Source organism: Paenibacillus sp. VCA1 (assembly GCF_031583795.1).
Taxonomy (GTDB): Bacteria; Bacillota; Bacilli; order Paenibacillales; family Paenibacillaceae; genus Paenibacillus_AQ; species Paenibacillus_AQ albilobatus.
Genome location: NZ_JAVLSX010000007.1, coordinates 1 through 56,970 on the forward strand (window position 1 = coordinate 1; position 56,970 = coordinate 56,970).

At 51.1% G+C, this 56,970-nt stretch carries 57 protein-coding genes and 1 riboswitch (1 of these 58 only partly in view); of the genes, 44 read left to right on the plus strand and 13 right to left on the minus strand.

The window, feature by feature from the left end:
* The 4 genes from RJP21_RS16685 to RJP21_RS16700 all read left to right on the plus strand — a co-directional run.
* On the plus strand, positions 1 to 119 hold a 119-nt coding region (locus RJP21_RS16685), incomplete at its 5' end, for an IS3 family transposase (RefSeq protein WP_310860601.1).
* Between the two features lie 243 nt (positions 120 to 362).
* Positions 363 to 710: a PadR family transcriptional regulator gene (locus RJP21_RS16690; protein ID WP_160042164.1), complete on the plus strand. Its 348-nt coding sequence runs from the start codon at positions 363 to 365 to the stop codon at positions 708 to 710.
* Positions 703 to 1,278, plus strand: coding sequence for a DUF1700 domain-containing protein (locus RJP21_RS16695; RefSeq protein ID WP_310860284.1), 576 nt, complete (start codon positions 703 to 705; stop codon positions 1,276 to 1,278). Before RJP21_RS16690 ends, RJP21_RS16695 begins: the two co-directional genes overlap by 8 nt.
* 185 nt (positions 1,279 to 1,463) lie before the next feature.
* Positions 1,464 to 2,249 (plus strand): class I SAM-dependent methyltransferase, encoded by a 786-nt coding sequence (locus RJP21_RS16700; RefSeq protein WP_310860602.1) that lies wholly within the window; start codon positions 1,464 to 1,466, stop codon positions 2,247 to 2,249.
* Positions 2,250 to 2,334: 85 nt separating this feature from the next.
* Here RJP21_RS16700 and pdxK read toward each other — a convergent pair whose 3' ends face one another.
* Together pdxK and RJP21_RS16710 are read right to left on the minus strand one after the other, a co-directional pair.
* Entirely contained in the window at positions 2,335 to 3,147 is an 813-nt protein-coding gene (gene pdxK, locus RJP21_RS16705) for a pyridoxine/pyridoxal/pyridoxamine kinase (RefSeq protein WP_310860285.1), read from the minus strand.
* A gap of 110 nt (positions 3,148 to 3,257) precedes the next feature.
* On the minus strand, positions 3,258 to 3,524 hold the full coding sequence (locus tag RJP21_RS16710; RefSeq protein WP_310860286.1) for a hypothetical protein: 267 nt from the start codon (positions 3,522 to 3,524) through the stop codon (positions 3,258 to 3,260).
* A 311-nt stretch (positions 3,525 to 3,835) separates the two neighbouring features.
* Here RJP21_RS16710 and RJP21_RS16715 point away from each other — a divergent pair, with 311 nt between their 5' ends.
* The 4 genes from RJP21_RS16715 to RJP21_RS16730 all read left to right on the plus strand — a co-directional run bounded on the left by RJP21_RS16715 (position 3,836) and on the right by RJP21_RS16730 (position 8,314).
* A complete protein-coding gene (locus RJP21_RS16715; RefSeq protein WP_310860287.1) occupies positions 3,836 to 4,534 on the plus strand; it encodes an FHA domain-containing protein in 699 nt (232 codons plus the stop codon).
* Positions 4,535 to 4,655: 121 nt separating this feature from the next.
* Entirely contained in the window at positions 4,656 to 6,074 is a 1,419-nt protein-coding gene (locus tag RJP21_RS16720; RefSeq protein ID WP_310860288.1) for a spore germination protein, read from the plus strand.
* 30 nt (positions 6,075 to 6,104) lie between these two features.
* Positions 6,105 to 7,202 (plus strand): GerAB/ArcD/ProY family transporter, encoded by a 1,098-nt coding sequence (locus RJP21_RS16725; protein WP_310860289.1) that lies wholly within the window; start codon positions 6,105 to 6,107, stop codon positions 7,200 to 7,202.
* Complete coding sequence (locus RJP21_RS16730; RefSeq protein ID WP_310860290.1) at positions 7,199 to 8,314, plus strand: Ger(x)C family spore germination protein; 1,116 nt, start codon at positions 7,199 to 7,201, stop codon at positions 8,312 to 8,314. The genes RJP21_RS16725 and RJP21_RS16730 overlap by 4 nt, the downstream gene beginning before the upstream one ends.
* Positions 8,315 to 8,412: 98 nt before the next feature.
* On the opposite strand, the gene RJP21_RS16735 is transcribed toward RJP21_RS16730, so the two are convergent.
* Positions 8,413 to 9,813: a stalk domain-containing protein gene (locus RJP21_RS16735; RefSeq protein ID WP_310860291.1), complete on the minus strand. Its 1,401-nt coding sequence runs from the start codon at positions 9,811 to 9,813 to the stop codon at positions 8,413 to 8,415.
* Between the two features lie 45 nt (positions 9,814 to 9,858).
* Positions 9,859 to 11,349 (minus strand): stalk domain-containing protein, encoded by a 1,491-nt coding sequence (locus tag RJP21_RS16740; RefSeq protein ID WP_310860292.1) that lies wholly within the window; start codon positions 11,347 to 11,349, stop codon positions 9,859 to 9,861.
* 298 nt (positions 11,350 to 11,647) lie between these two features.
* Between RJP21_RS16740 and RJP21_RS16745 the strand changes: the two genes are divergently transcribed.
* The 12 genes from RJP21_RS16745 (at position 11,648) to RJP21_RS16800 (ending at position 25,164) form a co-directional block, all read left to right on the plus strand.
* Entirely contained in the window at positions 11,648 to 12,274 is a 627-nt protein-coding gene (locus tag RJP21_RS16745) for a deoxynucleoside kinase (protein WP_160042147.1), read from the plus strand.
* A complete protein-coding gene (locus tag RJP21_RS16750) occupies positions 12,271 to 12,912 on the plus strand; it encodes a deoxynucleoside kinase (protein ID WP_310860293.1) in 642 nt (213 codons plus the stop codon). The genes RJP21_RS16745 and RJP21_RS16750 overlap by 4 nt, the downstream gene beginning before the upstream one ends.
* 164 nt (positions 12,913 to 13,076) lie before the next feature.
* On the plus strand, positions 13,077 to 14,612 hold the full coding sequence (locus RJP21_RS16755) for a hypothetical protein (RefSeq protein WP_310860294.1): 1,536 nt from the start codon (positions 13,077 to 13,079) through the stop codon (positions 14,610 to 14,612).
* Between the two features lie 371 nt (positions 14,613 to 14,983).
* Positions 14,984 to 15,586: a TetR/AcrR family transcriptional regulator gene (locus RJP21_RS16760; RefSeq protein ID WP_310860295.1), complete on the plus strand. Its 603-nt coding sequence runs from the start codon at positions 14,984 to 14,986 to the stop codon at positions 15,584 to 15,586.
* 21 nt (positions 15,587 to 15,607) lie between these two features.
* On the plus strand, positions 15,608 to 16,627 hold the full coding sequence (locus tag RJP21_RS16765) for a 2,3-butanediol dehydrogenase (RefSeq protein WP_310860296.1): 1,020 nt from the start codon (positions 15,608 to 15,610) through the stop codon (positions 16,625 to 16,627).
* 265 nt (positions 16,628 to 16,892) lie between these two features.
* A complete protein-coding gene (locus RJP21_RS16770; RefSeq protein WP_310860297.1) occupies positions 16,893 to 18,653 on the plus strand; it encodes an ABC transporter ATP-binding protein in 1,761 nt (586 codons plus the stop codon).
* A gap of 158 nt (positions 18,654 to 18,811) precedes the next feature.
* The gene (locus RJP21_RS16775; RefSeq protein ID WP_310860298.1) at positions 18,812 to 19,333 is read left to right on the plus strand and encodes a hypothetical protein; all 522 of its coding nucleotides are present in this window, start codon (positions 18,812 to 18,814) and stop codon (positions 19,331 to 19,333) included.
* A gap of 572 nt (positions 19,334 to 19,905) precedes the next feature.
* Positions 19,906 to 20,655: a DUF4183 domain-containing protein gene (locus tag RJP21_RS16780; RefSeq protein ID WP_310860299.1), complete on the plus strand. Its 750-nt coding sequence runs from the start codon at positions 19,906 to 19,908 to the stop codon at positions 20,653 to 20,655.
* 163 nt (positions 20,656 to 20,818) lie between these two features.
* A complete protein-coding gene (locus RJP21_RS16785; RefSeq protein WP_310860300.1) occupies positions 20,819 to 21,103 on the plus strand; it encodes a DUF4183 domain-containing protein in 285 nt (94 codons plus the stop codon).
* Between the two features lie 469 nt (positions 21,104 to 21,572).
* Positions 21,573 to 22,301: a hypothetical protein gene (locus RJP21_RS16790; RefSeq protein ID WP_310860603.1), complete on the plus strand. Its 729-nt coding sequence runs from the start codon at positions 21,573 to 21,575 to the stop codon at positions 22,299 to 22,301.
* 12 nt (positions 22,302 to 22,313) lie between these two features.
* Positions 22,314 to 24,002: a vWA domain-containing protein gene (locus RJP21_RS16795; RefSeq protein WP_310860301.1), complete on the plus strand. Its 1,689-nt coding sequence runs from the start codon at positions 22,314 to 22,316 to the stop codon at positions 24,000 to 24,002.
* A 22-nt stretch (positions 24,003 to 24,024) separates the two neighbouring features.
* Positions 24,025 to 25,164: a toxic anion resistance protein gene (locus RJP21_RS16800; RefSeq protein WP_160042127.1), complete on the plus strand. Its 1,140-nt coding sequence runs from the start codon at positions 24,025 to 24,027 to the stop codon at positions 25,162 to 25,164.
* Positions 25,165 to 25,297: 133 nt separating this feature from the next.
* Here the strand turns inward: RJP21_RS16800 and RJP21_RS16805 are convergent, their stop codons facing one another.
* The 3 genes from RJP21_RS16805 to RJP21_RS16815 all read right to left on the minus strand — a co-directional run bounded on the left by RJP21_RS16805 (position 25,298) and on the right by RJP21_RS16815 (position 27,819).
* On the minus strand, positions 25,298 to 26,266 hold the full coding sequence (locus RJP21_RS16805; protein WP_397386231.1) for a CAP domain-containing protein: 969 nt from the start codon (positions 26,264 to 26,266) through the stop codon (positions 25,298 to 25,300).
* Between the two features lie 169 nt (positions 26,267 to 26,435).
* Positions 26,436 to 27,251, minus strand: a complete 816-nt coding sequence (locus RJP21_RS16810) for a hypothetical protein (RefSeq protein WP_310860302.1) — start codon at positions 27,249 to 27,251, stop codon at positions 26,436 to 26,438.
* Complete coding sequence (locus tag RJP21_RS16815) at positions 27,232 to 27,819, minus strand: RNA polymerase sigma factor (RefSeq protein WP_310860303.1); 588 nt, start codon at positions 27,817 to 27,819, stop codon at positions 27,232 to 27,234. Before RJP21_RS16815 ends, RJP21_RS16810 begins: the two co-directional genes overlap by 20 nt.
* A gap of 376 nt (positions 27,820 to 28,195) precedes the next feature.
* Between RJP21_RS16815 and RJP21_RS16820 the strand changes: the two genes are divergently transcribed.
* Both RJP21_RS16820 and RJP21_RS16825 read left to right on the plus strand, forming a co-directional pair.
* Positions 28,196 to 30,502, plus strand: coding sequence for a histidine kinase (locus RJP21_RS16820; RefSeq protein ID WP_310860304.1), 2,307 nt, complete (start codon positions 28,196 to 28,198; stop codon positions 30,500 to 30,502).
* A 128-nt stretch (positions 30,503 to 30,630) separates the two neighbouring features.
* Positions 30,631 to 31,635 carry an aldose 1-epimerase gene (locus RJP21_RS16825; RefSeq protein ID WP_310860305.1) on the plus strand — a complete coding sequence of 335 codons (1,005 nt, stop codon included), beginning with the start codon at positions 30,631 to 30,633 and terminating at the stop codon, positions 31,633 to 31,635.
* A gap of 82 nt (positions 31,636 to 31,717) precedes the next feature.
* Here the strand turns inward: RJP21_RS16825 and RJP21_RS16830 are convergent, their stop codons facing one another.
* On the minus strand, positions 31,718 to 32,191 hold the full coding sequence (locus RJP21_RS16830; RefSeq protein WP_310860306.1) for a zinc ribbon domain-containing protein: 474 nt from the start codon (positions 32,189 to 32,191) through the stop codon (positions 31,718 to 31,720).
* 292 nt (positions 32,192 to 32,483) lie between these two features.
* Here RJP21_RS16830 and RJP21_RS16835 point away from each other — a divergent pair, with 292 nt between their 5' ends.
* Genes RJP21_RS16835 through RJP21_RS16845 form a run of 3 tightly spaced genes read left to right on the plus strand, consistent with a single transcriptional unit; the run spans position 32,484 to position 35,022 of the window.
* Complete coding sequence (locus tag RJP21_RS16835; protein ID WP_310860605.1) at positions 32,484 to 33,431, plus strand: helix-turn-helix transcriptional regulator; 948 nt, start codon at positions 32,484 to 32,486, stop codon at positions 33,429 to 33,431.
* The gene (locus RJP21_RS16840) at positions 33,424 to 34,116 is read left to right on the plus strand and encodes an AlkZ-related protein (RefSeq protein WP_310860307.1); all 693 of its coding nucleotides are present in this window, start codon (positions 33,424 to 33,426) and stop codon (positions 34,114 to 34,116) included. The genes RJP21_RS16835 and RJP21_RS16840 overlap by 8 nt, the downstream gene beginning before the upstream one ends.
* A gap of 12 nt (positions 34,117 to 34,128) precedes the next feature.
* A complete protein-coding gene (locus RJP21_RS16845; protein ID WP_310860308.1) occupies positions 34,129 to 35,022 on the plus strand; it encodes a hypothetical protein in 894 nt (297 codons plus the stop codon).
* A 186-nt stretch (positions 35,023 to 35,208) separates the two neighbouring features.
* Here RJP21_RS16845 and RJP21_RS16850 read toward each other — a convergent pair whose 3' ends face one another.
* Both RJP21_RS16850 and RJP21_RS16855 read right to left on the minus strand, forming a co-directional pair.
* On the minus strand, positions 35,209 to 36,438 hold the full coding sequence (locus RJP21_RS16850; RefSeq protein ID WP_310860309.1) for an aminopeptidase: 1,230 nt from the start codon (positions 36,436 to 36,438) through the stop codon (positions 35,209 to 35,211).
* 198 nt (positions 36,439 to 36,636) lie between these two features.
* Positions 36,637 to 37,869 carry an aminopeptidase gene (locus RJP21_RS16855; protein ID WP_310860310.1) on the minus strand — a complete coding sequence of 411 codons (1,233 nt, stop codon included), beginning with the start codon at positions 37,867 to 37,869 and terminating at the stop codon, positions 36,637 to 36,639.
* Between the two features lie 216 nt (positions 37,870 to 38,085).
* Between RJP21_RS16855 and RJP21_RS16860 the strand changes: the two genes are divergently transcribed.
* The 6 genes from RJP21_RS16860 to RJP21_RS16885 all read left to right on the plus strand — a co-directional run bounded on the left by RJP21_RS16860 (position 38,086) and on the right by RJP21_RS16885 (position 42,131).
* Positions 38,086 to 38,352 carry a hypothetical protein gene (locus tag RJP21_RS16860; RefSeq protein ID WP_310860311.1) on the plus strand — a complete coding sequence of 89 codons (267 nt, stop codon included), beginning with the start codon at positions 38,086 to 38,088 and terminating at the stop codon, positions 38,350 to 38,352.
* 51 nt (positions 38,353 to 38,403) lie between these two features.
* Positions 38,404 to 38,664 carry a metal-sensitive transcriptional regulator gene (locus RJP21_RS16865; protein ID WP_160042103.1) on the plus strand — a complete coding sequence of 87 codons (261 nt, stop codon included), beginning with the start codon at positions 38,404 to 38,406 and terminating at the stop codon, positions 38,662 to 38,664.
* Positions 38,665 to 38,748: 84 nt separating this feature from the next.
* The gene (gene lspA / locus RJP21_RS16870; RefSeq protein WP_310860312.1) at positions 38,749 to 39,213 is read left to right on the plus strand and encodes a signal peptidase II; all 465 of its coding nucleotides are present in this window, start codon (positions 38,749 to 38,751) and stop codon (positions 39,211 to 39,213) included.
* A gap of 35 nt (positions 39,214 to 39,248) precedes the next feature.
* Complete coding sequence (locus RJP21_RS16875) at positions 39,249 to 39,812, plus strand: nitroreductase family protein (RefSeq protein ID WP_310860313.1); 564 nt, start codon at positions 39,249 to 39,251, stop codon at positions 39,810 to 39,812.
* Between the two features lie 122 nt (positions 39,813 to 39,934).
* Positions 39,935 to 41,182 (plus strand): DUF445 domain-containing protein, encoded by a 1,248-nt coding sequence (locus RJP21_RS16880; protein ID WP_310860314.1) that lies wholly within the window; start codon positions 39,935 to 39,937, stop codon positions 41,180 to 41,182.
* Between the two features lie 40 nt (positions 41,183 to 41,222).
* Complete coding sequence (locus RJP21_RS16885) at positions 41,223 to 42,131, plus strand: aldo/keto reductase (protein ID WP_310860315.1); 909 nt, start codon at positions 41,223 to 41,225, stop codon at positions 42,129 to 42,131.
* Between the two features lie 103 nt (positions 42,132 to 42,234).
* Here the strand turns inward: RJP21_RS16885 and RJP21_RS16890 are convergent, their stop codons facing one another.
* Positions 42,235 to 42,612: a MerR family transcriptional regulator gene (locus RJP21_RS16890; RefSeq protein ID WP_310860316.1), complete on the minus strand. Its 378-nt coding sequence runs from the start codon at positions 42,610 to 42,612 to the stop codon at positions 42,235 to 42,237.
* A 94-nt stretch (positions 42,613 to 42,706) separates the two neighbouring features.
* On the opposite strand from RJP21_RS16890, the gene RJP21_RS16895 reads away from it, so the two are divergent.
* The gene (locus RJP21_RS16895; RefSeq protein ID WP_310860317.1) at positions 42,707 to 43,561 is read left to right on the plus strand and encodes a patatin-like phospholipase family protein; all 855 of its coding nucleotides are present in this window, start codon (positions 42,707 to 42,709) and stop codon (positions 43,559 to 43,561) included.
* Positions 43,562 to 43,770: 209 nt separating this feature from the next.
* Here the strand turns inward: RJP21_RS16895 and def are convergent, their stop codons facing one another.
* Both def and RJP21_RS16905 read right to left on the minus strand, forming a co-directional pair.
* Positions 43,771 to 44,283 (minus strand): peptide deformylase, encoded by a 513-nt coding sequence (gene def / locus RJP21_RS16900; RefSeq protein WP_310860318.1) that lies wholly within the window; start codon positions 44,281 to 44,283, stop codon positions 43,771 to 43,773.
* Between the two features lie 24 nt (positions 44,284 to 44,307).
* A complete protein-coding gene (locus tag RJP21_RS16905; RefSeq protein WP_160042087.1) occupies positions 44,308 to 44,547 on the minus strand; it encodes a helix-turn-helix domain-containing protein in 240 nt (79 codons plus the stop codon).
* A gap of 291 nt (positions 44,548 to 44,838) precedes the next feature.
* Here RJP21_RS16905 and RJP21_RS16910 point away from each other — a divergent pair, with 291 nt between their 5' ends.
* From RJP21_RS16910 to RJP21_RS16965, 12 genes are all read left to right on the plus strand, one after another.
* The gene (locus RJP21_RS16910) at positions 44,839 to 45,009 is read left to right on the plus strand and encodes a hypothetical protein (RefSeq protein WP_310860319.1); all 171 of its coding nucleotides are present in this window, start codon (positions 44,839 to 44,841) and stop codon (positions 45,007 to 45,009) included.
* A gap of 74 nt (positions 45,010 to 45,083) precedes the next feature.
* Positions 45,084 to 46,778: a M3 family oligoendopeptidase gene (locus tag RJP21_RS16915; RefSeq protein ID WP_310860320.1), complete on the plus strand. Its 1,695-nt coding sequence runs from the start codon at positions 45,084 to 45,086 to the stop codon at positions 46,776 to 46,778.
* Positions 46,779 to 47,082: 304 nt separating this feature from the next.
* A complete protein-coding gene (locus tag RJP21_RS16920; protein ID WP_310860321.1) occupies positions 47,083 to 47,517 on the plus strand; it encodes an Hsp20/alpha crystallin family protein in 435 nt (144 codons plus the stop codon).
* Positions 47,518 to 47,577: 60 nt separating this feature from the next.
* Positions 47,578 to 47,750: riboswitch (M-box (ykoK) riboswitch) on the plus strand.
* 186 nt (positions 47,751 to 47,936) lie between these two features.
* The gene (locus RJP21_RS16925) at positions 47,937 to 48,641 is read left to right on the plus strand and encodes a response regulator transcription factor (RefSeq protein WP_310860606.1); all 705 of its coding nucleotides are present in this window, start codon (positions 47,937 to 47,939) and stop codon (positions 48,639 to 48,641) included.
* Positions 48,642 to 48,771: 130 nt separating this feature from the next.
* A complete protein-coding gene (locus RJP21_RS16930; RefSeq protein ID WP_310860322.1) occupies positions 48,772 to 50,052 on the plus strand; it encodes a HAMP domain-containing sensor histidine kinase in 1,281 nt (426 codons plus the stop codon).
* A 66-nt stretch (positions 50,053 to 50,118) separates the two neighbouring features.
* Positions 50,119 to 50,652 carry an FG-GAP repeat protein gene (locus tag RJP21_RS16935; RefSeq protein ID WP_310860323.1) on the plus strand — a complete coding sequence of 178 codons (534 nt, stop codon included), beginning with the start codon at positions 50,119 to 50,121 and terminating at the stop codon, positions 50,650 to 50,652.
* Between the two features lie 35 nt (positions 50,653 to 50,687).
* Positions 50,688 to 51,806 (plus strand): putative lipid II flippase FtsW, encoded by a 1,119-nt coding sequence (gene ftsW / locus RJP21_RS16940; protein WP_310860324.1) that lies wholly within the window; start codon positions 50,688 to 50,690, stop codon positions 51,804 to 51,806.
* A 23-nt stretch (positions 51,807 to 51,829) separates the two neighbouring features.
* Entirely contained in the window at positions 51,830 to 52,960 is a 1,131-nt protein-coding gene (locus tag RJP21_RS16945; RefSeq protein WP_310860325.1) for an FtsW/RodA/SpoVE family cell cycle protein, read from the plus strand.
* Positions 52,961 to 53,223: 263 nt separating this feature from the next.
* A complete protein-coding gene (locus RJP21_RS16950) occupies positions 53,224 to 54,384 on the plus strand; it encodes a type III polyketide synthase (protein WP_310860326.1) in 1,161 nt (386 codons plus the stop codon).
* On the plus strand, positions 54,377 to 55,114 hold the full coding sequence (locus tag RJP21_RS16955; RefSeq protein ID WP_310860327.1) for a methyltransferase domain-containing protein: 738 nt from the start codon (positions 54,377 to 54,379) through the stop codon (positions 55,112 to 55,114). The genes RJP21_RS16950 and RJP21_RS16955 overlap by 8 nt, the downstream gene beginning before the upstream one ends.
* Before the next feature lie 18 nt (positions 55,115 to 55,132).
* Entirely contained in the window at positions 55,133 to 56,296 is a 1,164-nt protein-coding gene (locus RJP21_RS16960; RefSeq protein WP_310860328.1) for an NAD(P)/FAD-dependent oxidoreductase, read from the plus strand.
* Positions 56,289 to 56,970, plus strand: the start of a protein-coding gene (locus RJP21_RS16965; protein WP_310860329.1) for an MMPL family transporter. Its footprint extends 1,409 nt past the window's final position; the window shows 682 of its 2,091 coding nt (coding positions 1-682); its start codon is at positions 56,289 to 56,291; its stop codon lies beyond the right edge, outside the window. The genes RJP21_RS16960 and RJP21_RS16965 overlap by 8 nt, the downstream gene beginning before the upstream one ends.

The following is a 56,970-nucleotide window of genomic DNA, read 5'->3' on the forward strand; positions in this document are numbered from 1 at the left end:
TGGAACATTTCAAAGAAGAATTGGAAAAATATATTGAATACTACAATACCAAACGGTTAAAAGCAAAAATCAAAATGAGTCCGGTACAGTACCGAACTCATTTTGAGAAAGCTGCTTGATGAAATAATGTGTCTAGCTTTTGGGGGTCACTTCAAATGCTGGGCTTTTTTTCTTGACCGTTGCGGTCATGTAAAGAAGGCATCGCTGTACTTCGTCACCGGTCGCTTTTTCCCTATTTTCATTTTTGAGTCTGAAGTCGATGTGGATCAATAAACAGGTAGTCAGTAACCTATTTTGACCAAGTACCTTGCAAAGCACAGTACTAGGTGATATTATAATACCGAAAGGAGCGGACGGTAGTTATGGAAATGTCGGAATGGACATCACAGGTTCGCAGGGGCATTTTGGAATACTGCATATTGCAGTTGATCGGACATAAGCCCAGATACGGATATGAACTGGTGATGCTGCTCGACCGGTGGGAGCCGCTCGCCGTCACGGAAGGGACATTATATCCGCTATTGCGCAGGCTGTTGAAGGATCAATACATCGAATCCTTTTGGAAAGAGTCCGAATCCGGACCGCCCCGGAAATATTACAGCCTGACCGATTCCGGTCGCCGCCTGATGGTTTCGATGATGGCCGAATGGAATAAAATCAGCGGCGCCGTCGAACAAATACAACAATTTGGGGGAGAAATCGATGATTAGCCCGTATGGAAGGGAATATTTGGAGAAGTTGAACCGTTATTTGGAGAAGCTGCCGGATGACGAAAGGATGGATGCGGTGATGGAGATCGAGAGCCATATTGCGGAAGGCATCGCAAGCGGCGTGCCGGAACCCGTCATTTTATCGCGTTTGGGCGATCCGCGCAAATTGGCAAGGGCATACCGGAGCGAGCGCATGAACGGGTTGAAGGGAGTGCGGTCGTTCAAGGACGTGCTTTCGATGATCGGGTTTTACTGCACAGCCGGGTTGCTCAGCGTCATGGTCGTTCCGGTGCTGGCAGTCGTGGCTTATGGGTTCGGATTTTGTGCGATCCTGATTGTGCTTGCAGGCATTATCCGTACATTTTTCGGAGTGACCTGGATCAATATGAGCATCGGCCCGGGAATGGAAATCGCTACCGAATACAGCATGCTGTTCGCTCTCGTGGTCGGCGGCATCGTCGGAGGGATCGCTTTTGCCAGCTGGATCGGATTGAAAAAATACCTTGCGTTCGTGTCGGAACGGTACCGGCGCGTGATTCCGGGCAAACAGACGGAAACGACGGTCTAAACATATCGAGTGGCCTCCTTCGAATCGAAGGGGGCTATATTTACATATGGAAAAAAATGTGATACCTTTAACGTGTATTTCGTTATACGGTATTGAGTTTCATTTAGTGAAACTAAAGAAGAATGAAGCAACCCGATCATCAGCACATTAGGCCAATACCGCCATAATTCAGGGAGGGGATTATCATCGAAGACGCTATGAAAAACCTTGTCCGGCAGCAATTTGCCCCAAACGCCGGAAAATATGTCACAAGCGCAAACCATGCCAAGGGAGAAGACTTGGCGTTTTTGGTTTCCTGTTCCCAAGCGGAACCGACCATGGACGTTTTGGACATTGCCACCGGAGGGGGGCACGTGGCGAATGCACTCGCCCCGCTTGTCCGCCGCGTAACCGCTTTGGATTTGACGGAAGAGATGCTGAATGCCGCAGCGGCGTTCATTCGGGAGAACGGCCACACGAATGTGGACTTCGTGGCAGGGGACGCGGAACATTTGCCTTTTGCCGACGTTTCCTTCGATCTTGTCACTTGCCGGATCGCGGCTCACCATTTTCCCGATACAGGTGCGTTTGCCCGCGAAGCTTACCGCGTGATCAAACCTGGCGGCAGACTGCTTCTGATCGACAACGTCGCTCCGGAACTTGACGTCTTTGACGATTTTTATAACGAGATCGAAAAGCAAAGGGATCCGAGCCATGTTCGCGCCTGGAAAAAGACCGAATGGATTCGCCTGTTTGAGCATACGGGTTTTCGAACGGAAATGTTGGCCCGTTTTCCGAAACGGTTCCAGTTCCGGGATTGGTGCGAACGATCCGGACTGCCGGCGCATGAACGGACTGCTCTTGAACAAAAGCTGCTGCAGGCATCGGACGCCATCAAACGCTATTTTTCGATCGAAACGGACGAAACCGGCGGGCTTGCCGGCTTTACCGGCGAATCCGCATATATCCAAGCCGTGCGTGAAGATAAGTAAACAAGGGTGACTCCCTTGAGATGTGGGCTTCGACGACAACAAAGCCTCCTTCACGTGAAGGAGGCTTTCATTCAAAAGTACCGGATTATTTCGCCAGACGGTAGCCGCCGTGGAATACCGGACCGACGAATTCGTTGAACTGATATCCGCTGCGAATCGCCGCGGAGACGAAATCCTTCGCCTTGGCGACAGCCTCGGCAACGGGTAAGCCGTTGGCCACTCCTCCGGTAATGGCCGCCGCAAACGTGCAGCCCGCGCCGTGGTTGAAAGCAGGTTCGATTTTGTCCGTTGTAAGCACAGTGAATTCCGAGCCGTCAAAAAAGACGTCGATCGCTTGTTCCCCGTCCAGCGCTTTGCCGCCTTTTACTACGACGTTTTTGGCGCCCAGCTGATGAATCCGGCGAGCCGCTTCTTTCATGTCTTCGATGGAGGAGAGTTTTCCGAGCCCCGAAAGCACCCCGGCTTCGAACAGGTTAGGCGTAACCACGGTCGCCAGAGGAAGGAGAGAATCGCGGATCGCTTCGGCGCTTTCCGGATTCAGCACTTCGTCCTCGCCTTTGCACACCATCACCGGGTCAATGACTACGTTGGTCTGGTTATGCTCCTTGATCGCTTTTTCAGCGACACGAACGATGTCCACGCTGCCCAGCATCCCCGTTTTCATGGCGTCAACCGGTCCGCCGGCGAATACCGTTTTCAACTGCTCCGCCACGAGCGCCGGATCCACCGGATATACGTTATGGTGCCATCCGTTATCGGGATCCATCGTCACGATGGTCGTTAATGCGCTAAAGCCGTATGTTCCGTACTCCTCAAATGTTTTGAGGTCGGCTTGAATGCCCGCGCCCCCGCTGGAATCGCTGCCGGCAATCGTTAATGTTTTGATGATTTTGGACACGATGAAAAACCTCTTTCCTGCATTGAAATATGAACCGACTGAAGTCGAATTGATTATATCAGAAAAAAACAAGCAGGTGAATCATTATGCTCTCCAACCCGGAGCGTGTCTTATTTTGAATGGATCCGCTCCAGAACGGCATCCTCGATCCTCTCCCAAATGGATTTGCCGTTTTGAACCACGACGTTTTCGGATGTATCGCTTTGCTCCGATGATGAGCCGGAAATCGCGCTGCCCGAGTTATGCTGAAGAAATAAAGTTTCTACCGAATCGTTCGGCTTATCCTCCAATTGCTGAAAAAAATATACGTAAAGTGCAAGCACGCTGGCGGCCAAAAAGGACATGACGCCATACATGATCGTTTGAGTTCGCTTCAATGGAATAACCTCGCTTTGAAAATTGTTTCCCGGACTGATAGTATTAGATAAAGTGATGTTGTTCATGCAGTATCCTCTTTTGGTAACCTTAGAAAGTATAGACTACAGAGCCATTGCTTCCTGATACTGCAAGAAAAACTGCCTTTAAACGCGATCTGTCTTCTTAGGAAGTGCGTCGATAGGCGTTTTTTTTACTATAAAATTTGCCCGTGTGGCAAACAATGGAGCAAATCTGATGAAATTATCATTTTTGATTATGGCTGCCGCCCGGGCCATCCATAATCTCGGATAGGAAAGTGGGAGATTCAATCATGCCGGATATCGTCAAAATCATTTTGGATACCGCCGGTCAAAAGGGACATGGTTCATTTCTTTACCTGGAACAGGGGAAAAGCATTACGATCGGCAGGCATACGCGTTCAAGCGGTGATATGCTGGCGATCTACAATCAGCTCGTATCCAAGCGCCATTGCTGCGTATCCCGGGTGCGCCAGGATGTGTACGTGGAAGATCTGGGGAGCAAAAACGGCACGGAACTGAACGGACAACGCCTGATTCCGCACCGGAAATATCCGGTTGCCCCCGGGGATCGGTTGACGCTTGTAAGCGGGCTTGTCAGGCTGCAGGTGGATTTCGACGGGGATCTTGAAGAGACGCGGGAATATGCGGTTTCCGATCTGCTGGAACGGGAGGTTCAGCTGCACGACCACCTGCAAAGCATCCAGATTGGAAACGAGCAAGTGACGTTATCGAAAAAGGAATATCTGCTGTTTAAGCTGCTGCACGACCGGCTAGACCATTTCGTCACCAAAGAGGAAATCATGCAGCGGGTATGGCCGGAACGGTGCATGGAAAACACCGAGCTCGTCGGAATAGACGAAGTGAATTCGCTCATTTACCGAACGAACAAAAAGCTGGGTTCGAGCTTCGTCATCAAGTCCGTTTACAAAAAAGGCGTTTACATGAAACGGGAGGAAAGTTACGCCGGTTCGGAAGCATCAAATTCATAACGGGAAAAGCCGCGATCGCGGCTTTTTTTTTGTTGCCGATTCATCGGAGCGCAGGAATATTTTACTCTTCGCTGGAGAAATTACCATTATTCATCATTTCGCATAGGCAGGCGGTAATCTCATGAACCCATCTTCACGGCATGCATCCCTCGACCTGAACCAAAATACGGAATATATTCGAAAAGCGCTGTTTGATACCCATGATCTCAAAATAAAACATCATCCGTTTAAAGATACGCCGGCTGCTTTGATCTATTTGGAGTCGCTGGTGGATCCCGTCCTGATCGAACGCAATATCATTACGCCGATGAGCTTTGGCGAAGACAAAAGCCTTTCCGAGCTGTTTACGACGTTGCGGATGGAACTGAACCGCGATCTTGAACAGGGGATCCAGGGATTGATGCAGGGCAGCTGCCTTTATTTGTTGAACGGGTCGGATGAATTTTATGTGCTCACGACGCCGGCCGCATATGACCGAAGCATCGCCGAACCGGAAAACGAAGGCATCGTGCGCGGCCCGCATAACGGATTTATCGAAAATTTAACCGTCAACCTGCATTTGATCCGGCAGCAAATCAGCTCCCCCGATCTTACGGTTCGCTATCACAGCATCGGCAACACCGTGCCGAGAAAGGTTGCGATGTTGTATGTTCAAAATCTATGCGACACCGAGCTTGTTCAAAAGGTTGAGCGCAGGTTAAGCCATATTTCGCTCGACACGGTCATATCTACGGGGTTTATTCAGGAAATGATGGAAGATAATCCGTATTCGATTTTCCCGCAGCACTTGAATACCGAGCGACCCGATCGGACAAGCTCGTATTTGCTTGACGGACACATCGTAATCATGCTGGAAGGCGATCCTACGGCCTTGATCGTGCCGGCATGCTTTTTTACCTTTTATCAAACGCCTGACGATTACAATAACCGCTGGATGATCGCGTCCTTTGTCCGTTTCATCAGGCTTATTAGCTTTATTACGGCGTTTCAGCTGCCGGCGATTTATATCGCGACGGTTTCTTTCCATTCCAATGTGTTGCCGATTCAATTATTTTTTACGGTGCAAGGTTCGTTGACGCGCGTCCCGTATCCGCCGATCGTCGAAGCGATGTTTCTCGAGCTGATCTTCGAGCTCCTGAGGGAGGCGGGGCTTCGCTTACCAAGCCGGGTCGGGCAAACGATCGGCATCGTCGGGGGTTTGGTCATTGGGGATGCAATCGTCAAGGCGGGGCTGGTTTCGTATACCATGACCATCGTCGTGGCGCTGACGGCCATTTCTTCGTTCCTCATCCCGTCCAACGAAATGAGTTCGGCGCTGAGGCTGATCAGATTCCCGTTGATGCTTCTTGCGGCCATGTTCGGGTACATCGGCATTGCGTTCGGGCTCACGATCTTGTTTATCCATCTGTGCAAGCTCGAATCCTTCGGAAAGCCGTATCTTTATCCGATTGCGCCCCTGAAATTCAAAGGGTTAAAAGATACCTTTTTGCGATTCCCCATTTGGAGCATACGCAAGAAGGAACAGGGCTCCAATAAATAACCGCATGCATGCCGCCATGAAGGGAGGATCATGATGACCCGGACTGAAAAAATGATGTCGACTCGGCAGTTGTTCCTGTTTATCATCCAGGCTCAGATCGGGGTTGGGGTTCTTTCGATACCCTTCAAACTGAGCAAAACCGCACAGGGCGGCGGAGGCATAACGATGATCTTGACGGGCGTGATTACCCAGATCATTATCCTGATGTTTTGGGGGCTGCTTCGAAAGTTTCCGGGACTGAATCTGTTTCAAATCTGTCTTCGGCTTTGCGGACCCGTCATCGGCAGGGGGTTGATTGCATGTTATATCGCCTATTTCATTCTCATCGGCGCCAACATCATGATCAGCGCCGTCCGCGTGCTGCAGCGCTGGATGATGGATGCGACGCCAACGTGGATATTGCTCGCTTTGTTTTCGATCATGACCTATTATTTGGCAAAGGAGAAGCTGACCGTCCTGGCCCGTTTCTATGCCTTGTCGTCGATTTTGTTCATCCCGCTCATCATCTTCGTAAGCTACGGGTTAACGCAGGCTCATTTCGAATATATGTACCCTTTGATGGAGGCGGGCATTTGGAACATTTTGAAGGCGATGAAAGATACGACGATCTCCATGTATGGCTTCGAAGTCATTCTTGTCATTTTCCCCCTGATCGATGCTACGGACAAGAAAAAACTTCGGATGGTCAGCATGTCGAATTTGTTCGTCACGTTGTTTTATACTTTCGTGGTTTGTACTTGTCTGATGGTATTCAATACGGGGCAGCTGCGGCTTATTCCGGAACCCGTTCTATATTTGGTCAAATCGCTGAACTTTTACGTCATCGACCGGGCAGACGTGTTGTTTCTCCCGATTTGGTCCATTACCATCGTATGTTCGATCACCAGTTATGCGTATTCCGCATCGATCGGGTTGACGCAATTGTTTAAACAAAAAGACCACCGGGTATTTACGCCTTTCGTCAGTGCGGCCGTGTTTGCCATCTGCCTCGTTCCGGCAACGCCGATCGCCAATCATCACTTGGATGTTGTAGCGGAATACGCGGCCTATCTTTTCGTGTTTGTCCTCCCGCTGATCATGACGATCGGTTCGCTGTTCATCAAAAAAACGAGGGGGGGAACCGCATGAAACGATCCGTCATCCTGCTGGCTGGGACGATGTCGGTTGCCGTCCTGTCAGGCTGCTGGGACCGCGAATATTTAAAAGACCTGAATCTTGCGTACAGCATCGGGTTCGATCTCACAAAAGACAAAAAAATCAAGGAAACGGTCGAGCTCATTATTCCTCCGGAAACGGAGCAGTCCCGAACGAAAAATGAAATCCATAGCGCGGAAGGGATCACGACGCGCGGGGCGAGCAACGAATTGCGGAGCAGGGTAAGAGGGAATATGAGGGTGATCAAAAACGGAATCCAGATCATCGGGAAAAGCCTTGCGATGGAAGGCTTGAAACCTCCCATGGACGTTAATTTCCGGGACCCCGACAATCCCACCTCGAACGTACGGTTGGTCATTACCGACGGGGCGGCGTCGGATATCATCAATAAAAAAGAGGTCGGCGAATTGAAAATCGGCGAATTCCTGATCCAGAAAATCAACAGCTTGGAGAAAATGAGCCTTTTTTATCCGCCCGAAACCATGGATACGGTTTTTAGGGCGTTGGAGGATCCGGGGCAGGATTTTGCGCTGCCGTACATCGATTTGCAAGGGGAAGAAGTCGTCGCCAAAGGCGTGGCGTTGTTTGATGATCAAAAATACAGCGGAGCACTGAATGCCGAAGATTCGATCATGTTGGTCCTGCTCAAGGGGCACTCCGGGGATAACGCCCGGTTCACCAAAAAAATCGATGACGGGCCGCTTCATGGGGACATCAGTTTTAACGTCGGCAAAAAAAAGGTGAAACGAAAATTCAAGGTTACGGTAGCCCGAAACGGGGAGGTTCACGTTCAGTTAAACATCAAGCTCAAGGGAATCATCGAGGAATATACGGGCACCCATCCTTTGGATGAAAAATCGATTCTCACAGTGAACAAGGAGCTTTCCAAGATTTTGACGGATCAAGCGCGGAGCGTGGTACGGGATCTGCAGAAGGCGAATTGCGATATTTTCGGCGTCGGCAGAGAGTTGATCGCCTACCACAACAACGTTTGGAAACACAAGGACTGGAACAAGGATTACTCGGAGGTTCGGTTCCACACGAGCGTCCAAGTATCCATCATAAGCACCGGGATCATCCATTGAAACAGGATGATCCCGGTGAAAGCCCTTTACAGAACAGCAGGCGTTTTATCTCATCTTCTATGTCGTCTTCGCCAATGGAACAAAGCGTTTGACGGAGTTTATGATCGCGATGTAATCGCGAGCAGGGCAAGCTTGGAATCCCAAGCCACGCCAATTCCCATTTGTTTAATTAGGGAAACGGGGATCATCGTCGCTCCGTTTACCGCGGTGACCGGGCTTGATAGCTGCACTTTGTGCCCGTCGATGTCCACCTCGTTATGGTTAGGGCTGAAGGTGGCGGATTTCTGGTTGTAATTAAGGGTATAGGCTCCTCCGTTTTCTACGGTAGGCGCTGTCAATTCCGCACCCAGGGCTCGGGCGACATCTTTAAGCGGAACGCTGATGAGGTTGTTCGTCATCGTGGCCGGGAAGGAAGAAGCCATCAATTGGCCGTTCACCGTTACCGTGATCGGGAGCTGAAGCCGTTTTGGCGCATATTCCATCCCGTCAATCGAATTTCGGGGGACGCCGACCTCGTTCCATTGGTTCGCTCCCCAGCCCCAGACCTCGCCCTGTTCGGTTAACAGTACTGGGTCGTTGCCTGCTACCTGTTTAAATTTGAGGCCGGGATACAGTTTGATCGGGTTTCCGGAAAGTTTATATGTTGCAGCGGAAGGTATTAACGACCACTTCCACGCTGTGCCCGTTTGATCGATCCCGTACATGTCTCTCGATGAACCTCCTGCTACCTGTTTTAAGGCGGGGAGACCGGAAACACGGGAAGGGGGGAGTACGGTGATCTGACCATCCTTCCGTTCCGCTTGAATGATCCATACCGTGCCTGCTTTGTCCAGTGCATATGCAATATCTTCAGCAGCTCCCAGGCTGACGATTTTGCCGGAAAGTTTGATTTGAACAGGCTTGCCGGAGACACCGGTTTGTTCATGCAACGTCCAGGCCCAAAGCGATCCGTCCTGCTTGAGCGCATAGCTGACGCTATGCCGCGTCGCAACCTGGGCAACGTCCGTCAGCAGCGGAAGCTGCCGCGGCGGAAGCGTTTCTCTGGAGTCAGGAATGTTCTGGCCCCATTCCCAGACGGTTCCGTCATTTTTCACGGCAAGCTGATATCCTGCTCCGCTCGAGGCGATCGACAGGATGTCGGCAAGCTGGCTCAGACGGACAGGGGCATTGATGCTTGAAACCGCGGTGGTACCAGGCAAGCCCAGTTCGCCGAATAAATTTCGGCCCCAAGTCCATACCGAACCATCATTCCGCAATCCGACCGAATAATAGGTGCCGGCTATGACCTGGGCAAAGGCAGTTTCAGCAGTCTTTTTGGCAGAAGCTGTCGCAACCGGGCCGGAAGAAAAATGGGAGCCTTCGTACAAAACTGCACTCGAACCGATCGTTTGGCCGTTGGCCGCGTAAATCGGGCTTGCGCCTAATAAAAAAGCGGCCGCAGCCATGAAAATGGCTGACGGACGCAATCGTTTGTTTAAGGATTGAACTGGATGGGTCATAGGTACCTCCAGAATTCTTATTTTGGGTTCGTATAAAAACGAAAATCAGTTCATTTGAATAGAAATGCGCTCCTGATCCGGAAGCCAATTGACGGTGGCGCCCAGCTTTTCGCTGATCAGGCGGAGCGGCAGGTACACCGTTCCATCCACGGTAAACGGCTTGTTTTCGATCGTGATCGGAGCGTTGTTCAGCGTAATGCTTCCGGTTTTTACGTTGACGCTGATGGAAATGGCAGGTTTGCCGTCTTCCTTGCGGGACACTGTGGCCTGTTTGCTTTTTTCATCGTAAGAAACTTCGGCGCCCATCTTTTCGAACACGGAGCGCAGCGGTACGAAGTTTTGGCTGTTGCGCGTAATGACGCCGCTGGCCAAAGGCACGTTTTCCCCGTTCAAGGAAACGGATATCGGCTTTTGCACGGGAACAGGCGTATAATGCATGAACTCGTAATCCCCGTAACCAAGCTCCGCGTTTTTGTTGACGCCCCAACCCCAAAGGGTGCCGTCTTTTTTCTGCATGATGATATGGCGGTAGTCGTTTTTGACGGAAGCAACGTCCGAAGCAAGCAGCTTAAAGGAAGCGTTGGACGGCATGCTGTTCCGTTTGATCGAAGTCGCGTATACTTTGTTGTCCCCCGTGAAAGCCACGATCGAATCTTCAACGACATAAGCTTCTTTGACGTTTTTAACGCCGGTCAAGAGAACCGGATCGGGAAGGTCCGTGTACACGGGTCCGTCCGAATAGCCGGTTAAGATCGCGCCCCAGAACCAAAGCCGGGATTGGCTGTCGATGGCCAGCGAGGAGTTTGCGTCTTGCCAAATGCTTTTAATCTGTTTTAAAGACTTGATTTGCGTTGCGGTCACCGTGTTTGGAAGGCTGCCCGTGCCTTTAAATGTTTTCGGCCAGGTCCAAACCGTGCCGTCTTTTTTCAGCGCGATATTTTTTTCAACTTGAACGACGTTGTCGAGATTTTTGGCTGGGGTGAGGGATGGCTCGGAATCCGTATTTGTCCAGACCGTACCGTCCGTCTTCAAAAAGATGCGGCGGGCTTGGCCGGTCTTGTCGTTCATTTCATAGTAGCTTTCGACATCGGACACATGGTCGATGCCTTTCACTGGTTCAAAATGCGTCATATCCCAGCCTTCAGCCGTCTTAACAGAAGCCGATACGTTGCCGTCACGATCTAAGGCAAGCGCAGGCCCATAACCCTCGATTTTCGTCACGTTGCTGATGCCGCTCACGGGTTTTACGGTCACCGACTTGCTTAACGGCTTTGTCTCCCAGAGCCACACCGAATGGTCCTGTTTCTCCACCATATGGAATCCGAACGTGTTTGCCGCTCCGGTCAGCTCGGGGATTTGCGTCGGTACGGGTTGCTGCGGACCCCAGATCCAGAACGTGCCGTCTTTTTTTACAAGGGAATCGGTTCCGTAGTAAACGATGTTCGAGGCTGAATTTGCGTTCGCCTCCGCGGCGGATGCTTGGGCCGAAACGGTCAAACCCAGCGCCAGCGACAAGAGTGCAATGGATTTTTTCATGTTACAAGACATCTCCCTTCAAGTTCATTAGGAATGATGGGGAATGGCCGTGCCATATCCCCGCGGGTCGGAGTCAACCTGTGGAAGATTCCAATGATAAGACGGTTATTTTTGTAAAATGTTTCATGTTTCTTCATGAAAAATTGGCCTCTCGCCCGGCTGATGCAAAAAGTTGTCACATGTTCATGGAAAAAGTTTCGGTGAGAAACTGGGCGATGCTGTGTTACAATGAGTTCGTCCATTTCATAGAGAAGATTCATAGAAGGGTTCAAACGGATGGGGGAGGAAGTCGGCTTACATGAGAACAAATATGCCATTTATTGCCGTAGAAGGACCGATCGGGGCCGGAAAAACAACGCTGGCCTCGATGCTTGGCGAACGTCTGCGGCTTCCGGTCGTGAAGGAAATCGTCGAGGAAAACCCGTTTATCGATAAATTTTATCAAAACATGGACGATTGGAGCTTTCAGCTCGAAATGTTTTTCCTTTGCAACCGGTATAAACAGCTGAAGGAGACGGTTAACGACTACATTTTGGCGGGGAAACCGGTGGTTTCGGACTACCACATTTTCAAAAACCTGATTTTCAGCCGGAGAACGTTAAGCGGAGCCGAACGGGATAAATATGAGCAAATCTATCATATATTGACGGATGATTTGCCCAAACCGAACATCATTATTTACATCAAAGCAAGTCTTGAAACGCTGCAGCGTCGAATCGCCAAAAGGGGGCGTCCGTTTGAGCAAGACATGGATCCGGGTTATTTGGCGCAGTTAATCGAGGATTATGAAGCGGCGATGACGTCGCTTGCGGATCGCGAACCTTCCACGATCATTATGACGGTCGACGCCAACCGGGTCGATTTTGTCCAAAACAAAAACCAATTCGAAGAGATTGTCTCTCAGTTAAAGGAGAACTTGTCATGAATCCATACCATATCCCGGAAAACGCAATCATTACGGTCGCAGGAACGGTCGGCGTAGGCAAATCGACGCTTACCGCAGCGCTTGCGGCTCAATTGGGCTTTAAAACGTCCATGGAACAGGTAGAGCATAATCCTTATTTGGAAAAGTTTTACCATGATTTTGAACGATGGAGCTTCCATTTGCAGATCTATTTTTTGGCCGAACGGTTTAAGGAACAAAAAAGAATTTTTGAAATGGGCGGCGGATTCGTTCAGGACCGCTCCATTTACGAAGACACCGGGATATTCGCCAAAATGCACGCCGACCAGGGGACGATGTCCAAAATCGATTACGAAACATACACCAGCTTGTTTGAAGCGATGGTAATGACGCCGTATTTTCCGCATCCCGACGTTCTCATTTACCTGGAAGGAAGCTTGCCGTCCATCCTGGCCCGAATCCAGGAGCGTGGACGCGAGATGGAGATCCAAACCGACGTGTCCTATTGGGAGCATATGCACAAAAGATATTCGGATTGGATCGGCGAATTCCACGCTTGTCCGGTGCTTCGCCTGAACATTGACGATTACGACGTGCATGATCCCGAATCGATGTCAGGCATATTGAAGAAGGTAGGAGAAATCATTCGTCATTCCTAATCAAGACATCCGAGTAGGATAGCGGGGCTTTTAAGCGCCCGCTTTCTTTTTTTTCGGGAAACTGTCTAACAGGCCCTCCAGTTTTCGTTCTTTCGCTTCATTGTTCTTTTCGAATGTTCATTGTACCATTTGGAAAGAAGAGGATTGACGAAAAGGGTGATGGAATGAAGCCGAACGTCGGGGACGTATTTTGCGTGTACGACGAAAAATTGCAAGGTTACGCTGCCTGCCAAGTTATCGAGATAAAAGCGGGAACTCGCAAAACGCAAAATTTGGCGGCACTGCTGGAACTGGATTGGGCGGGCGAGGAACTGCCCGGCGAGGACGAAGTTCGGGAAATGAAGCCGCTATACGCAGATTATTATTTTTGGAACAAGGAACTAGAGCTCAGTTACGTCGAAGGAAACGTCCCCAAGCCCTATATCAAGGTCGGAAACGTTCCTCCGAAGACGGACGCCGGGACGACAAGTTACGGGAGCTGGAACGTCGGCAGCAGCTTGTACAGGCAGCGGAAATGGGATCGCATTCCTGAAGATCGCCGCAAAGCGTTCAAGGAAGCCGCGAATGACGATACGTTGATCGAGCTGGGCGGACAGCGTCTGCGAAGATCGACCCACGTGATCGACGACGAGGTTTTGCAGAGCCTGAAGGATTGGTCGGAGCTGGACAATTTGCCGTGCCTTACCCGAATCATTGCCAAAAAAACGTATGCGGACCTTCAGCATTACGTTAACCGTAACCCGTTTATTAACGAGCTGCAGTGGGAGAATCATGGGTGCAAAACAATCGATGTAAGAAACAGCGGGTTGGAACGCGTTATTTTGCGGGCAGGGGAATTGGAAGAGTTGTATTTGGGTCCAAACGTCGAGGAGCTCCATTTAACCGGCCCCGAGGCGGCAGGACTCGTGGTGCATGCTCATGAAGACGGCCGATGGATCACGGCCGGGTTTTATGAAGGAAAGCCGTACGGCCGCGGTCTTGAACGGCTTGGGTCCCTCCATGTAAAGGGCATCAAGGAATTGGATCTGAAAAAAGTCATCGACGCCTACCCGGAGCTTAACGAATTGCGGCTGTGGGGCAAGCCGGGAACCATCATCCATATGGAATGCCTCGATAGGCTGTCCGGTCTGACGCATTTCAGCACGTACGATTTGTTTGGTTTTACCGGGGAACAGTTCCCCGGGCCCGAAAAATTGCAGCATTTGACCTGGCTGTGGTTGACGAGCCTGCCGGCGGAAACGGCGAAAGCCGTGAAACAAAAATACAAACAAGAAACGGCCAATGGCCTGAGCCTCGCCATTACCAAACCGCGCAAGCCGGAATGGCTTCAGGAAAATATGCTGAATCCTTTCCGCGACTGGGACGGACGGGAGCATATTACCGCAGCCAACGCAAAAAAAGCCGCCGCCGTATACAAAAAGACGCTTGCCGCCATGAGCTCCGCCGCTGCCAATACGGGGGACGGAGCCGCCGATGCGGCCGAACTGAAGCAGGAACTGCTGGCGGTCGTCACGGACTATACGGAAGCGTTCAACAAGATGGATCGGCGGACCGGCTTTATCGAAACGGTGGAACGCGAGGAAATTTTTACGGTGCTGTCCGAACTGCTTCAAACGGTTCAAAAACGATTGGCGCCCGCAAACATCGACATCGATGGCCAAATGCTGTTCGATAGGTTTGACGAGCTGCGCGAATTTTAAGGACGATGCGAAAGGATGAAGGCCGTAAGGCGTCCGGATGACGGGCGTCTTTTTCTATGGATAAAGAAACGGGCTGTTTCGTCTTGCGAAAGCGTTGACACGTTTCAGACACAGGTGTACAATAATCCATGTTAAACAAGTGTTCAAAACGATCGTTCAAAACAATTGTTTACACCAATTCATGCCCATCTCGATTCATGCCGGATGCCGGCGATTTGCCGATACGCGCGTTTTGCGATCCGTATAGCGTTCACCCATCGGATGCTATCAGCATTGACGATGCGGCTGCCGAATGGTACGTTAATCATACTGTGATTTGAACAAACGTTCAAACGGATAGATGTGTTAACGATGACAGGTAGGTGATCGCCATGAGTCCAAAAGATGAAATGAATGGGAAAGACGTGAAAACCGTAATTTTGCAGGCGGCTAAAAAGCTGTTTGCGTTAAAAGGATTCGAAGGAACGACCGTGAGGCAAATATGCGATGAAGCCGGCGTATCGCTTGCGCTCGTATCGTACCATTTCGGAGGCAAGGAAAATGTGTTTTATGCCTTATTCGAGCCGCTCCGCCACTACTTTGCAAAAATGCATTACGATTTGGCCGATCCGGTCGCGGATCTCCGCGAATTTATCGAGAAATTCGTGGACTACCGGTATGAAGAAAGGTATCTGATATGCATTCTCCAGCAGGAGCTGATGATGAAAAGCCCAAGGGTGGAGAAGCTGACGTACGCCATTTTTCCAACCTGGGAGCAGCTTCGGAACATTTTGCAAGCAGGGATGGATCAAGGGGCGGTCCGTTTTCCTTCGCTCGAATTTGCGGTGAATTTCACGATGGGAACGATCATTTCTTCCATGCTCGATCCGTATTTGAATCCGATGGAGGACAAGCGGGAAATGACGCCGGCCGAAGCGGCGCAGCTCACGGTAAAGTTTGTTTTTAACGGACTGGGTATTGATATCAAGCAATGACTTCCAAGGAGATGTTACATCATGAAAGCCGCACATATTTATGGCGTAAAAGACATTCAAGTCAAAGAGGCTGAAGTTCCGGCATTGTTGCCGGGAACCGTCAAGGTCAAAGTTTCCTATGCGGGAATTTGCGGAAGCGACATGCACGAATATTTGGCCGGATTGTATCCGATCCGCAAGCAGCCCGTCCTCGGCCATGAATTTTCGGGCGTCGTCACCGAGATCGGCGAAGGCGTGACCCGCGTGAAAGTCGGGGACCGGGTTGCGGTCGAACCGTTGATTCCGTGCGGTCGCTGCGCCAATTGCAGACGGGGCATGGCCAATTTGTGCACCAATTCCCAGGGGTACGGGTATACGTTGTCGGGAGGATTTGCGGAATACGCGGTCGTCAGGGAAGAAAACGCGTTTATTCTCCCCGATTCCATGCCGATGGAGCTTGGCGCGCTGGTTGAACCGACGGCCGTTGCCGTTCATGCCGTTCGCCAAAGCCAACTCAATCTGGGCGATTCCGTGGCGGTTTTCGGTGCCGGCCCGATCGGGCTTTTGCTGCTGCAAGCGGTCAAAGCTGCGGGCGCCGGCCAAATTTTCGTCGTCGAGGTATCGGAAGAACGCCGCGAAAAAGCGCTGGAGCTTGGCGCCACTCATGCGATGAATCCGGTCGAAGTTGACGCGGTCAAATGCATACGCGAAATGACGAACGGGGGCGTAGACGTCGCGTATGATGCCGCAGGCGTCCAAGCGACTTTTGAATCCGGCATTTACGCGGTTAGACCCGGGGGAGAGTTCAAAATTATCAGCCTTTGGGAAAAACCCGTCAACTTCAACCCAAGCGTCATCGTAAAAACCGAAGCCAAAATCAGCGGTTCCTATGCCTACAACAACTTGTTCCCCGAAGTCATCCATCTTCTCGCCAGCGGCCGCATCGACGGCCACGCTGTAATCACGAGCATGATCGCGCTGAACGATATCGTCGAGCAGGGCTTCGAACAGCTGACAAAGGACCGCAAGCAGTGTAAAATTCTCGTTGATATGAATAAGTAATCATCCAAATCACAAATATGCCGGGAACGGACAGCGGATCCGTTTTCGGCATTTTTATATTTGTAAAAGGCTGTGTCATTTTTGATAAAAAGCTTCGGACCCCCGCCGGACCAGGCATGAATCAAAACAAGAAACACATATATCCTCTTTCCGTATTTTGGATTATAATCGGATTCGGTGGAAAAAGCAGGATGGAGAGGGAGGATCGGACAATCGAAAACGCTTCCATAGAAACCGAAAACATATTTGAGTAGAGAGGTATTGCATGAAGAGTAAAAGTGTATTTTTCCGGTTATTAAAATATATGGGCAAATATAAACTCCTCTATGCCGGGTTAATCATGACCATGCTGGCGGGCATCGCTTTAGATCTTTCCGTTGCATGGTTTTTGTCCAGGATTACCAACGCGGCGGTGAAGTTCGAGATTGACCGCTGGCCGACGCTTGTCGCGATCGGGGCGACCATCCTGATTGGCGCCATCTTGACTTCTTTTTTCGATACATATTTGAAACAAAAAGCTTCAGTAAAAGTTAGGAACGACATACGATTGGACACGATGGACCATGCCTTGCGGCTGCATCAGGTTTATTATGACCGGACCCACACCGGCGATCTGCTCGCCCGTTTCACCAGCGACAATCAGGCGGTAGGCGAAGCTGCCGGCAATATTATGATGGGATTGCTCAAAAATCCGCTGCTTGCCTTGTGCGCATTTATTTACCTGCTGAATATACATTGGCCGCTTGCGTTGATCACCATTTGCGTCGGGCCGGCGATGATCCTGACAGGAAAAATGTTCGGGGAATCGATGCGTGTCAAAGGAGCGCGACTGCAGGAGGCTATGGGGCGGGGCACCTCCTATTTGCAGGACGTGCTTGGCGCCAGTGTGCTGTACAAGATTTTTGGCCTGGAAAAAAAGATCTCCAAGCAGTACCGGCAATTCAGTACGGATATCGCGGAAATCGAGCAGAGCCAGGGCAAGACCCAAGGGGCTGCCGGTGCCGTTTCGCAAGTGATTGCCATTGCAACCTTTATGCTCGCGATCCTGCTTGCCGGATATTTTGTCGCCAAAGGCAGCCTGGAAGTCGGCGCCATGATTGCTTTTATTCAACTTATGAATTATCTGGTTAACCCGTTTGCTCTTCTGCCGGCGTTATGGTCCAGCATGCAGCAGGCTTTGGCCGGGGCGGACCGAATCTTTCAGGTGATCGATACGCCCAAGGAATATGACGAATTGCCGACGCCAAGCCGGGCCAAGTCATCCTTCAGCGAGCTTGACGTTTCATCCGTGGGTTTTTCCTATACGGGTGACGCCGGCGAATTGGCGCTGCATGATATCCGCTTTCGGGTGCATGCAGGCCAAACGGTGGCGATCGTCGGCGGAAGCGGCGGTGGGAAGTCTACGCTGTTCAAATTGCTGCTCGGGTTATATGCTCCGACGACGGGCACCATTGAGATTGACGGAAAGGATCGGGGCGCGATCGGGCTGCGGGATTATAGAGATTATTTTTCGCTCGTGCCGCAGGAATCCGTTTTGTTTACGGGATCGATTCGGGACAATATTCTTGATGGGAACCCGACTGCGGATGATGAGCAAATGTTCGCGGCCGCCAAGCAGGCAAACGCCTATGATTTTATCATGAAGCTGCCGGAAGGCTTCGACACCGAAATCGGGGAACGGGGCTCCCGGCTCTCCGGCGGACAAAAGCAGCGGATTGCGATCGCCAGAGCCATCTTGCGGGATGCGCCGATTTTGCTGCTGGATGAAGCCACCGCCGCTTTGGACAACGAATCCGAGAGGCTGGTTCAGGACGCGCTTTCGAGGCTGATGGTCGGCAAAACGACGCTGGTTATTGCCCACCGCCTGTCTACCGTGCAGCATGCCGACCTCATTTTGGTCATGGAGCATGGAAAAATCGTGGAAAAAGGGAAACATCACGCGCTGCTGGCAGCAGGCGGAAGATATCAGGAGCTGTATCAGGCTCAGTTGATGAATGAAGAGCTAGAGACGTTGGTGGAAAGCTGAACTTCAGTTTGTAAATGATGCTTAAGGGCTGCTGTATCGGATACGGCAGCCTGTTTAATTACGATCCTATGTTGGATCATGGATAATCAATATACGTGGCATAAGAAAAAAATCCCTGGTAAAATCATCGATAAAAGACACTTAAAAGGAGGGAAGGTGTGAAAAGCATACTGATATCGATTCTGTTGATATGCTCGATGGCAGGAGGTTGGCATTCGTCAGCGCATCATTTGCCATTGAATGAAAAAGATGTTCGGCAGCTGATGGCAGAACATACGAATATAGATGGCTGGAATATGTCCCGAAAAGGGCATATTTATACGTTCTGGTCCGTGCCGGAAGCACCAAGCTCCAATGGGTTAGGTTATGGGGTGAACGCCATGACCGGAACCGTATATGATGCAGTCTCCGGCGGACCGTTGTGGAATCTGCTCATCAAAGACGCACCTGATCTGGATAAGATCGTCAGCGGTGAACAATATCAGAAAGTCATTTTGAAACTCGCTGATCAGGCCATAAAAACCAGCGGAATGACACCTGACCGAAAGCAATGGGTATCCGGAGGTTATGGGGAGGGTTTCATTTACGGCGATGTCATTAAAGATCATCGGAGAATTTATATTAAATTGGATGTGTTTACACAGCAATGGGAGGAAATCGAGGATCCGTGGAATAACTGATATGAAGGTTCGGAGGAAGGAGATTAACGGGCTCTGCTCATCTACCAGGCAGCAGCCCGTTTTTATTTGAGATGAATCGAGAAAAACATAATCGGGCCATTCGTCCACTCCCAGGGGGTGCATTTGTCATATAGATATGGCATATGCACATTTTTTGCGCCTTAAGGGAGGTGACTTGCATGAAACGTTTGAAAATGCGAAAAAACGGAAGTGCGGGATGGAAAAGGAACGGCAAATGTCCGCCAAAAACCAAAGCGGCATACAAATGTAAAAAGGTTATCCGGAAAAGGCCTTCATCCGGCTATCGCAGTTCCCACCATCCATGTTCAGCCAAAAGAAGGCGGAAACTACAAACCCGCACGGCAACGGTTGCCGAGCAATTGTTACGGGCGGCACTGCGGCAGGTTAGAGCCCTTATGAACGCCGGATTCGCGGGAAAATGCGATACTCGCATCGCTCCGTGGCTTCCGGGCCCTTCAGGCGCCCAATGGATTCAAGGCCCCCAAGGGAGTCAAGGCCCCCAAGGGGTTCAAGGGTTTCCCGGACCGCCAGGTAGTAGGGGAAGCGACGGATTGGAAGGACCTCCAGGTCAGGGACATGCCGGCCCGCAAGGAGCGCAAGGCATTCCCGGATTACAAGGTCCGGCAGGACCTCAAGGCGAGCAAGGCCCACCGGGAGAGCAGGGACTACAAGGCCTGCGAGGAGTGCAAGGCCCGTCGGGAGAGCAGGGACTACAAGGCCTGCGAGGAGTGCAAGGCCCGCCGGGAGAGCAGGGACTCCAGGGCTTGCGAGGGGCGCAGGGCCCACCGGGAGAACAGGGGCTCCAAGGTCCGCAAGGGGCGCAGGGTCCACCGGGAGAACAGGGGCTCCAGGGTCCGCAAGGGGCGCAGGGTCCACCGGGAGAGCAGGGGCTTCAAGGTTTGCAAGGCCCGGAAGGTCCAGCCGGACCGAGAGGGGAACAGGGTCCTCAAGGCCCGACCGGACCGCAAGGGCCTCCCGGGGCGGTGGTCATCCCGGATATTGCGGTTACGCCAACGCAAAACCGTTATTTTTATGCTCCGGAAAGCGATCTGGATTTAACGGAGTCGGCAGCGATTCCAGCCGGTTTGTTCACGAACGACGCGGGGGATCCGGTGACGGAATTTTCAGGCTTCGGATCGGACGGTTTCAACAACCTCTACATCAACGGAATCCTTCAGCCGGGGAATCTGTATCTTGCCAGCCCTTCCCAATTGTTTTTCCCGCCCCAAAACTCAACCATTTACGCCGGCACGCCGATCGTCCTGGAAACGATTCAACTGACCGCCAATGTCATAGTCTAGCAACTTTTGGTAGTTTTGCCCTCGCATCTTCCTTTCTTTCTGCATTTAATAAATCAGGGGATCATGCAAGTTTCGATGCTTAAAGTCTCTCATATCGCCGAGGAATGATAAGCATAGACTCGAAAACACGCGTGTTACCCAAGAAAGAAGGTAGGTGAGAAACATGCCACTCGTAACGCCATATCAAAACAGCCGAAGATTCATTTCTACGATTAGCGCAGGGACGGGAACGGGTGCGACGTTCGCGATCGCGGCAACGGCCTTCACCAATGATGCCGGAGCTGCCGCGACGGCATTTCCAGGGGCGTACAACTATTACAACCTCTACGTAAACGGCGTGATGCAAACCGCGGATACGTCCACTGTGACGACAACCGCGATTACCATCCCCGGAGGCGATGCGCTGGATCCAGGAACACCGATCATCGTGCAATTTGTCGTATCTTAAGGAACAATTGAACGAAACCATGTTTCACCGATTTTTCTAAAGGTCCCGGCTCTGTATTTGTCCAGAGCGGGCTCTTTTTTTCCTAGGCTGGGAGTTTGCAGGGGGACCGCTTTCGAAATTGCTCATTTTTATCGTTCACGGCAACAATGACATATGGTACAATTTTCAAAAGGTACGGTAAATCGGGCGGATGTGAGCGCTTTACTTGGAGGGGGAAATCGTTTGCGAAATGGAACCTATTCGAAAATGCTACGTAGGTATAGGAAAAGATGAAAGGATTGGCGCAATAGAACTATTCGGTGCCAAATGTACATAAGGAAAAGGGGAAGAAAAACGGTTTGCCGCATAACCGCCCTCCGAATTGGATAGCAAAAGCACGCTGCCGTTAACAACGCGAAAGCACATGGATTTGCCTGATGTACTTCAGGGCGTTTTTGGAGGAAGCAGAGGAGGTAGACGATTGGATCGAATGAAGTACATAAAATTTTTGGGACTTGTGGCAGGGATCGTGATCTTGAACATTCTGGTGCTCTCACCCGGATTTCTGGGCATTTCGATCGGAAGCAGCGCCTTTGCGACGGCATTCGGGATCACGTTGCTGATCGCAAGCGCCATTGTCCTCTTTTACGGATGTTATGTGCTGCTCTTCAAGCCGCCGGCCGTCATTCCCGTCAAAGAGATCAGCACGCATGAGGACTACGTGGAAGCGTTAAACCGGTACCGGCAGGTTAAGTCCCTGGAGGAATTCATAACGCTGGCCCTGGAACAGCTGGATCGCATCAAGAAAAAAAGAACCACGCTGATGAACATCATCAACCAGCGGTTTGACCAAGGGGAATTAAGCCACAAAAAGTTTTCGTCCGTAACCTACGAGGTCGAAAAGCTGTTTTATTTGAACGTTAAAAGTATGCTGAGCAGGATCAGCGTCTTTGACGAGTCCGAGTATCTTAGCATGATGAAAGGGAAACAGTCCAAGTTCTCGCAGGAAATCCTTCAGGAAAAGATGAACGTGTACAACGAATACCTGTCTTTCATGAAAAACTCTTTAAGCACGAACGAGGAAATTTTGCTGAAGCTGGATAAGCTGATCATCGAAATATCCCGGCTGGACAGCTTTGAACCGGGAGATATCGACAACATGCCTTGCATGCAGGAAATTGACTCGTTAATCAAACAGACCAAATTTTATAAACAGTGAGAGGTGCAATGAATGGCAAGAAAAAAATTTTTTCTCGTTTCCGGTATCATTCTGGTCATCGTTTTTGTACTGGTATACGTAGGAGTGAGCATGACCTCCAATTTCGGCAAAACGAAACTGCAGGTTACGGCGGAGGATGCGGCCAAACGTTTGAATAAGCTTTACTCCAATATCGCGGTAAAAACCGATACCCCGGTCAAAGGGCAAATCGATCTGAACCCGATCGATATCGGCGAATCGCTGCCGGAAATATCCAAGTTTCCGATCACCGTCAAAAACACGACGCCGGACAATTTCGTGGAGATTTTTTCCTCGATCGAAAAGGCGGGGACGGGCGTTGACGGCTGGCTGACCGAAGCCGCCGCCGAATTTAACAAAGCGGGCATTGTCGTAAACGGTAAACCCGCCTCGGTCAAAATCCGGAACATCGCATCGGGCACCGCCGTCGATTACATCAAATCGAAAAAGTACGTGCCGGACGCTTTTACGCCGTCCAATGAACTTTGGGGCGAAATGGTGAAGGCGAGCGGCATCAAGACGCAGCTGATCTCCAAAAGGCTTGTCGGCAACGTCCCCGGCATCGTTTTATCGAAGGCGAAGCATGACGCGCTTGTCGAAAAATACGGAGCCGTCAATGTCAAGACCGTTACCGAAGCGATCGCGAACAACGACTTTTCGATGGGGTATACCGATCCGTTCGCAAGCTCTACGGGGTTGAACTTCCTGGTTACCGCGCTGTATACGTTCGACAGTAAAAATCTTTTGAGCGATAAGGCGGTCCAAGGCTTTGAGAACTTCCAGGCGAACGTGCCGTTTACCGCTTCGACGACGATCCAAATGCGCGACGCAGCCAAATCGGGCATGCTCGACGGTTTCGTTTTGGAATACCAGACGTTTGCGAATGCCTCCGACTTGAAAGGCGGATATGTGTTTACCCCGTTCGGCGTAAGACATGACAGCCCGTTGTACGCCATCGGGGACGTTCCTCAGAACAAGCTGAATATCATTAAAAAGTTCGGCGAATTCGTCACGCAGGAAAAATATCAGAAAGAAGCGGAGAAAAAAGGCTTTAACGGCCTCGAGGATTACAAATCCGAGCTTCCGGTCGTCGGCGGAGACGTGCTGACCGCGGCGCAAAAGCTGTGGAAGGAAAAGAAAAACGGGAATAAACCGATTGCGGCCGTGTTCGTCACCGACGTTTCCGGCAGCATGGCCGGCGAGCCTTTGAACCGATTGAAATTATCGCTGCTGAAGGGCCAGAAATTTTTGGGCAAGGACAACAGCATCGGTCTCGTTTCCTATTCCAGCGACGTCACCATCAATTTGCCGGTCGGAAAATACAATACCAACCAGCAATCGATGTTCGTCGGCGCGGTGGAAAGCCTGCAGGCGAACGGAGGGACCGCTACCTTCGACGGCATCGTCGTTGCGATCAAGATGCTGCAGGATTATATGGCGGAAAATCCGTCGAGCAAGCCGCTTATTTTCGTCCTGAGCGACGGCGAAACGAATGAAGGCCACACGCTCAAAGACGTAAAAGGACTGATCGAAGCGTACAAAATCCCGATCTACACGATCGGTTACAACGCCAACATCAAAGCGCTCCAAAGCATTTCGAGCATCAACGAGGCGGCGAGCATCAATGCGGATACCGACGACGTCGTCTACAAGATCGGAAACCTGTTTAACGTTCAAATGTAAAGGTACCTAAAGGAGGATTACGATGTCATTTTCGATGGAAGTCGCAAGCCCGGAAGAAATCAAAGCTGTGATTGAGGAAGAAGTTAAGCCGGTCCCCGAAGAAGTCGCAAAGCTGAAGGAACTCGCGGATTCGAACGTCACGGCGATTATGGAGCTGGACATGGACTCGCTGGAGAAGCGAAAGGAAATTTTGCAGTCGATCGACTCGTTTGGTTTAAATACGATGAGAACGTCATCCGATAAAAACACCATGCTTCAGGTTTCGGTCGGAAAGTTGTCCCAGACGGGGGACGAAGGCGGGCAAGTCGCCAAAGGCTTGGCAGAACTGCATACGCAGCTGAAGGATTTGGACCCGAGCGCCATCGATTTTGCGAAAACGGGCTTGCTCGGCAAGCTGTTTAATCCGCTCCGCGCTTATTTTGTAAAGTTCGAAAAAGCGGACAGCGTTATCGCGGATATCGTCGTTTCGCTTGATAAAGGGAAGCAAACGCTCAAAAACGACAATACGACGCTCGAGATCGAGCAGCAGGCGCTGCGGGATTTGACGAAAAAGCTGCAGAAGGAAATCCAGCTCGGCGAAATGATGGATGCTTCCATCGAAGCGCAGGTTGAAGCGGCGAAAGCACGCAACGAAGACCCGGACAAAATCCGCTTTATCACCGAAGAGGTGCTGTTCCCGCTCCGCCAGCGGATCATGGACCTGCAGCAGATGCTGGTCGTAAACCAGCAGGGGATTATGGCCATCGAAGTCGTCATCCGGAACAACAAAGAATTGATCCGCGGAGTGGATCGGGCTAAAACCGTCACGATTTCGGCGCTTAAAATCTCCGTTACCGTGGCGGCCGCGCTGTACAACCAAAAAATCGTCCTGAAAAAAATCGAGCTGCTGAATCAAACGACCAACGAACTGATTTCAAGCACGTCCCGCATGCTCAAAAACCAAGGCGCAGCGATCCAAAAGCAAGCGCTGGAGGCCAGCATTTCGGTGGATACGCTGAAGCAGGCGTTTACGGACGTGTTATCCGCGCTCGATTCGATCAGCACCTACAAGCAAGAAGCCCTGCCTAAAATGCGCGAAACCATCAATCAATTCCGCGAAATGGCCGAAACGGGCGAAAAACAGATTTCACGCATGGAGCGGGGCCATAAGCTGGACTTATAATTTTTTTGACTCCGGGCAAAAAGTGATATAACGAAGAACTCTGGAATTAAAAAAGGATATAGGCTTGTCTGATTTTCAGATCAAGAGCCTATATCCCTTTTTTATGCTTTGAAGCAAAAGGTGATCCATGATTTTAACCGGTAAACTCCTGTACCCATTCGTTGTTATAAAAAGCGATGCCGATTTTGGTATAACCTTTGTTAAGAATATTCGCTTTATGTCCCGGGCTGTTCATCCATTCGTTCATCACCTGCGTCGGACTTGTTTGCCCCTTGGCGATGTTTTCTCCTGCCGATTGATAGCTGATTCCGTATTGCTTCATCATATCGAAAGGGGAACCGTATGTCGGAGAATTGTGGTCGAAATAATTGTTATTGTACATGTCCTGCGCTTTGGCCATCGCCATTTTCGACAATTGATCGTCCATGCTCAAGGAACCCAATCCGGCTTTGGATCTTTCCTTATTGACCAGATCCAACACCTGCTGCGCATACTGGGTGGAGTTTTTGCTGTTTGCCGGTGTTTGTCCTTCGGTGCCCGTTGTTGTGCCTGTGGTGTTTCCAGGGGTGCCTGTTGGAGCCTGAGTTCCGGTGTTTCCTGTCGTCCCGGTCGGAGCTTGAAATCCCGTATTACCTGCAGGTACCCGATTTAATGGATTCCCTGTAGGCATTTGGTTTGCGGGAGTTCCTGCAGGCGCTTGGTTTGCGGGCGCACCTGTAGGAGCCTGAATCAGATCAAGCAGTTCGGACGTCAGCCCATCTTTCGTTGATTTAGCGGTCATTTTCCGTGTCAGCCACGTCGCCGTGGATGATGACTGCGTTCTGATCGAACCGAGGGCGTGCGTATGGTCATGCGTTTTCATGGTTGATGGTGTGGTCCCATTGGTTGACATTCCATCATGTGTTGAAGATCGGTTATACGTCGAAAATCCGTCGTGCGTTGAAGTTCGGTCATACGTCGAAACTCCGTTGTGCGTTGAAGTCCGGTCATATGTCGAAATTCGTGCAGGCTGTGGAGAAACCTGTTTTGTCGTGACATTGTGGTTAGATGCGCCGCAACCCGCCGTCAAAATAAGCGCCGCCAGCGCGATATACTTTACCATAAATATGACCTCCGAGGGTTAGATATAGAAAATTACCCCCTTAAGGTCTCCCTTGGCGCTTGGATTTATTCCTTTTTCGAGCCGCGCTTCAAGCACAAAAAAAACCGTCCGATCGCAAAAAAAGCTTCAACCGGAAGATCCTTTTGCGAAAAGACGGGTATTCGTTTGGTTACGGTATTTTCATGAACGATTTATAGACGGTTACCATCTCATCCTTAGGCAGATCGCTGCTGATTTGAATGATTTGGGTCTGATAAGTGCCAAGCAGTTTGTTGTAAATGCCCGGACTGTAAAAAATCTCCTGATCGCCCAGCATAAACTTCTCGGTTTCTTTCGGAACGGTCGTAATCGTCGATTGGTACGTCTTCAAATTCATGAGGTGGATCCATAACGTATGCTGCTCATCATCGGTATATTTCAAAGAAATTTTGTCATACGTTTTGCCGTTCACGGACGGACTGGACAACGTATAATTTTCAAAATGGTATTTTGCAGGGATTTCGTTTAACGAGGGCAGCGAAAACGATAATTTCGATTTCAGTTCATCCAAATTAAGAGGTTCGCTGACACTATCCTGCACTTTTGACCATTCGAGACGGGAAAAATTGTCGTCGTCGCTGTCTTGTTCAACGTACGTATCCGGTTTTTCGGTTTTTGGGGTTACGACGGTTGACGGCACATCGCCGTTTTTGATTACGATACCGATCATCCCGTTGCCTAAATCCACGACGGATTTCACGATCGGAGAAAGAGCTTTGGTTACGCCGGACGGACTGAAAAATACAGCACCGGCAAGAAACGAGGCGGCAACGATCCCGCCAAGCTGCATGCGCCGTTTGCGTTTGCGCTTGCGGTTTACCTGTTCAATCTGTGCTTGAACCTTCTTCCAGGATGCTCGCTTGCTTTCGTCGGATGTCAGGGAAGAAGAAGATACAGCGCGGTCAAAGGCCACATCAAACCATTCTTCAAATTTTTCGCTTTTCATCCTTAATCCCCCACTCTTTAAACAACATTTTCTTAATATTCTCCCGAGCCCTGAATAGACGTTGTTTGACAACATCTTCACTCAGCTCCAGCATACTTGAGATTTCTTTGTAACTCAGCCCCTGTTTCCATCGGTATTCGATCAACACCCGGTATTCGGGTTTCAGCTGCTGAAGGTATTCCATGATGGATTCTTCGATAAGTTTCGTTTCAACGGTGTTTTCGACCGATATCGGTGACTGGGGAACGTCTTCTTTATACATAAAAACACCTTCAACATCCACTTGGTTACGGTAGTTTTTATTTTTTCGCAAATAATTTATCGTCGTATTTTTCGTCACGACCTTCAGCCAGGCTCTGAGCTTGCCTTCGTTTTCGAAAACGGGCTTGTTTTTGATCACCTTGATAAAGGCTTCCTGGATGACGTCTTCGGTCGCCGCGTGATCTTTGATGATGTAATAAATCATGCCATACGCAAAATCGTAATACTCGTAATAGATTTCTTCCTGCAAATCCTCACTGATATCGCTAAAGTCCGTCGTTGTGAGGAGCCGAATCATTGTGGACATGGTTATCCCCTTCCCGAAAACCCGTCTTTCTATATCTTACAACCAGATCGCTTTTATAAATAAATACTTGCTCATGCGCAAGCCGCAGTGCCTTCCAATTCGCCGAAGGAGGTTTTTCTTCTTTCTATTTTACAATATTTATGGCCGTTTGGCCTAATATTTGACATTGAAATTTTATGGGAAACAACAGTCTAAAAATAAGATAAATAACGTACTGAAGCGTTAACGTTTCAAATATATGCTTTTTAGTTGGAAATAAGCCTTTTCCTTCCCATTTTGCGCGAAGATCGGGCTTTGGAAGGCCTTTGGCGTTTTACAGGCATGCCCGTTCACGCTTACGATTCACTTATAGGTTGAACGGCGGGAGGTTTTATGAATGGATGAATATAAAAGGAAAACGCCGGAACAGATCTTGGAGGAAATCCGCAAGATTCAAAGAGGCAAGTTAAAAATCATGATCGGCGCCGTAAGCGGCAGCGGAAAAACGTACCACATGCTGCGGGAAGGTCAAATGTTGAAGGAAAAGGGGATCGACGTCGTCATTTGCGCCGTTTCCACCTTGAAGCGGCCGGAAACCGTGAAACAGCTCGCCGGCTTGGAGCGGGTGCCGAGCATTCACTGGATGGACCGCGGAAGGGAAACCAAGGACCTGAATTTGGACGGTCTGCTGGCGCGTTATCCCGAGGTTGTTCTGGTGGACGGTTTGGCGCATCGGAACCGGAAAGGAGCCCGTTTTCCGAATCGGCTGAAAGATATCGAATGGTTGCTGGAACATGGCATTAACGTCATGACGACCTTGAACGTGTACGAGATTGAAGGCATTCAGGATGTGGCGAGAAAATGGACGAGTCTGGAAGCCCGGGAGACGGTGCCGATCGGGACGCTGGAACTGGCGGACGAAATCCGATTGATCGACGTTTCGCCGGAAACGCTGATGGCAAGATTCAAGGAAGGACATTTGGAGCAAAGCCCGGATTCCGGACTGTTTACCCGCAAGGATTTGACCGTGCTGCGCGAGCTGTCGCTGCGACTCGTTGCCGAGGACGTCAATGCCGCGCTCGAAAAACACCGCGAGGAGATGGGGCTGCAAGGACCGTCGGGGGCGTCGGAGCGGATTTTGGTGTCGGCGCAATATCATTGGAACGGCTCGATTTATATCCGCAGAGGGCAGCAAATCGCCAAACGGTTAAACGGGGATCTGATTGTCGTCGTGTTTGTTCCGGATAAAAGCAAGCTATCGAAGGAATCGGCAGCTTTTAAGCGATCCTTGCTCAAGATGGCCAAAAAAACGGACGCCGGCATTGAAGAACTGCCGCTCCGTTCATCGAGGCAATTTCCGGATGCGCTCATTCGGTATGCCGTCGAAAACAACGTGACGAGGATCGTCCTGGGACATTCCAAGAAAACCCGCTGGCAGGAATTTTGGCAGGGCTCCGTTACGGACGGCATCTTGAGACGAGCCCAAGGCATCGATATATTTTGGGTGGCTGACCGATCGGCTCGCGGAGAGACGCGCTTTCTCCCTGCCCAACGCGGGCGGCACGACCAGGAAAGCCCCTATCACAGGCTCAGCAAGGAGGAACTCGAAAAGAAGGTGAGTCGGATCAAACGCGGCCGCTTCAAAATTTATATCGGAGCGGCGCCGGGGGTCGGAAAGACGTACACGATGCTGAGGGAAGGCAACGAAATCTTGCGCAAGGGCACGGACGTCGTCGTCGGTTGGCTGGAAACCCACGGACGGGCCGAAACGGCAGCGCAGGTCGCAGATCTGCAGCTGATTCCGGCAGCGGAAATTCCCTATAAAGGCACGGTATTAAAGGAAATGGACCTGAATGCCATCCTGGCACGCAATCCCGAACTGGCGCTTGTCGACGAACTTCCGCATACCAACGCTCCAGGCAGCCGGAACAAAAAAAGATACGAGGACGTGATGGCGCTGCTCGAGTGCGGGATATCGGTCATCACGACCATGAACGTGCAGCATTTGGAAAGCTTGAACGATGCGGTGGCGCAGATTACCGGCGTGCGGGTCCGGGAAACCGTCCCGGATTCGATTTTGTCCATGGCGGATGAGGTCGAATTGATCGACGTCGCGCCGCAAGCGCTGCGCCAGCGGATGAAAGACGGGAAAATTTATGCGGCGGGCAAAGTGGAGCAAGCACTGGGTTCTTTTTTTAAAACGGGCAACCTGATCGCTTTAAGAGAGCTTGCGCTGCGGGAGCTCGCCGATGATGTCGACGAAAGGCTGGAATCGCGGGATCGCAGCTTCTCCATGCGCGGGCCGTGGCGCAGGGAGGAAACGATATACGTCTGCATTTTGCCCGGTGCGAACGGAGAGCGGCTGATTCGGCGCGGCTTCCGCATCGCTTACCGGCTTAAGGCGGACCTTATCGTAAACTGGATTCGCGTCGGCCGTGGCAACGGCAGTGATGAAGAGCCCATGGCCGATTGCTGCCGCACGTTAACGGATCGTTTGGGTGGAACATTCGGCATTTTGGAAAGCAAGTCGTGGAAAGAAACGCCGCGGATTGTCATGGAACAGGCAACCGAGGTCAACGCAACCCAAATCGTGATGGGCCAAGCAGCTTCATCAGGCCCGGTCCTGCGCAGGCGCAAAGCCGTCAGGGAACTGATCCGCCTGGCCAGAGATCTGGACGTGTTATTGGTATCCGATCCGGAGTAATCCGCTTAAATGCAAAATTTGTTAATGCAAGCGTTCCCGAAGGGCTTTCCGCATGGTATATTTAGTTCAGGACGATACCAATCTCCAGCAACAATAAGATATATTTCTAGAGGAAAGAGGAGGAAACCATGACAACACAACACTCGGCCTGCGAAGGCGAATTTCACGGCGAACGCGCCGTCTGGCTGAAGCACGGACCGTATGAAGCGGCGCTGCTGCCTGAGCTTGGCGGCAATCTGATCTTGTTCCGGGACACGGAAAAGGGATACAAGTACCTGCGGGAGCCTGAAGAGCATGAAATGGAAGATTTCAAGGCAAACCCGGGCGTTTACGGCATTCCTGTTTTGATACCGCCAAACCGTTACGACGGGGGGAAATTCGCCTGGGAGGGCAAAGTCTACGAATTGCCGGTGAACGAAACCGACCGGGGCAACCATCTGCACGGGTATATGCATAAGCTGCCCTGGACGGTAGATTACATAAAAGGCGACGAGTTTGAAAGCGTGGTCATCGTTTCCCAAAAGGTGAGGGAAGGCCATCTGTACAAGCAGTACTTCCCGTTCGAATTCACAGTAACGCTTCGCTACACTTTAAATGCCGATGGCTTGCATCAACAGGTGACGGTCGTCAACGACGGCAAGGAATACATGCCGAATCTGCTGGCATTCCATACGGCGATCAACGCTCCTTTCGTACCCGGCAGCAGCGCTTCGGACTATACATTCAAGGTGACGATCGGCGAGCGCCGCGAAATGAACGATCGGATGCTGCCGACGGGCCGGTTTCAGCCGCTGAGTCCGGAGGAAGAACGGATGAAGACCGATGGGGTAAGCCCGTATTTCGCGGAAATGGACAACCATTACACGGCAAGCCCGCAAAACGGCCGCAACCGGATGGAGCTGACCGACAACCGTACCGGCGACGTCTTTGTATACGATGTCGGCACTTCCTACAAGCATTGGATGATTTGGAACAACGGCGCCGGCGGCAAGTTTTTCTGCCCGGAACCGCAAACCAACTTGGTCAACGCGCCGAACATCTCCGGCTTGCCTGCGGAAGAAATCGGACTCTTCGGCCTTCAGCCCGGCGAGCGCTGGGAAGAAACCAGCTCTTTTTACGCGTCGAAACGTTAATACTCTGTTTTCCATATGGCAAAAAAACCGCCTTTCCGATTACGGAAGGGCGGTTTTGGAATGGCCTGGCAATTCGCCGTCGTTATTCCGATAATTGATATCCGCAGCTGCGGCAGAAGTTGTCTGACGCTCCCGCCGCTTCTCCGCATTTGGGGCAATAAGAAGCTTTTTCGGCTTGAACGACAGACGGCTGCAACACGATCGTTTGGAACTGCTGTCCGCAGAACGGACAGTAGGACGCGTCGGCCGGCAGCATTTTTCCGCAGCCGCATTCCTTAAGGTTTTGCAGATGCTGTATTTTGCGGTTCAGCTCTTCGATCTCCTGTTCGAGGTGAACGATGGCTTCGCGGTATTTTTCGTATTCCGCATTGGGAGCGAAGCTGGTCTGGCTTTCAAGGGAGCGGTATACGACCCGCCCGATTTCCGTGTAATTTTTTTCGATTTCTTTTTCTTTGGCCGCTACCTGAAACTTCAATGTCGTGGACTCCACGGTTTGCTGAGCTTTTTTGCCCGCATCCGACACACCCTGTTTGAGTTTGTTTAAAAAGTTGGACATAACGGGGCTTCTCCTCCTTCATCCGCTTGGCGTATCCATGCCGATCATACCCGATGATGCTTTGTAAGAATGCTCTTATTGACCCTCTTGCTTATGGATACACATGGTAATATAGTTTATGGTTTTGCTTAGAAATCTAGAATGGATAAGTATGTCTTTCGACATGTCTTATGGCATTATACCCGAGACGAAGGGAAGAAGGAAACACAAAAAAATCGGTGACACCCAAGCTGTCACCAATAGGTTGATATAATCGGCCTGTAACGAAAAACGGGGTGATGGATTGAATAAGATGGAACGCCAAATGGCCATCGTTATGGCCCTTCAGCATGGAAGCCAAACCGCCGCCTCGCTTTCGGAAAAGCTGGAGGTGTCCCGCCGAACCATTCTGCGCGATATCCAAACGTTGTCCGAGATCGGTGTGCCGATCGGAGCTGCAAGCGGTCCCCGCGGCGGTTATTACCTCATGGAAGGATTTCTGCTGCCTCCGCTCCAGCTCAGCTCCAGGGAAGCGTTATGCGTGCTTTTTGCGCTGCAGGGGCTGACGGGATATACGGACACGCCTTTTAACGGGGAGCGGTGGACGGTTATGGACAAAATCCGGAGCATGCTTCCGCTGGAAACGGTGCAAAACATCCATCCGCTGCTGTCGAGCATGGAGGTGGAGGTTCCCAAACGGGTTTACAGCGTTCCGCACTTGGATAAGATGCTCGAGCTCACGGCCCGCGGGAGATGGATTACCGTGTTCTATCAATCCATGAATCACCGCAGACAACTGCTGATCAAGCCGCTTAAAATTTTTGCAGCCCACGGCTTCTGGTACTGCGACTGCTTTTCCCACACGCACGGGGAGAACCGGAGGCTGCGGATTGACCGGATCGGTGACATAGCGGAGGCGGATACGCCGTCCGATGATGCAAAGTCCCGGAATGCAAGCAGGCCTCAAAACTCTGGGAGCACCGTTCATATTCGTGCGGAGTTAACTTACAGAGGGATGCTTCGGGTTGAAAGGGACGAGCATATCGGCGAATGCATCGAGCAGATTGCCGACGACCGCTGGGCTGCGGATTTTCATTTGCCTGAGAGGGAATGGGAATGGGTGGTCGGGTTGTTTTTTTCGTTAGGACGGGAAGCATGCGTCATCGTGCCGGAAAAACTGCGGGCCGAAATTCGCGCCCGGGCGGAAGAGCTTCGCAAACATTACGACGATGAAGAAAAAGGAGAGGTGTTCCATGAATGACCATACGTCACAAGGAACCATGATCACCAGCTTTGATGAAGCCGCAGAGCTTATAGGACAGCTTGGGATTCTGCCGCTGGCAAGTTTGATTCCGGATTACCCGTCGCTCGAAAGCGTAACCCCGCGTGCTAACTGGCACAGCGATACGGAGCAGGACCCTTGGAGGTGGAGGGTACGTTTTCCGGCGGAAGGAAAAGCCGCATACGGCAAGTTCATGAAGAAAAAAGCGGTTCTGGTTTCGCCCGAGTGGTTCCCGCTCGTATATCATGCCCTGCGTTTGGGGCAAAACGCGGAAACCTGCTTTAAGGACGGCTTGTTGTCCCGTACGGCTTGGGAGCTGTACCAGCTGATCGAAATCGAGCAGGGCATTGACACCAGGGTGCTGCGCGAACGGGCGTTTATGAAGGGGAAGGAAGACAAAAAAGCATTCGATCAGGCCGTCATCGAGCTGCAGGATGCGATGTTTATCGTCATCTCCGGGGTAAAGGCAAAGGTGAATGCAGCCGGAGAGAAAAACGGTTGGAGCAGCACTTCTTATGAAACGGCAGCGAACTGGATGCGCCAAAACGGAATCAAGGAAAGCAGTTTGTCGAAGCAAGATGCGCGGTCCGAGCTCATGCGGAGGCTGCGGGAAAGATGCAGCGGCAAAACCCTCGCGTATTTCGAAAAAATATTCCAATGTTAGGAGCGATTTCGAATGAAGCTGACCCGAACGAAGTTCATGAAGGCCCGGGAGTTCGTTTACGCCAACGCCAGACTGCTTGACCGCAGAAGATTTGCATACCATTTCGAGCAAGGTTCTGCCGATTCCGTCCTGAATGCGCTCCGTTCTTACCAAAACGACGACGGCGGATTCGGGAGCGCGCTCGAGCCGGACATCCGCACGCCATACAGCCAGCCCGTCGCCGTAGAATGCGCTTTGGCGATCCTGGATGAAATCGGGGCTGCGGACCCGGGTATCCTTCGGGGCATCCGGAAATATTTGAAAGATACCGAAAGAGACGGGGGAGGTTTTCCTCGGGCGAAAATCGACGTGAATGAATACCCCCATGCTCCTTGGTGGAATACGGCGGACGATTCGCACGGATCGTTGAATCCGACGGGGAGAATATTGGGGTTGCTGCATAAGTTGAAGGCAGAGCCTCTTCCCGGCGAAGAAGACGCATGGTTTTCCCGCAGCACCGATTTTGTATGGAGCCGGATTCCTTTGGCGGACCCGTCGGATTACCATGATCTCATCCAGTGCATTACGTTTCTGGAACATGTGCCGAATCGGCGGAGGGCGGAAGCCGAGCTAAGAAAGGTGGATGAGTGGCTTCAGGTGCCGGGAACAATCGAGCTGGACCCGGATGCATCAGGGTATGTGCACACCGTGCTGGATTGGGCTCCAAGCCCGGAAAGTTACGCAAGGAAGTGGATTTCCAGGGAAGATATCGGACGGCATCTCGACGTCCTGATCGAGCGGCAGCAGGAAGACGGGGGATGGGATATGAACTTTTCTGCGCTGAGCGGCGGGAACGAAGCGGAATGGAGAGGGCTGGTCACGGTGGATCGTTTGGTGACGCTTAAGGCATACGGACGGCTGGAATAGGTTCGCCAAAGGGTTCGCCACAGGTTCGCCATAGGTTCGCCATAGGTTCGCCATAGGTTCGCCATATGAGCAAAGCCGGGAAATGGCTTCCCGGCTTTGTTTTGGCTTAACATGATAAAAATTATTTTTCGGGTTCCTTAGCTAAGCACTTGAATCGGCTTCGAAGCATAGGTCCCACGGGTTATTTTAGGCCCAATCGCCGTCGATGAAAATCGGCTCTTCCTTGCCGTCGCGGGTGATGCCGGTAATGCTCATTTCCGGAGAACCCATCATGAAGTCGACGTGCGTGATGCTCGCATTCATGCCGTGAGCGGCCAGCTCTTCGGCCGACATCGTCTTGCCGCCTTCCAGGTTAAAGGCGTAGGAGCTGCCGATCGCGAGATGGCAGGACGCATTTTCGTCGAACAGGGTGGTCAGGAACAAAATATTGCTTTGGGAAATCGGAGAATGGTACGGTACAAGCGCCACTTCGCCAAGATAACGGGAGCCTTCGTCCATGCCGATCAGGCGCTCCAACGTATCCTGTCCTTCCTCCGCAGTAAAATCCACGATTTTTCCGTTTTCGAACGTCAGCTTGAAGCGGTCGATGATATTGCCGCCGTAGCTGAGCGGCTTCGTGCTGCTGACATAGCCGTTGACGCCGGTCTTCATAGGTGCCGTAAACACCTCTTCGGTTGGAATATTCGCCACGAACGGGGTTCCTTTTTCGTTCAAACTGCCGGCTTGCGCCCAAATATGTCCCTCAGGCAGCTCAATGGTCAAATCCGTGCCCGGTGCGACAAAATGAAGCTTGTGGTATTTTTTGCCGTTCAGCTCATCCGATTTGGATTGCAGCGTTTCGATATGTTTGTGCCACGCGGCGATCGGATCCTCCTGGTCTGCGCGCACGGCATGGAAGATGGCATCCCACAGCTTGGCAACCGCTTCTTCCTGCGGCAGGCCCGGGAATACTTTCTCCGCCCAGTCCGGCGAAGGAAAGGCGATGCCCGTCCAGCTCATTTTATCAGCCTGTTGATACTGGCGGTATTTGGCCATGGCTTGGCCGAAGGTCCGCTGGTTGTTAGCGATACGCTCGGGATCCACGCCTTTCAGCAGATCGGGATTGGCGGAAATGACGGTCAAAAACGCCGCATTCTGCTCGGCAAGCTCGGTCCACTCCCGCGCTTGTGCGGCAGGAGGAATCAGGAAGGATTCATCCGGGGCCAGATCATATCTAAGGCGCGTAACCACTTCGTCGGTGTAATTGACTTTGACGAAGTTCGCTCCGGCCTCATAGGCTTTTTTGACGATCAGACGGACAAGCTCGGCTGCGTCGATGGCGGCGCTGACGACCAAAGTCTGTCCGGGCTGCACATTCGCTCCGATCTTGACCGCAAGCTCGGCGTAATTGTTTAGTTTTTGTTCAAACGTTAACATGTCGGAATCCTCCTTCGAAACGATGGGTTATTTTTCTATTGTAAATCAACCATAGGTCAAATAAAACTAAAACTTCTTGAAACGATTATTCGTATGTACGCGAAATGGAGCCTTTCCCGCTTCTGCAGGAAAGACTCCAGCTGGCTCCAAGGTTGACATCGTATGCGGTTAAGCATTGATGGCTTTTGGAGACAAAACTTAAAATGCCCAGTTTCCCTTTTTAAATACAGGTTCTTCTTTTCCATCCGCCGTGACGCCGAAAATGTCCATTTCGCCGGAGCCGATCATGAAATCGACGTGGGTGACGCTGGTGTTCAGTCCGCGCTCGGCAAGCTGCTCCTGCGTCATGTCTTTACCGCCCTCCAGACAGAAGGCGTAAGCGCTGCCGATCGCCAGATGGTTGGAGGCATTTTCGTCGAACAGCGTATTGAAGTACAAAATGTTGGACTCCGAAATCGGCGATTGGTGTGGCACGAGCGCAACTTCGCCAAGGTAACGGGCGCCTTCGTCCATTTCCACGAGATGTTCAAGCACCTGCTGGCCTTCTTCGGCTTCGACCTTTACGATTTTTCCGTTTTCAAACGTGATGGTGAAGCGGTCGATGATATTGCCGCCGTAGCTGAGCGGTTTCGTGCTGCTGACGTGGCCATTGACGCCGGTTTTCAGCGGAGCGGTAAATACTTCCTCGGTCGGCATGTTGGCCACAAAGCTGTGGCCTTTTTCGTTAAAGCTTTCGCCGGCGGCCCAAATATGCCCTTCGGGAAGTTCGATCGTCAGGTCGGTGCCTGGCGCTATGTAATGCAGTTTTTTGTATTTCTTTTCGTTGAGGATTTTGGATTTTTGATCCAACGTATGCAGATGCTCGGTCCATGCCTCGACCGGATTGTCCTGGTCGACCCGCACCGTATGGAAAATAGCGTCCCACAGCTTTTGCACGCGTTCTTCCTGCGGCGCGTCCGGGAACACTTTGTCGGCCCATGCCGGCGACGGAACCGCGATCAGGCACCAGCTGAATTTATCCGCTTGCTGGTACGCGCGGTATTTGGTCATCGCTTGGCCTCTCGCTTTTTGACTGGCGGCAATCCGCTCCTGTTTAATTCCCTTTAACAGATCGGGATTTTCCGCGAGCACGTGCAGGACGGCCGCTCCTTTTTCCACAAGTTCGGTCATTTCCCCGGCATACCATTTCGGCGCTTCCGAAAATACTTCATCGGCGGCATGCTCGTATTTCAGGCGCGTAATTTTTTCATCGTTCCAGTTGACGCGGACTTCGCTGGCTCCCGCCTGATACGCTTTTTCGGTAATCATGCGCACGAATTCCGCCGATTCCACCGGAGCGTTCACCACAAGGATTTGTCCTTTTTGGACGTTGACGCCGACTCTGACGGCCAGATCGGCATATTTGTTCAAATTTTCCTGAAAGTTTGCCATGGTCTTATACCCTCCAATATGTTTCATCGTGCCCCGCGATTTCGTTGGAAATGAAACTTCGTTTGCCACCCTCCCGAGTCCGCCGACTCGAGCGATGGTTTTATTATTGTACTAAATCGGATGACATATTGAAAACATGTTCGCTCTGGATGGAAAGCATACCGTGTATGGTATACTATAGAGACATGGATTAGTTTATAAAGGAGACCAGCTTATATGGAATATCAAATCATGAAAGCAGACATGGCGCAGGACGATGAAAAACACTACCTGGGTCACGTGACGTTTACGCTCGCGGGCCATCAATCGCAATACGAAATTACGCTTTTCAGCAAAAACGGTAAAGAGTGGGATTACAGCTTGAATTTTGCCGGGGATTCCGGGATTGAAGAGGAATTTCTCAAAGCAGACGAGCTGCTTGAGGAAGACGATGACTTGTTCGACGCGCTTGTGGATGCGGCGCTGGATTCGATGAAACAATAAAGGACCTGCGGCGCGTCATTCGTAAACTCGCTCAAGAAAGGATGGTTTGACATGAATTACGATGATAACGTTGTCCGGCGCTTAAAGCGGCTTGAAGGCCAAATCCGCGGAGTGCTCGGCATGATGGAAGAAGGAAAAGACTGCAAGGAAGTCATCGCCCAGCTGTCCGCCGTTCGGAGCGCAACCGATAAAGCGATGGCGTACATCGTCGCGACCAATCTGGAGCAATGCATTCTGATGGAGCAAGCCAAAGGAAATGAAACCGGCAATCTGGTGAAGGAAGCGGTAGAGCTTTTGATTAAAAGCCGTTAACCGGCTATCATCCCGGGCAAGGAAGGAGAGCTTGTAACGTCCCGAAACTTCCAACTTGCCTGGTAGACCTTAAGGAGGGGTTCGATGGCTTTTTACATGTTGGCACTCATCGTATTGCTGATCGATCAAGGCTCGAAATGGTGGATTCGCGTTCATATGTTCGTTGGAGAACAGCGGAATGTCCTTGCACCGTACCTTCATTTTGAATATTATCAAAATAGCGGCGCCGCCTTCAGTTCATTTCAAGGTTACGGCAAATGGTTTGCGTACCTTGCGGTCGTGGTGGTAGCAGCGCTGATCTACTATCGAGTCAAAGGCGCCATCCGCGGATGGGTTCTGGAGCTTGCGGCCGGCTTTATTGCCGGAGGGGCGCTCGGGAATGCACTGGACCGGCTCATATTCGGGAAAGTAACCGATTTTATCGTATGGGGTTCCGGTTCGGGCATTATGAACATCGCCGATCTGGCGATCAACGCAGGCGTGATCCTGCTGATCGTCGGCATGCTGATCCGCAGCTGGCAGGACAAACGCAGCTATTCTTTTAAATGACGTTTACTTGAAGTGGAGAGGTAGAGGAATTACGGATGGAACAGGTGAAAAAAACGCAGCTTGCCCAAATCATCAGGGAAAGACGATCGGTAAAAACGGGTTATAAAGACGATCCAATCCCGCAGGAGCTGGTGCTCGAACTGCTGAATGATGCGGTATATGCACCGACGCACAAGCTTCGCGAGCCGTGGAGGTTTATATTTGTGCCGACCGAAGCGAAACCGTTTTTTGCCATCGAAATGGCGCAGCATTATCCCGATGAAATGTTTGAATACCGCGTCAAATATTTTAACGAACCTGCCGCTTATTTGATCGTCGTCATGGCGGACAGCGGCAATCCGAAGGAACGGGAAGAGGATTACGGGGCGGTCGGCTCGATGATTCAAAATTTTCAACTGCTTGCTTGGGAGCGCGGGCTCGGTACCGTTTGGAAAACGAATCCGCATATTTACGATCCGAACGTCAAAGAAGCTCTCGGAGTCGGACCGGACGAAAAAATCGCGGGATTTCTGCACCTCGGATTTTTCCATGAAGCGCCGAAGGGGCAGCCGAGAACGCCTGCGGAGGAGAAGTTTACGGTGTACAAGCCGAGATTTTGAAATGGATGGCTCCCGTCTGAGCGGGAGTTTTTCTATTGGCGGAGGAAGCGGCTGTAAGCTTGCAACTCCAATATGGTTACAATACTATTAGTTAACGGATACATAGAGCGGAGGGATATGACTTGAAATCCAGGTATTTGGCAGGGACCTCGCTGGCGGTCATGGGAGCCGGGTTTCTGATCACCTTGTTTTTGCCCCAGAACGTGGCGGTTCGCCTGCTGCAGGGAGGTTTTGAGGCAGGACTGGTCGGCGGATTTGCGGACTGGTTTGCCGTGACGGCTTTATTCCGGCATCCGCTCGGCATTCCGATCCCGCATACGTCTCTGCTGCTGAAAAACCGCAACAAAATCGTCAACTCTCTGATTTCGGCGCTGGAAACGGAGCTGCTGAACAAAGAAAGCATCACGAGACGATTGCGGCAGATGAAGCTGTTCAAAGCGTTGTCGTCCGGGATTTTGAAGCTGATCGGCAAAAAGGAAATCCGCGTTAAAATGATCGATGCCGTCAGCGAAGCCGTGCGGCAAATTCCGCTTCAGAACGTCACGCCGGCCGCGCAAAAGCTGCTTGTCGACTTGGTGGGAAAACAGGATTTATCGCCGATGCTCGAAGCGGCATCAAAGCAGGCTTTTCGCAGCCAGCTGGATGAAAAGGCGTTCAATTTCGTGCTGAACTTTGCCGGCCGTTGGATAAGCCGTCCCGAAAATGAATATATGCTAGGCCAGCTCGCAATGAACAAGCTGCAGGAAATCCAGCTGAGCGGAATGAAAGGATTCGCGCTGCAAGCGATGTTGGGTTTCATGAGCGAGGAAAAGCTCGGGAATATGCTGAAAAATCTGATCCAGTCCACGTTATATGAACTTGCCTACGAAAATAGTCCGGTCCGGCAGCGTATTTTGACGGAAGTGCGGCAGCAGGTCACCGATTTCGCGGAAAATCCGGAAGTCGCCGAGCGCATCAAAACCCTGATCGGGGAAAAGCTTGCGGCTCCCGGTACCGAGGAATGGATGCTGCGCAAGCTTGAGGAGATCCGGGATCGAGTGCTGGCATTGCTGGAGCAGGAGCGGGTGAACGGAGGGCGCGCCATCGTTAAATTGTACCGGTGGGCCACGAACATGCTGTGGGACAAGGAAGAGACGATGGACCGCTGGGAACAGGGCATTTTGTCTCTGATCGTGAAGGCGGTCGAAGCGAACTACTACCGGATCGGTCTGCTGGTGCGCGAAAACCTTGATCAGCTGGATGACCAGTCGCTGGTGCAAATGCTGGAAGAGAAGGTCGGCAGCGACCTGCAGTGGATTCGGGTAAACGGGGCCATCTGCGGATTTTTGATCGGGCTTGTGTTGACGGTCATCCATATGCTGCTGGCGTAAGGAATAAATTCAATCATTAATGACGGGGAGGAGTTTTGATATGAAAAAAAACCGGCTTGGATCTTCGGAGCTGTTTGTTAGCGAAATCGGGCTTGGCTGCATGTCGCTCGGAACGGAAGAACAACCCGCTGAACGACTGATTCATGAGGCGCTTGAGCGGGGAGTCAATTTTTTGGATACGGCCGATTTGTACGACGCGGGCCGGAACGAGGAAATTGTGGGCAAAGCCCTAAAAGGCCGCCGCAGCGACGTCATTCTGGCCACCAAAGTCGGCAACCGCCGGATTCCGGGCAAAGAGGGCTGGAGTTGGGACCCGTCCAAAGCTTATATCAAAACAGCCGTAAAAGACAGCTTGCGCCGCCTTCGGACCGATTACATCGACCTGTACCAACTCCATGGCGGCACGCTGGACGATCCCATCGACGAAACGATTGAAGCGTTCGAGGAATTGAAGCAGGAAGGGGTCATCCGTTATTACGGCATCTCTTCGATCCGTCCGAACGTCATCCGCGAATACGTCAAACGTTCGAACATCGTATCCGTCATGAGCCAGTACAGCATTCTTGACCGCAGGCCGGAAGAAGAGGTGCTGCCGCTGCTCGCCGGGCACGGCGTCAGCGTCATCGCGCGCGGGCCCGTCGCTTCGGGCGTTCTGGCTGAAACGGGCGAAGGAAAAGCCGGCAAAGGTTACTTGGACTATACCCCGGAAGAGCTCTTGGAAATCCGCAAAAAACTGGAGGCCTACGTTCGTCCCGACCGCAGCATGTCGCAGACCGCTATCCGTTATTCGTTGGGTCATCCGGCGGTAGCGGCAGCCATTCCCGGTGCGAGCTCGCTTGAGCAGCTTCGGCACAATGCGGCCGCGGGCGATTCGCCCGATCTGACCCCGAAGGAACTGGAGCAAATCCGCGGCATCAGCCGCGCCAACGTCTATACGGCGCACAGATAAAATGACTATGTTATAGGTTTGGAGACAAAGAAACCGTCCTGCTGCCAACATGCAGGACGGTTTCTTTGACACAGAGTAAATATGATTTGAAGCAGCAGTTGGATTATGTTTTTGTTTCCTTCTTCTCCAGCAACGCCAGTTTGTTGGCAATCATGCGGGCGAGGAGCTCCTGCGCTTGCTCCAATTCTTTTTTTCTGCAGTCCAAATCCTTCATCTTCTCCCGCAGCAATTCAACGACCCGGGAGAGCTCAGGTTTATCCCCTCCTTCTTCCTTCATAATGGCTTTAATGTCTCCAAGCGTGAATCCCACAGCCTGAACTTTTTTGATCAGCCGAAGGTGTTCGACCGCTTCCTCGGTATAGTTCCGATAATTATTGTCCATGCGCTCAACATGGCGTTTATCCAGCAGTCCTTCCTTCTCATAATAACGAATGGTCGGCGGCGTTAACCCTGTCTTTTGCGCCAGCACATGAATTTTCATCCGATCCTCCACACATTAGGCTTGACCTTCAAGTATACTTTATAGTTTATACTCTAGAGGCTGAAAGAAAAATTGTCAAAAGGAGGGGCTGTCAGTGAACGATCAGAAAAGGAATTCGCCGACTCGAGCCGTCGTTTTGGGTGGAGGCGGCGTGACCGGCATCGCATGGGAGGTGGGCGTTTTAGCGGGGTTGCTCGAATCCGGTGTCGACCTCTACCGTTCTGACGCGATCATCGGGACGTCTGCCGGAGCATTTGTTGGAGCAGCTTTGGCCAGTAGGTACGACATGAACAAGCTGTTTGCCGAACAGTTGGAGTCGAATCCGGCCGAGATATCGGTCACCGCGTCCAATGAATTGATGCAAGCGTGGTATCAAGCATTCGCCACAGGAGGTAGCGATCCGCAAAAAGTAGGGGCGGAATTCGGTCTTATCGCCAAAATCAATCCCTCCCCAGTGTCGCCCGAACAACGGCGCAACGTTGTAGAGAGCCGCCTAATGACCAAAACTTGGCCGCCTCATCTTCGGGTGACTGCCATAGATGCCGATACGGGGGAGTTACATGCTTTCGATCATCAATCGGGAGTTTCTTTGCTTGATGCCGTGTCGGCCAGCGGAGCCGTTCCGGGAATATGGCCGCTTGTTTCCATCGGTGGGCGCATCTGGACCGACGGAGGCATGGTGTCCACGACAAACGCACGGCTAGCAGAAGGATATGAACGAATCGTGATTCTTTCCCCGATGCCGAAAGGTTTTGGTTCTATTCCGGGAGCTGAGGAAGATGCGGCAGACATGCGTGCAAGCGCAGAAGTTTATCTTATCACACCGGATGAACGCAGCGTTGCGGCGATCGGACCTAATCCGTATGACCCCACCCGTCGAGACGTAACGGCAATCGCGGGACGGGAACAAGGCCGAAATATGGCCGAAGCCGTTCTAGCTATGTGGTAAGAAGCCTTTATTCTGTTCTAACGAACACAAGGGTGGTATAGGCTCTTTCCGAGGCAAGGAACAACGTTTCAAAAAATTCGGCACAGGACAAATTAGCCGTGAACCATATGGTTTCACGGCTAATTTTCTTCAAAATAATGTTCAAAGGTCGGCAAGAATAGAATCCATCCAAGCCAGCATTGTTGATTTATTAACGCCGTCGTGTAAGACTATTTTTGCGTTAGCTTCAATGCCTTCAACAGGTCGGCCTTCTGCTCGGACGGCTCGTGATAAAACTGGTCGCCTTCGATCCGGTCGATAAATAATACGCCGTCGAGGTGATCGATTTCATGCTGGATACAGCGCGCCAAATAGCCGGTCCCCTCCAATACGACCGATTCGCCCGCCCGGGTCAGCGTTCTGACTTTGACGTAGTCGGCCCGTTTGACGATTCCTGAATAGCCCGGATACGACAAGCAAGCTTCCGGCCCGATTTGCTCGCCGCTTTTTTCGAGTATTTCGGGATTGATCAGTTCAATAAGTCCTTCCCCGCAATCCATCACGACCATTCTGCGCAAAAATCCGATTTGGGGCGCGGCCAAGCCCGCGCGTCCGTCTTCGGCGTACAGCGTATCGACGAGATCGTCAAGGATGCGCAGCATTTTTGGTGTCAGCTCCGTAACGGGTTTTGCGATTTTGCGGAGCACAGGATCCCCGAAGGGAACAATTTCTCTTTCCGCCACTGTTCATTAGCCTCCTGACTTGTATTAAGCGCCTTGAACGCCCGATGGCGTGTGCACCCATAAATCGCCGGTCGTGCATTCCAGCGCCGTGCACAGCGCATCCAGCGTTTCGGCTTTCATTTGTTTAGGTTGTCCCCGCAGCAAAGCGCTGATGGAAGGGGGGGACAGCTCGTATCCGGCTTTTTCCTTCAACAATCTTGCCAGCTCGGCACCCGACCAAATTCCCTTTTGCGCCATGACTTGCCGAAGCATCCAAACTAGCATCTTTGCATGCACCCTTTCCTTATTGTGGTATAATATTAGGCAGCGCCTAAATAATTTATTTGTTACCTAATATATCATGGCTCGGTCCAACACACAATGGTGATCTGGATTCGGCAAAAAAGACGTTTGACGGGCGACGCATAAGGCTTTTCAAAGATATAAGAAAGAGAAGCTTCGAAGCGATGGCATCCTTATAACTCAAGAAAAATTTCCGCCAAGCGCGGTCTGTCTTCAGTGAAGGTAAGTCGTTAGTTTTTTGTTATGTTATTAAATCGTATGACGGAGGATGGGATGGATGATACAAGGGAGATGGAAAAAATTTGCCTTTATAGCAGCGAAGTTGCTGGCCGGTCTCGTCCTGTTGCTTCTCGGATTGTTTTTCAGCATACAAATTGCGGTGATTTTGATCTTGTGGTGGGCCGGTTAAGCGGTACGGAAACAAAGAACATTAAATTTTTTTGAACGGTGGTAGAATCTTCTTCTAAACTCCATGTATAATAGACAATGATCCCAAGGCGAGAGGAAGTGTCCAATCCATGAAATTTAACGAATACAAGTATGAGCGTCCGGATATCGAGTCCATCAAAGGGCAGTTCGGGCAGCTCGTGCAAAAGTTTGAATCCGCTGAACGGCTGGAAGATCAGGAGAAGGCTTTGTCCGAGATCAACCATCTCCGCGGGGAAATGGAGTCGATGGCTCAAATCGTCGCAGTCCGCCATTCGATCGATACCAACGATGCGTTTTATAAAGCCGAACAGGACTATATTGACGAGATCGTGCCGATCTACCAGGAATACATAACCGATTTCTACCGCGCGCTTGTTCATTCCAAGTTCAGAACCGAACTCGAGGCGAAATGGGGAACCCAGCTGTTCCAGCTGGCCGAGCTTGCCCTCAAGACGTTCAGCCCCGAAATCATTGAAGATCTGCAAGCGGAAAACAAGCTTTCGACCGAATATGCGCAGCTGATCGCTTCCGCCAAAATTCCGTTCGAAGGCGAAGAGCGCACGCTCACCCAACTGACGCCGTTCGAGCTGTCCACGGACCGCGACCTGCGCCGCCGGGCTTCCGAAGCCAGATACCAATTTATGGCCGAACATGAAGCGGATTTTGACCGGATTTACGATGAACTGGTCAAGACGCGCACGCGCATCGCCCATAAGCTTGGCTACAAAAATTTCGTGGAGCTGGCCTATGTGCGGATGAACCGCACGGATTACAACGCCGAAATGGTTGCGAACTTCCGGAAGCAGGTATTGGAGCACATCGTGCCGGTGGCCACCAAATTGAAGGAACGCCAGCGCCAACGGATCGGCGTCGACCAGCTATACATTTACGACGACGGTTTCAGCTTCAAAACCGGTAATGCGGCGCCAAAAGGAGATCCGGATTGGATCCTGGAGCGCGGGGTGAAAATGTATTCGGAGCTGTCGCCTGAAACGAAGGAATTTTTCGATTTTATGGTTGAAAACGGCCTCATGGACCTTGTCAGCAAAAAAGGCAAACAAGGCGGGGGGTATTGCACGTATATCAGCAAATACGGCGCGCCGTTTATCTTCTCGAACTTCAACGGAACTTCCGGCGACATCGACGTTCTGACGCACGAAGCGGGCCATGCGTTCCAGGTATATTCGAGCCGTCATTTCGAGGTGCCTGAATATCACTGGCCTACGTATGAAGCAGCCGAAATCCATTCGATGAGCATGGAATTTTTCACCTGGCCATGGATGAATCTGTTCTTCGAGGAAGACACGGAGAAATACAAATTCGATCATTTGAGCAGCGCGCTTCTGTTCGTTCCTTACGGCGTGTCCGTCGACGAATTCCAGCATTTCGTATATGAAAATCCGGATGCAACGCCGGCGGAACGCAAGCAGGCTTGGCGCGATATCGAGAAAAAATATCTGCCTCACCGCAACTTCGGAGGCAACGATTATCTGGAACGCGGCGGCTTCTGGCATAAACAGGGCCATATTTTCCAATCGCCGTTCTACTACATCGATTACACGCTTGCGCAGCTGTGCGCTTTCCAATTCTGGAAACGCATGAACGAAGACTATAAATCCGCATGGGCCGATTATTTGAAGCTCTGCAAAGTCGGCGGCAGCATGTCGTTTGTAGGCTTGGCCCAATATGCCGGATTGAAATCGCCGTTCGAAGACGGCTGCGTAGCATCGGTGATCGGCGACATTGAAAACTGGCTGAATCAAGTAAACGACGAGGCCCTTTAATACTGGGTATGCATTGCCACGCCATACAACGAAAACGCCTGTCCTTCGACTCGAAGGCAGGCGTTTTGTTCATGCGGGCATAAAAGTCAAAGAAAGTCAAAGACAGTTAAGGTCAAAATCGTGAAAACCGGCTCTGTTCGATTCTAATCGCCTGATTTCTCCCGAAACCGGTTTTGCCCGATTGCCGAAGGAAGCATACAATAGAACTGTAAGATTCAGCGCCCGCCAAAGCGGCCGCTCGCAAAGTCAAGCCTGCAGGTTGCTGCTGATTTTGCAAAGTCATTAATCAAAGGAGGAACAAGACATGTTTGATTTGATTCCTTTCAATAGAAAAAGCGACGTATTTTTTAACAACATGATGAAATCCTTTAACGATTTGTTCGATTCCGTCGGCATGGCCGAGTTCGGAACAAAATCCTTCCGCGCGGACATCCGTGAAACCGAAGACGCCTATTATATCGACGCCGAGCTTCCCGGTTTCAATAAGGAGGATATCCGGATCGAGCTGAAGGATCATGATTTGACCATTTTCGCCAAACGCAACGACATCTTAGAAACGAAAGACGACGATCAAAAAGTGATCCGACGCGAGCGTCATTACGGTGAATTCGTCCGTCGATTCTACCTTGAGCGCGCGGATGCGGAGCAAGTGAAAGCCAAGCTGGAAAACGGCGTGCTTCAGATCGAGATTCCAAAAAGAGCGCAGGACGACGGGACGAAACGCATTCGCATCGACTGACAGGATGTGGACAACGACTTGACAAGTGCCAAGACAAGGATTAAGATGACTTAGAAATTGAATGGTCCTCGTTAGGTGAGGCTCCTATATAAACACAGGCCACTGCCCAGAAATATCGAAAGATACCTATGGGTAGAACAGGGATTGCCGGATTAAGGCTTTTCATAACGTGGCTAAGGGACGAAACGTCCCTTTACGTTGTATAGTGCCAAAACTCGACTAGGGGGAGACGAAGGTGTTATTAATATTCATGCCCTCTAGCTGTGTACATCAGCGGAGGGCTTTTTGCATGGAAAAGAAGAGGTTGGCACCAAGGGAACATTCTATAAACGTTTATACGTTTAAACTCTTCCTTACCCGGTGGAGTTTTTTATTTTTGTCACATTGTTGGCGGTTTGGCCGATGCGGAGGTGGGGATGATGGATATTCAAAAACGGAATCAAGTGCTGATCGTGGAAGATGAAGATCACATCAGACGTTTCATTTCGATCAATTTGGCAAACAACGGATTTGAGGTGAGCGAGGCTGCATACGGAGAAGAAGCGATGAGAAGCTTTCAGGCGAATCGCCACCATGTCGTTGTTTTGGATATTATGCTGCCTGATATGGATGGATTCGAAATATGCCGAAGGATAAGGGAAGAAGACCCCGAGGTCATTATCATCTTCTTAACGGCATCGGGGCAGGATATGAATAAAATCAAGGGGCTTGAAATCGGTGCCGACGATTATATCGTCAAACCGTTTAATCCGCTTGAGCTTGTGGCCCGAATCAAAGCGGTATTGCGCCGTACAGAGGTCTCTTTTAAGCCGCCGATCCAGGTGCTTCATTCCGGTCCCATCCGAATGGATATGCGTTCGAATATCGTCTTCAAACATGACGAACCTGTTGAATTGACGCCGAAGGAATTTCATATGGTACGGGCTTTTCTTGAGCATCCCAATACGGCGCTTTCAAGAGATGAATTGTTGAACCTCGTATGGGGCGAAGATTTCATCGGAGATCCAAAAACGGTTGACGTTCATATACGCAAGCTGCGGGAAAAGCTGGAGGATGACAGCTCCAACCCGCATTGGATCGAAACAGTATGGGGACTCGGGTACCGCTGGAGGAAGGACGAGTGAAAAGATGGGCATCCGAAAAAGATTGGTAGGAAGTTATTTTGGAGTCATTTGTCTCACGGTTCTTATTCTTGAAATTTTTCTCATACTATTCGTCAAATATTACTATTTTCATAACGTGGAGCGAATCCTGATGAACCAAGCGGAACTGTCCGCTTCTTTTTTTCAGCAGTATTTCGCTGGCGAAGATTTGGAAAAGCAATCCGGCCGCTTGCTGCAAGGGTTTGCCAGTCAGTCCGAGGCGGAGGTCCAAATCTTGGATTCATCCGGCCGGCTGCTGCGGGATTCCACTGGCTATCGGGTGGATAAGAGCATGGCGGAATACGCCGATGTGCAATCAGCGATTACAGGTCGGCCCGACACTTGGAAGGGAAATGATCCTATAACCCGGGAGCCGATTTTGGCAGTCTCTTTTCCTTTAAAAGCACATGACAAAACGATAGGGGTAGTCAGGTTTGTCACTTCTTTGACCGAAACGATAAAGACGGTAAGACAAATCGCCGTTTTGCTGGTCGGGGTCGGATTGCTCGTGCTTGCGATCGTTACCTTGCTTTCGCTGCTGTTGTCATGGACCATTACAAGATCAATAAAAGATCTTAAGCAGGCGGCGGATCGGATGACAGAGGGCGATTTCAGCATCCGGGTGCATAAGCGCTATCGGGATGAATTGGGTTCTCTCGCGGATACGTTAAACATGATGGCCGGCAGAATCGCGCAAAGCGAGCAGCTGAAAAATGAATTTATTTCATCCGTTTCGCATGAACTGCGAACGCCGTTAACTTCGATCAAAGGCTGGGTTGTTACATTGAAAGCAAATGGGGCGGGAAATGAACGGTTATTTCAAGACGGACTGGGTATTATCGATTCGGAAAGCGACAGACTTGCCCGAATGGTAGACGAGCTGCTGGATTTCTCCAAACTGGATAGCGGAAGAATAAACGTACGGTTCGAAGCCGTGAACCTTCCGGAACTGCTGCGTCACATCGAAAGGCAGCTGGCTCCTAGAGCAGCCAGGCAAGGGGTCACGCTGGAAGTACTCGCCGATGAGAATATGCCTGAGATCCAAGCAGATGAAAATCGTCTAAAACAAGTGCTGATCAATCTTGTGGACAATGCGCTCAAGTTCACGGAGCACCCGGGTCGAATCACCCTTCAAGTTTATCCTCATTCCGGGTACGCTGTATTGGCCGTCGAAGATACAGGTTCGGGCATCTCGGAAGAAAACTTGAAGAATGTAGTTCAAAAGTTTTACAAAGTCGATCCTCATGCCCCCGGCAGCGGGCTCGGCCTTGCGATATCCGAGCAGATCGTGAAGCTGCATCGCGGCAAACTTCACATCTTGAGCAGGCTGGGGCAAGGAACCAAGGTAGAAATTTGTCTGCCGATCGAAAATGATCGAAATTTAACGATTTGATAACCACTTTTTTGTCACCCGACGATAGAATAAAAATAAGCTTGCCAGCGAGGAGTAGGTGAACAAATGCCGAGAAGGTTCATCATTGCAAGTGTTATATTGACGCCTTTTTTATTTCTTGCAGGATGCGGCGTGCCCGCAACCCCGGTTGATCTGATCAGTCCCCCATTAGCTGTAACGAACCTGCAAACCGACCCTATCAGCCGCGACCTGGCCAAATTGCTGCCGGATCAAGCGCAAATATTGTCCCCTATGCAGGAAAAAGGCGGCAAAGATATTTCGTTCGGCGATCTTGACGGCGACGGGGTTGATGAAGCGGTCGTCGTTTTTCAGGTGAAAAACAGGACGGGCAAACTTTTAAAAGCGGCACTTTTTATGCAGCATAACAAAAAGTGGCGCATTGTCTCGGAAGTGGATGGATTCGGTTATGGTTTGGATGTTGCCGAAATTAAGGATGTCAACCATGACGGCCGTCCTGAGCTGGCGCTTGGCTGGTCGCTTGGCGACGCTGGAAACGGTCTTGACATTTACGGATGGGAGGAAGACAAGCTGAAACTCATCTCCAAAAAGGTGTATCAAGGCCCGTTAGAGCTTGATTAATACGCCGTTTTTAAGCTGCGGAGGTGTTTCATATATTGAATGATAAAATACGAGGTCGACCGGATTTTTTGCTGCTGTTTTTGACCTTCTTTCTGGTTGGGTTTGGCTTGGTCATGATTTTTAGCGCAAGTTATCCGGTTTCGATATCAAAACATCAAGGTCCGTGGCATTATGTCTTCAAACAAGGCATTTTCGCGCTTATCGGCTTATTTGCTATGTCCTTTTTTATGATTGTTCCTTATTCACGACTGAAAAAGGTTGCGCCGCTTTTGCTGCTGATTTCGCTTCTTCTGCTGCTGTTTGTGCTAATCGAAGGAGGAAACATCAACGGCGCAAAACGGTGGTTTTCCGTGGCCGGCTTTACGCTGCAGCCCTCCGAGTTCGTTAAATTAACAGTCATCGTTTATTTGTCGACGATCATAAGCCGAAAAGGCGAGGGCATCCGAAATTTTAAGCGAGGTCTGCTTCCGATCATGGCGGTCGTCGGCCTGATTATACTGCTTGTCCTGAAACAACCCGATTTCGGTACCGTGCTGATATTGACAGGCATCGCCGTCTCGGTCCTCCTCGTGGGAAATACAGACCTGCGCCATCTGCTGCTGCTCGGTATGGCTTTGATTCCCGTATTTGTGTACCTTGCCTTCAGCAAAAGCTACCGTCTCGCGCGGATCAGTTCTTTTCTCAACCCGTTTGACGATCCGCAAGGATCGGGGTACCAGGTCATCCAATCTCTATACGCATTCCAGCGTGGCGGGGTTACGGGAACAGGGATCGGCCATAGCGTGCAAAAGCTTTTTTATTTGCCGGAAGCGCATACGGATTTTATTTTTGCGATCATAGGCGAGGAACTGGGTTTTGTTGGGACTACTCTGGTCATGATTGCTTTTTTTCTATACATATGGCGCGGGTTTACGGCTTCGGTCAGATGCAAAGACGATCCGTTCGGATTCATGCTCGGGATGGGGATCGTCATGATGATTTTCTTTCAGTTCATGCTGAACGCAGGGGCGGCCATCGGCAGTTTGCCGGTTACCGGCGTACCGCTTCCTTTCATTAGTTATGGAGGATCATCGCTCATATTATGTCTGGCGTGCACCGGCATTCTGCTGAACATTTCGAGGGCAAATGCGAGAAGACGTCAAGAAACACGTTAAAATCGACAAAATGAGGTCTTCCTATGTTCAACATCCGCAACATTGCCAAATTGGACAAATCGACGCTGTTCGTTGTCCTCTGCCTTGCGTCCGCGGGCACGTTTGTTATTTACAGAGCCACTGCGGATACGCATTTAAAAGGTCTTCACTTGTATAATATTTATCTGTTTATCGCGTTTTGCATTCCGATGTTATGCCTTGCTCTGCTGGATTATCGCGTTCTTTTGGGCAAGATGTCCTATGTTTTATATGGAATCGGCATCGTGATGCTGCTTCTGGTTAAGATTGCCGGAGAAAATATAAACGGGGCGGCCCGATGGCTGAGCATAGGAGGGTTCCAGCTGCAGCCTTCCGAATTGGCAAAAATATCTTCGATATTGCTGATTGCTCATTTATTGGGGAAGCGAAATGGTCAAAAGCTCCGTTTATACCAGGATGTATTACCGATATGCGGCGTTTTTTTGATTCCGTTTGTTTTGATCATGAAGCAACCGGATTTAGGCACTTCCCTCGTTTTCCTGGGCATTCTGTTAAGCATGCTGTGGATCGGCAACATCCGTTCGTTGTATATGCTTGTTTTCATCGGAGTAGTCATTCTTGCCATTGGGACGATATTGTGGCTGTATTATGCCAATTTCGAGTTGTTGTCCAAAATCGTGCAGCCGCATCAATTGGCGAGAATCCAGACCTTTCTGGATCCCGCCAGCGATCCCGATAAATCTTGGCATGTGAAAAACGCGATGAAAGCCATCGGTTCGGGCGGATTGGACGGCAGCGACGGCTCGTACGTACGAAGAGGTTTTATCCCTTATGTGTATTCCGATTCGATTTATGTCGTCATCGGGGAGGAATTTGGCTTTATCGGCTCTGCGGCGTTGCTTTTGTTGTATATGCTTCTCGTGTACCGAATGGTGCATATCGCCATGGAAAGCAGAGATTATGCGGGTTCCTATCTTGTAGCCGGTTTTATCGGGATGCTGGTCTTTCAGGTTTCCGTTAACATCGGTATGCATATAGGCATTTTGCCTTTGACAGGTATTTCACTGCCGTTCATCAGTTATGGGGGCAGCTCGTTGCTGACCAATATGATTGCGATCGGCCTTATTTTGAGTGTTCATGCCCATAAGGATGAAAAAGATATTATGAACGTTTGATGACCAAAAAGGACCATTTCGAATGTGTCCTTTTTTCTGTGATTTTTCATATTTTATCCTTTTCAGGAATAGACTTGTCTCACGAACTCTTTTATTTGATGCCCCGTTCCTTGACCTGCTTTTTGATAATCATAGAAATTTTAAGGTTGGAGCGAAGTTCATCCATCCGATGATCGCAAGACTAAGCTCCGCTAAACGCGGTTTGTCTTCCGCGAAAGTACGCCGATAGATGTTATTCTTATCATTGAATGAGGGGGAGAAGGATGAAGGACCCCATATTTGCCGGCAGAACGGCCATAACCGGAATCGGTACGAGCATCCCGCCGTACAAATTGGAACAAGACAAGGTTTTTCAGAAGATTGAAGATTCCTGTAAATATCATTCGGATCTTATGCGATGGGCCCGGAGAATCTTCAGGCAAAACGGCGTCGAATCGCGGTATACGGTTGAACCGGATTTTCTGCGGCCGGCCGGAGAGTGCCGCTATCTTCCCGATGGGCCGGGTGTACCGGTTCCAACGACGGCGGAGCGGATGGGCAGCTATGAACGGGAATCCGTTCCTCTCGCCGTTCATGCGGCGCGGGAAGCGATGGCCGATGCCCGGATTCACCCGGAAAACGTAACCCATCTTATAACGGTCAGCTGTACCGGGCAGTTTCTGCCTGGACTGGATTCCATATTGCTTCAGGAATTGGGGTTGTCCATGCGCGTGAACCGCATACCGCTCCAATTTCAAGGATGCCATGCCGGACTTAAGGCGATCCAGTTGGCCAGGAATATCGCGGAAAGTATGGAGGAGCACACGGTGCTCGTCGTCTGCGTCGAACTTTGCACCATTCATTTTCAGCCGCCGACCTCTCGCGATGCGCTGTTCGGGGCTTCTTTTTTCGGCGATGGCGCATCGGCCTGCGTTATCCAAGCCGCCTCAAGCCGTCAGGAGAACGTATTTCTCCTTGGACAAGGCCATTCCGTGCTTGTGCCGGATTCGCGGGAAGAGATGATCTGGCGGGTTGGGGATCATGGATTTGACTTATACCTGTCTCCGGCGATTCCTAAGCTGCTTAAAAGTTTTTTGCGGGAAGAAATCCAATTTCTGCTTGACGATCGGGAGCTGCCGTTTCTTTGGGCCGTGCATCCCGGGGGAAGAGGAATCGTTGACGCCGTGCAGGACATATTTGCCCTGAACGACGCACAGGTTTCATTCAGCCGCAACGTTCTCAAGCATGTCGGGAATTTATCCTCCGCCACGATATTATTCGTATTCAAAGAAATGAAAAACGAGCTGGTCAAGCAGCGAAAAGCACAAGCCGAAGGAATCTCGCTTGCATTCGGGCCGGGATTGACGGCTGAACTTCTGGCATTTACGTATGCAGCCAAGAAGGAATCGCCAGAGGAATCAAGGAGCGAAAGCATGTATGTTTAGGGCGCTGTCCAGCCGTTCGGCAAAAGAAGAATATATGGACGATTTTGCTGCAGGCGGGGAAGAGCTTACGGAAGCGCTTCGCCATCTGCGCAGATTAAACCGGATCTTCGCAGCCTCCGGGCCGATGTTAAACGGCGTTAAGGAATTATGGAGATGCTCGGGCCGTCCGGACCAGCTTCACCTCATGGATATCGGTGCAGGATCGGGGGAAATGAACCGCCGCATTCTCCGCTGGGCGGATCGAACGGGAATCCGCATCCGAATCACGTTGGTGGACATGACGGAAGAGGCATGCCGCGAAGCTGACCGAATTTTCCAAGATGAGCCGCGCGTACGCGTCGTTCGGCAAAATGTGTTCGACATCGGGCATGCCGCAGCCGATATGCTGATTTGCTCGCAATTTTTGCATCATTTTCCGGATGACCGGCTGACGGAAGTGGTGGAACATATGCTGAATTCTTCCAAGCTCGGCATCGTCGTCAGCGACATTCATCGCCATTGGGTCGCCTGGTCAGCCGTTTGGCTGGCAGCACGCCTAATTTCGAAAAACCGGTATATCCGCCATGACGGACCGCTTTCCGTTGCGAAAGGCTTTCAATCCCGGGATTGGGAGCGTTTAAGATGTTCGCTGAAGCAGCAAGGAAGCTACCAATTAAGATATCGGTGGAAGCCTTTGTTCCGATACCGTGCCATCATTATGAAGGAAGATTCATTGCCGGAAGTTGAATAAAAGAGGGAGGTAGGTGGAATGCCGGACGCGATCGTCATTGGAGGTGGACCGGCCGGAAGCGGTCTGGCCATCCGTCTCGCACACCGCGGTTGGGAAACGCAGCTGTTTGACCGCCAGCGTTTTCCGCGGCATAAAGCCTGCGGCGAATTTCTATCACCGGAAACGTTAGGAATGTTCAGGGAGCTTGGCGTGTACGATCAATTGGAAGCGCTGCAGCCCGGAAAAATCACGAATGCGCGCATCGTGTTCAGATTTGGCGGCGTCGTTGAAGCCAAGCTGGAACGGCCTGCATGGGGACTCAGCCGATATGCGATGGATAAGATTCTGTTAAAGGCGGCGGAAGAAGCGGGCGTACGTGTGCATACGGGAACTTCGGTATCCAGCATCGCCTCCGATGCGGAAGGCTTTCGCGTTGGTACGCGCACCGGCGGCATGTCCGCAATTTCCTATTCCCGAACCGCATTCGCGGCCTGGGGCGTACATCCCCGCGCGGACCTTGCCGAGAGAAGCCTGGATCGGCGCGAGAAAAAAGCCTATATCGGGCTTAAAGCCCATATCAGCGGGATACGGCTCGACGCGTCCGTTGAGCTTTATTTCATTCACAAAGGATACATCGGCATTTCGCCCGTCGAAGGCGGAAAATGGAACGTCGCGGCATTGCTGCCGCTGGACGGGATCCGCAAAAAAGGAAGCTCGGTCCGGGAGCTGCTGCAGGCGGCTGCAGCGGAAAACCGGCTTCTTGCGGAGCGGCTTCACGGCGGCGTCCTGATTCCGGATACGGAAGTATCCACCGCGCCGGTCTATTTGTCCTTCAAGCCCCAAGCGTGGGGGATCGTTCCGCAGATCGGCGATGCCGGCGCGATGATTCCTCCGCTTTTTGGTGACGGCATGTCGGCCGCGCTCCGCTCAGCCCGCAGATGCGCCGATTACGGTGATCTATATCTGCGAGGCGACATCACGATGGAAGCATGGAAAGCCGGTTATCTTCTGGATATGCAAAAGGAATACGCCCCTATTTTGCAATGGGGACGATTGCTGCAGACGCTGGCGAACATGCCGGTCGTGCCGCGTTTGTTTACGGCGTGCGCGCGTTTGTTTCCGCAGCTTGGCCCTTATGTGGTACAGGCCACCCGGATGGGCGGCAAAACGCCTCTGTCGAGTGGGAACGATGCGTATGGGTGAACGGTTACATCTTTTCGTATATCGCCATTCGGGTGCGATCGTGGCATGCTGGACGGCGATTTTTATTATGTTCGGCTCGTTTTCAGCGATGCTTCCATCGGTTGTCAAAGGGCCGGGATTGTATACGCGCGGATCGGCGTACGAGGTGCAGCAACTAATAAAAGACAGGTTCGGAATGCCGGAGGATCCAATCATCGTCGTTTTCGAGAAGCAAGGAGCCGTTTCCGATACCCGTTTTTCGGCTGTCGTCCGGAGTACATTGGAAAAATTGGGCGGTTTGCATGGAATGACCTTCATGATGTCACCGCTTGAACACGATGAGCTCATGGTACGTGATGCGGCTTATGCGATGCTGGGTTTTGACCCGTCTTCAAATGGTCGGGACGAGATAAAGCAAATTCGGGACCGACTGCCCCGGTACGAAGACATTTCCGTTGCATTAACGGGAAAAACGGTTGTTCAAGAGGATGTCAACCAGGCGAGCATGGAAGATTTTGAACGGGCGGAGCGGTTCGGCATTCCTCTGGCATTCCTCGTATTGCTGTTTTCGTTCGGCGGTTTTTTCTACGCGCTCATGCCGGTCCTTATGGGATTGTTGTCCGTCTCGACGGCGATGGGTTTGGTTGCGGTTCTGGGGCGCATTTTTGATTTGGAGCTATCCAATTTCGTTCTGA

What these genes read in the sequence shown, in the direction of transcription:
- RJP21_RS16945 (WP_310860325.1), top strand. Translation starts at nt 51,830, where the DNA reads ATGTTCAACATCCGCAACATTGCCAAATTGGACAAATCGACGCTGTTC.
- RJP21_RS16800 (WP_160042127.1), top strand. Translation starts at nt 24,025, where the DNA reads ATGTCATTTTCGATGGAAGTCGCAAGCCCGGAAGAAATCAAAGCTGTG.
- RJP21_RS16740 (WP_310860292.1), bottom strand. Translation starts at nt 11,349, where the DNA reads ATGAAAAAATCCATTGCACTCTTGTCGCTGGCGCTGGGTTTGACCGTT.
- RJP21_RS16725 (WP_310860289.1), top strand. Translation starts at nt 6,105, where the DNA reads ATGATGACCCGGACTGAAAAAATGATGTCGACTCGGCAGTTGTTCCTG.
- RJP21_RS16915 (WP_310860320.1), top strand. Translation starts at nt 45,084, where the DNA reads ATGAAATTTAACGAATACAAGTATGAGCGTCCGGATATCGAGTCCATC.
- RJP21_RS16690 (WP_160042164.1), top strand. Translation starts at nt 363, where the DNA reads ATGGAAATGTCGGAATGGACATCACAGGTTCGCAGGGGCATTTTGGAA.
- RJP21_RS16865 (WP_160042103.1), top strand. Translation starts at nt 38,404, where the DNA reads ATGAATTACGATGATAACGTTGTCCGGCGCTTAAAGCGGCTTGAAGGC.
- RJP21_RS16795 (WP_310860301.1), top strand. Translation starts at nt 22,314, where the DNA reads ATGGCAAGAAAAAAATTTTTTCTCGTTTCCGGTATCATTCTGGTCATC.
- RJP21_RS16905 (WP_160042087.1), bottom strand. Translation starts at nt 44,547, where the DNA reads ATGCTAGTTTGGATGCTTCGGCAAGTCATGGCGCAAAAGGGAATTTGG.
- RJP21_RS16855 (WP_310860310.1), bottom strand. Translation starts at nt 37,869, where the DNA reads ATGGCAAACTTTCAGGAAAATTTGAACAAATATGCCGATCTGGCCGTC.
- RJP21_RS16755 (WP_310860294.1), top strand. Translation starts at nt 13,077, where the DNA reads ATGAAGCCGAACGTCGGGGACGTATTTTGCGTGTACGACGAAAAATTG.
- RJP21_RS16730 (WP_310860290.1), top strand. Translation starts at nt 7,199, where the DNA reads ATGAAACGATCCGTCATCCTGCTGGCTGGGACGATGTCGGTTGCCGTC.
- RJP21_RS16910 (WP_310860319.1), top strand. Translation starts at nt 44,839, where the DNA reads ATGGATGATACAAGGGAGATGGAAAAAATTTGCCTTTATAGCAGCGAA.
- RJP21_RS16960 (WP_310860328.1), top strand. Translation starts at nt 55,133, where the DNA reads ATGCCGGACGCGATCGTCATTGGAGGTGGACCGGCCGGAAGCGGTCTG.
- RJP21_RS16820 (WP_310860304.1), top strand. Translation starts at nt 28,196, where the DNA reads ATGGATGAATATAAAAGGAAAACGCCGGAACAGATCTTGGAGGAAATC.
- RJP21_RS16825 (WP_310860305.1), top strand. Translation starts at nt 30,631, where the DNA reads ATGACAACACAACACTCGGCCTGCGAAGGCGAATTTCACGGCGAACGC.
- RJP21_RS16720 (WP_310860288.1), top strand. Translation starts at nt 4,656, where the DNA reads ATGAACCCATCTTCACGGCATGCATCCCTCGACCTGAACCAAAATACG.
- RJP21_RS16745 (WP_160042147.1), top strand. Translation starts at nt 11,648, where the DNA reads ATGAGAACAAATATGCCATTTATTGCCGTAGAAGGACCGATCGGGGCC.
- RJP21_RS16695 (WP_310860284.1), top strand. Translation starts at nt 703, where the DNA reads ATGATTAGCCCGTATGGAAGGGAATATTTGGAGAAGTTGAACCGTTAT.
- RJP21_RS16810 (WP_310860302.1), bottom strand. Translation starts at nt 27,251, where the DNA reads ATGAAAAGCGAAAAATTTGAAGAATGGTTTGATGTGGCCTTTGACCGC.
- RJP21_RS16920 (WP_310860321.1), top strand. Translation starts at nt 47,083, where the DNA reads ATGTTTGATTTGATTCCTTTCAATAGAAAAAGCGACGTATTTTTTAAC.
- RJP21_RS16950 (WP_310860326.1), top strand. Translation starts at nt 53,224, where the DNA reads ATGAAGGACCCCATATTTGCCGGCAGAACGGCCATAACCGGAATCGGT.
- RJP21_RS16860 (WP_310860311.1), top strand. Translation starts at nt 38,086, where the DNA reads ATGGAATATCAAATCATGAAAGCAGACATGGCGCAGGACGATGAAAAA.
- RJP21_RS16785 (WP_310860300.1), top strand. Translation starts at nt 20,819, where the DNA reads ATGCCACTCGTAACGCCATATCAAAACAGCCGAAGATTCATTTCTACG.
- RJP21_RS16955 (WP_310860327.1), top strand. Translation starts at nt 54,377, where the DNA reads ATGTTTAGGGCGCTGTCCAGCCGTTCGGCAAAAGAAGAATATATGGAC.
- RJP21_RS16805 (WP_397386231.1), bottom strand. Translation starts at nt 26,266, where the DNA reads ATGGTAAAGTATATCGCGCTGGCGGCGCTTATTTTGACGGCGGGTTGC.
- RJP21_RS16790 (WP_310860603.1), top strand. Translation starts at nt 21,573, where the DNA reads ATGAAGTACATAAAATTTTTGGGACTTGTGGCAGGGATCGTGATCTTG.
- RJP21_RS16765 (WP_310860296.1), top strand. Translation starts at nt 15,608, where the DNA reads ATGAAAGCCGCACATATTTATGGCGTAAAAGACATTCAAGTCAAAGAG.
- lspA (WP_310860312.1), top strand. Translation starts at nt 38,749, where the DNA reads ATGGCTTTTTACATGTTGGCACTCATCGTATTGCTGATCGATCAAGGC.
- RJP21_RS16845 (WP_310860308.1), top strand. Translation starts at nt 34,129, where the DNA reads ATGAAGCTGACCCGAACGAAGTTCATGAAGGCCCGGGAGTTCGTTTAC.
- RJP21_RS16840 (WP_310860307.1), top strand. Translation starts at nt 33,424, where the DNA reads ATGAATGACCATACGTCACAAGGAACCATGATCACCAGCTTTGATGAA.
- RJP21_RS16830 (WP_310860306.1), bottom strand. Translation starts at nt 32,191, where the DNA reads ATGTCCAACTTTTTAAACAAACTCAAACAGGGTGTGTCGGATGCGGGC.
- RJP21_RS16760 (WP_310860295.1), top strand. Translation starts at nt 14,984, where the DNA reads ATGAGTCCAAAAGATGAAATGAATGGGAAAGACGTGAAAACCGTAATT.
- RJP21_RS16850 (WP_310860309.1), bottom strand. Translation starts at nt 36,438, where the DNA reads ATGTTAACGTTTGAACAAAAACTAAACAATTACGCCGAGCTTGCGGTC.
- RJP21_RS16930 (WP_310860322.1), top strand. Translation starts at nt 48,772, where the DNA reads ATGAACCAAGCGGAACTGTCCGCTTCTTTTTTTCAGCAGTATTTCGCT.
- RJP21_RS16715 (WP_310860287.1), top strand. Translation starts at nt 3,836, where the DNA reads ATGCCGGATATCGTCAAAATCATTTTGGATACCGCCGGTCAAAAGGGA.
- RJP21_RS16925 (WP_310860606.1), top strand. Translation starts at nt 47,937, where the DNA reads ATGGATATTCAAAAACGGAATCAAGTGCTGATCGTGGAAGATGAAGAT.
- RJP21_RS16815 (WP_310860303.1), bottom strand. Translation starts at nt 27,819, where the DNA reads ATGTCCACAATGATTCGGCTCCTCACAACGACGGACTTTAGCGATATC.
- RJP21_RS16885 (WP_310860315.1), top strand. Translation starts at nt 41,223, where the DNA reads ATGAAAAAAAACCGGCTTGGATCTTCGGAGCTGTTTGTTAGCGAAATC.
- RJP21_RS16890 (WP_310860316.1), bottom strand. Translation starts at nt 42,612, where the DNA reads ATGAAAATTCATGTGCTGGCGCAAAAGACAGGGTTAACGCCGCCGACC.
- RJP21_RS16735 (WP_310860291.1), bottom strand. Translation starts at nt 9,813, where the DNA reads ATGACCCATCCAGTTCAATCCTTAAACAAACGATTGCGTCCGTCAGCC.
- RJP21_RS16750 (WP_310860293.1), top strand. Translation starts at nt 12,271, where the DNA reads ATGAATCCATACCATATCCCGGAAAACGCAATCATTACGGTCGCAGGA.
- RJP21_RS16835 (WP_310860605.1), top strand. Translation starts at nt 32,484, where the DNA reads ATGGAACGCCAAATGGCCATCGTTATGGCCCTTCAGCATGGAAGCCAA.
- RJP21_RS16770 (WP_310860297.1), top strand. Translation starts at nt 16,893, where the DNA reads ATGAAGAGTAAAAGTGTATTTTTCCGGTTATTAAAATATATGGGCAAA.
- RJP21_RS16875 (WP_310860313.1), top strand. Translation starts at nt 39,249, where the DNA reads ATGGAACAGGTGAAAAAAACGCAGCTTGCCCAAATCATCAGGGAAAGA.
- RJP21_RS16935 (WP_310860323.1), top strand. Translation starts at nt 50,119, where the DNA reads ATGCCGAGAAGGTTCATCATTGCAAGTGTTATATTGACGCCTTTTTTA.